This is a genomic window from Stenotrophomonas sp. GD03877, assembly GCF_029840555.1.
Classification (GTDB): domain Bacteria; phylum Pseudomonadota; class Gammaproteobacteria; order Xanthomonadales; family Xanthomonadaceae; genus Stenotrophomonas; species Stenotrophomonas geniculata.
Window position 1 is genome coordinate 1 of record NZ_JAOCCT010000042.1, and the last position, 44,985, is coordinate 44,985.

Below are 44,985 nucleotides of genomic sequence, written 5' to 3' on the forward strand. Positions count from 1 at the left end.
GGCCGCGACCGGCGCGGACGCACTGGCGGTCACGAACAGATCCGGCCCGGAATCCGGGAAGCCGCCACAGGCCCGATCCCCCGGCGCCACCGGATCACACGGCCACTGGCTGCGCGGGACCTTGTCGCGCAGCTCGAAGCGATCACCGGTCCAGACCACGAAGGCCAGGTGCTCGCGGTTCCAGTCACTGTAGGCACGCGGACCACCCTTCTGCGCCGACTCCGGGTACTGCACGAACCAGCGCATGGCCGGGCCGTACTGCAACTTGCTGTGGTCCAGGCTGATCCGACCCTCGCGCGACAGCTGGCGCGCACGGTCGGCTTCCGTGACCGGGGGCATGGCCGGCATGGCATCGGCGGTCACATCCCTCGGCGCCGCGTCCCCGCGGACCTGGTACACACGCTGGGCCACATAGGCCTCGCGGCAATCACCCGCTGGCACGCGGACCGGTTCCGCGCCGTACTCATCACGATTGGCGACCTGATCGCTGCAGGTGAACGGTGCCGACACCAGGTAGAACGTGCTGCCGGCGTCGCGCCCTTCCAGCGAACGCACCCAGATGTCGCCCATCCGCACGATGAAGTCCGGGCGCTGGCCGTAGCCCGGCACCGCCTTGAACCAAACCTTCTGTTGCACCTCACGCTCGCGCCAGCTGCGCGGCAGGTGGATGTCCTGCTGGGGCAGCGCGACCAGCAGCGCGGCCAGATGCGCCGGCATCGTGCCCTGGCACGCGCCGATCAGCAGCTCGCCCTGGGTCGCCAGCCGCCCGGCCAGATCCACCGGGCAGCGGGCGCCAAGCGCGCGCTCGGTGGCCTGCTCGGGCTGCAACGGCACGATGGCCAAGGCGGGTGGCGCGGGAGCTACCGCCGGGACGGCTGGCTCGACGACGGCAGGCGGCGCAGCGACAGGCGCCACCGTTGCGGGTGCAACGGGCACAGGCGTCGGGCCTGCGGCCGGCGCCGGCTGCGCGTCCACCACAGGTGTCGCAGGAGGTGTCACGGCAGCCGGCACTTCGGGAGCCGGTGCCGCGGCAACAGCTTCGGCCGCCGTGGGTGCTGCAACGTGCGCCGTCCCTGCAGGCGCGTCAAAGGCCGCCTCGGCAGCGCGGGGCGTCTCCACGAGGGGTGCTGCGGCCTCCTGAGCCTGTGCCGACGCTGCGGCGAGTCCAAGTGACAGCAGCCAGAGTGACGGCAGGCGGCGCACGGATGCACTGCAGTGGGCGGCGGCGTGCCGGGCATTCGGGGGAACGATTCGCATGTGGTGTCCTTACGAGTGGGTTTCCATGTCGGCGCCACAGGACGCCACGCGTCGTACGTAAAGCGCCCGCGGGCACCCTGCCCGCCGGCATCAGGTGCTACAGGGATCGAGAACGCTGCTCCTGCTCGCGCGCGAGCGTGGCCGCCGGGTCCTGCTGGGCGACGCTGGCAGCCAACTGCTGGCTGCTCTGCGCCAGTGGCTGCTGCGCCGCCTGTTCGCGATCGACCGATGCGCGCAGCATGGCCGGATCGCCCAGCCCACCCTGTACCGCAAACAGCGTGCGACCGTCATTGCCGGCCAGGAGATGATCGATGCGCGACAGGCCGGCTTTATGCGCCCCCAGCGCCAATGCGCCAGCGGTATTGTCGAGCTCTTGTATGCTGCGCAGTCCACTCTGTGCTCCCATCTGCTGCAGGCGTCGGCGTGCATCCTCGAACAACGGGTTGCCGGGCTCACCAGTCTGCGACATGTCTCGGGCAACACTCTGCGCCGGCGCACCGACCTCACCCCGCTCCAGCCGCGCCATCACGTCCGGCGTCAGCTTCTGCTGCCAGACCTCGAAGCGTTGCCGGCGCGCCTCGATGCCATTGAGGGCGCCATTGAGCGCATGCGTTGCTTCGCGCACATCCTCGCGCGCGGCTTCCGGCACACGTGTCTGCCACTGCCACACCGCAATACGGCCTGCGTGCTCGGGCTGCGCGGCCAGTTCCGGCTGATTCACCAGGTCCAGATCCAGCGCCTTGCCGGCACGCTCGTAATTCTCCTTGCCGACCAACGGCAGATAGCCGCGGCCGTGGTACTTCAGCGCATCACCAGGCGCGTCATTGCCCATGCGTCCGCCGTACATCAGCTCAGCCAGGTTTTCCGGGCGGCCATGCAGCGCTTCCTGGCGGGCGCTCTCCAGCGCAGCGTTGCCATTGCGCCACGCAGCTTCCACCGGGATCTGCGAGATTCCCCGGGTGAAGTTGAAACTCTCATTGAGCCGGCTCAAGCCGCGCGACTCGTGCCCTGCCTGGGCCATGAAATTGGCCAGTTCAAGCGGGGAGTCGATGCCGGCTTTGGTCGCCTGCCGCAACAGTTGCGACTCTCTATCGGTCGACACAGTGCAACTCCTGAATCTTCATCAGCGCGGATTCCCTTCCGCCGGTTGGAGCTTGGCTCATGGAAGCGACACCTCGGCGACACTGGACGGGTCGAAGTCCTCGAACCGCACCCTGCCCAGCTCCGCCGCCGAGTAATCCCGGATGTGGGTCGCTTCGGTCTCGATATCCACGACCTTGCGTCTCACCCCGTCCACCCAGCAGGCCTTGTCCGCGGGCGCATACCGGAACCGGTAAGTGCTGCTCCAGCGCTCGCGGCTACCGCCGTTGGTGATCACGCTGAAGGTGCCCTCCTCGACCATTGCATACGCAAAAGGGTCGCCGGCCAGGCCACCTCGGGTAGAACACGGCACCAGCTTGTCGTTGCGCGCGGCCAGCTGCCAGCGCCCGCGTCCGTCACCGCGCAGCAACAGCAGCACCCGGTTTGGTCCGTGCTGGCCGGGCACCAGCCCTTCCGGTGTCGGCTGGTCGATGACCAGCAGCTGATACTCTATGCCATCGCCGTTGAGCTCACCCCTGACCGCTTCCAGCAGGTTCGCACCGGACGGAACGAACGCCAGGGCATTGTCCATGTGTACGCCACTCCCCTTCTGCATCCCCTGCGACTCCTTGAATCCTGACTTGCCAGTACCCGTGCGTCGATCAGGAGCCCGTGCACTGGGCTGCGGACCCCGGCGTCCGCCATGGCGGATCATAGCCCCGGCCCTACGGCGTCTGAGATCGTCGCAATCGTTACCCGCATCGTGGGTCGTCAGAGTCCTCATGGACGGAAAAGCTCCTGCACTCGATGGCACCGATGCGCCGGAATTTTGACGCGCACGCAGCTTACTTCGAAGAGGCAGCACTCGTCGAAGGGCGCTTGGGATGAAAAGCGCACTTGATCACATAAAACCGCGATCTTCGAAAGCGGTTACCTACTTGGTGACCGAGTCGACGATCATGCTCTCAGGTAGCGCCAGCCATCAGGCTGACTTACCCCGATAGATTCACTCAGAACTCGCGAAAAACCGGATTCGAGCACTCCGAGTAGGCAATGATGCAACTGCCTCCTCCAACATCCTTGCAACTGCGAAGTGCGCGAGCCTTAACGGTGTCCATATCCACTGCGGTATTCACCGAGCCCCGACCTTTTCCTGACGATGGCGCGGAAAATGCCACGCATTGGTTGTAGTAGCTAACAGTGGTCCTACAATCCCTCGAACCCTCGGCCGCGCACTTTCTAATTGCTTCCGATTCGGCAAGCTCCTTGCTGCGCTTGTTTGCCGAGGTTCCAACCAAATTCGATGTCGGAGATTCTGCGACCGCTCCCCAGGTCGTAAGCCACTCTCCGGTCGGCATCGGTGGCGCGTCTACGGGAGCGGCGGCTGAGCCGCTAGATGCGCCGGGTATCGGCGCACACCCTTGCACTCCCTGTCCCCCGATCGGATAGAACCCGGGAGGACAACTCCCACCTTCAGCCAAGACGGCAAACGGAACGAGAGCCAGTGCAGCACAAGCCAGAAATCCGCAACTAATTCGCATTGAAAACTCCGCAATTACTGTCAGACATTCGTCGTTGAAGCATTACCACGTTGTCCAGTCTACACAGGCGCATCAACGGCACTGCCAAACCTGGGCATCGAGCTCTGAGCGGGCGCTTCGAATGCGTGATTTTTACTTGGAGCACTGGGCTTGTAGGATGAGCCTCCCGTAGATCCGGGCGGTTGGCCCTGTGGTCCTGGTTGCGCGGCCGGCGAGCCACCAATCTGCGAATATGCCATGTAGCTACCCAAGTTGCCCTGGAAGAACATAGCCGCTATTGGGGCGCAGTCAGAATCAGGGGCGTCAGGATCAATCCCATGCGGCCCTGCTGCATCGCCTGACTGGACATGCCGTCGCTGGATGCGCCCATCAGCGGGAACTTGTTCACCAGCGCCGTCACCCAGAACGACGCAGACAAGCGGATCACCATGTCCAGCGCAATCAAGACCATGGCCGCCAGCACCGCCATCGAGAACATGGTTCCGATGCCATAGAACAACCATCGTTGGAACAACTGCTTGGTCTGGTCGAACAGAAGGCAAAGAATGAACAACGGCCCGAATCCGATGAACAGCGCCATTGCTACTTCGTAGAGCAGAAGCATTGAACCCGCAGTCACCGCTGGACCACCAGTGCCGAGGCCAATGAACCACATGGCCCGGGTCTTGTCTTCCTGCAATCCAGGGTCATTCGGAATCTTGATGCCATCAATGCTGGACAGCGCCACCTGCATCCAAGCCAGACTCTTGTCGATCTGCTCTTCCGGTGCCTGGTCTTTTCCGGTAACGACATGGGTGATGAGACATCAGAAAAAACACGCCTCGGCACTCAATCCCGGGCCGATGCTAGATCCAGCATCTGATCTGCTGTCATTCAGCTCCCGCCACCACGCACTCGAGCTACGGACGCATGCTGTTCGCCTCTACACCAGCCGCCCGAGTCAGCGCGCAACCATGGGGCACCTAACCATTTCGATCTGGCTGACATTCAATCTAGCCGGACGACCACAGACTCGCTATAGGACTTCTAGAATTTCTCGAAGATCGGCTCAGAGCAAGCAGAATAGACGGGAGCGCAATCGCGCCCTCCTTTCGAAGCACAGAGCCGGGAAGCAAACTCCTCAGCACTCTCAATCGTCGCGCCGGTACCAAACTGCGTGGTTCCATCTGTGCCCGAGCTGGCGACAACAGCGGCCACGCATTGATTCTTGTAAGTAATGGTGATCTTACATCCCACTCCACCGGATTCAGCACATCTCCTCTGCGCCTCTTCAACAGCCTCCGCCTTTCGGACACGCCCAGTTGAGGAGCCAGAGGCGCCCGAGGGCGCCAACGATATTGCGCCCCACGTCTTGATCCATTTACCCGTCGCTCTAGGCCCACTGGTAGTCGTGCCCGCGCCTCCAGGAATCGGGGCGCAACCACCGACGCCCTGCCCTCCGATCGGATACTTCCCAGGAGGACACCGCCCCTCAGCCTGAGCCTCAAGAGCCGATGTGGCGAACATGAACACCAACGGCGCTAGCAAATGGATCACTCTCATCAGGCAACTCTCCTTACACAGACAACACGCATCTCCGCGAACTAAATAGGTGCCTTGGCAAATCGGCCTGTACCCGACTGCGTATCGGCAACATGTGGAGATCCAGTCGATCGACTCATCTGCCCTACTCCGCTTGCTCCATGCCCGGAGCTCCCCTTCTCTGGCGTCGCCGGCGAGTAATAGCTACCCGGCGGCTGCCCACTCGGCCCCGGTGCCTGAGCCACCGGGCTGCCACCTATCTGCGAATATGCCATGAAGCTACCCAAGGTCCCCTGGAAGAACATCGCCGCCATTGGGGGCGCAGTCAGATCAGCGTCGTAAGAATCAGGCCCATGCCACCCTGCTGTGCCGCGCAGCGTCACCCGCAGTCCTAGTCTCCAGAGTGTCCTCATCGACGAGAAAGGCACCCGCGTTTAAGGGCGCGATACGTCAGCATTTTTGACGCGCACGCAGCCCAATTCTTCGGGCACGGGACCGAACTCCCGAGTTTAGCTTCGAGAGTTCACCTCATGATGGCCCCAGCCACTCAGATCCATCTACCAAAGTGCGATAGGCGTTGGACGTCGGATGTTTCAACGCAGCTTCATAGAGCAATCAGAACTCTTGGAAGATCGGCTCACTGCAATCCGTGTACTTGATCGTGCACTGCCCACCGCCGTGAGCAGCACAGTACTTCAGAACCTCAGTGGAAGCGGCCTCTTTCGTTGGGCCGCCGGCCATTGAAATCAATCCATTAGAACCCGGATCTGGATCCGCGTAAGCGACGCACTGATTCTTATACGTTATCCCTACAGAGCAATCTTTCGCACCATATGTCGCACAGCGGGACTGAGCCTCAGCGACGGCCTCCGCCTTTGATCTCTTTCCAACCGAAGCTCCCACATCACCGGTCACAACAGAACGGGATATGGCTCCCCAGGTCTTGATCCACTTCCCTATCGCACGCGGCCCGGAACTCCCCTCACCCTGAGAGGCTGGAATCGGGGCACAGCCTCCCGCACCCTGCCCGCCAATCGGATACTGACCTGGCGGGCAGCGCCCCTCCCCATATGCAACTAGTGGGGCAAGCAACAGGAGAATCAGCAATAGAAAATTATTCATTCTCATAAGAAACCACTCGACAGCAGATCAAGAATTTGCGCCAACTTGCGGGCGACGCATCAAGTTAACGATTCACCCCGCGAAGGCCTGTGTCGTGAATCGTTGGCGCTGAGTTCTGCGGCAAAGTCATGCGAGCTGTCCCGGAAGCCGCATCCTGACCCGCCGTCGGAGCCTCAGTACTGCTAGAAGGCTTCGGAGGAGCGTAATAGCTACCCGGCGGCTGCCCGCTCGGACCAGGCGCCTGAGCGACCGGGCTGCCACCTATCTGCGAATATGCCATGAAGCTACCCAAGGTTCCCTGGAAGAACATCGCCGCCATTGGGGGCGCAGTCAGAATCAGGGTCGTCAGGATCAATCCCATGCCGCCCTGCTGCATCGCCTGACTGGTCATGCCGTCGCTGGACGCGCCCATCAGCGGGAACTTGTTCACAAGCGCTGTCACCCAGAACGAGGCGGACACGCGAATTACCATGTCCAGTGCGATCGACACCATGGCCGCCAGCACCGCCATCGAGAACATGGTTCCAATGCCGTAGAACAACCATCGCTGGAACAACTGCTTGGTCTGGTCGAAGAGGAGACAAAGAATGAACAAGGGCCCGAACCCAATGAACAACGCCATCGCAACTTCGTAAAGCAACAGCATTGAACCCGCAGTCACGGCTGGGCCACCCGTACCGAGACCGATGAACCACATGGCTCGTGTCTTCTCTTCCTGCAGCCCCGGATCCCCGAGGACCTTGATGCCATCAATGCTGGACAGCGCCACCTGCATCCAAGCCAGGCTCTTGTCGATCTGCTGCTCCGGCTTCTGATCCTTGCCGGTAACGACGTGGGTGATGAGTCCCTTTACATCCTCGGTCAGGAACTCATGAAGATCACGTCCAAACATGCCCATGCTCGTTGCCACAGCAACAATCAGAGCAGCGCGAGCCATGTTCGTCACAAGGATCATCATCGAGTCACGACTGCGCCCAGTGACGATGCGATAGCCTTGGATCAACACCCACAAGGTCATGAGGGTCAGGGCAATACCGCCAACCCACGCCATCATGTTGTCCATCAGGTCGAAACCAAACTTGCCGATCTTGTCCCGCAGGTAGTCCAGGATCAGTTTGAAGAACACGAAATCGCCGACCGACTGGACACGCACCGCGTGCTCCATCAAATCCTGGAAACCGCCCGAAAAATCAAAGTTGGCAATCGACCTGATCGTCATACCCACATTCCCTTGGTAATACCGCTATCGCATGAAGCACCACGCGGATTCGTGGTCCCCAGGTGCCCCATTCCACGCATCAGTCGATGGACAACGCCGTCTTCAGCGCTACCGTCTTGACCAGATCGCTAGCCAGGTTCTTCATCGGATCCCCCTTCAACGCTGCCTGCGCCACGACCTTCTGGTTTGCTTCCATCACCGAGATGTACGCGTCATATGCCTTGATACGCGCCTCAAAATTCTGAACCGACGCATTCATTTCATTGGCGGTCCGCAACGAGTCGTTTGCTACCGCCTCCATATCACCAAGGCGACTGCTACCAAACCGGATCTGGGCGATCGAATCCAGGCTCTTCATGATCGATGGGCCGGTCTTCTGCATGAAATCAACCGCATCGTTGTACTTGCGATTCTGCATCATGCGAATATTCACGCAGATCTGTGTCTGCTGATCCTTCCAGTCACCGTCAGGCTTGAACACGATCGACGTCATCAGGTCCTTGAGCTGGGCCCCGGTTCCGCAGGTCTCGGCGATCAGGTATTTCGGAGGCACGGGCGTCAACGGCGTAGCTGCGGGCAGGCCGAAATCATTGACGATGCCCTGGACCCTCACGAGCATCTCGTTGTATTCCTTGATCGTCTGATTCCAGTCACGCAGCCACTGGGTATTCTCCTTCACGAACTGTGCCTTTTCCTGCACTTTGGACTGAAGAGTGTTGAACTGGTTCCAGATGTGCTGCCAAAGCGCAGGACCCGTTTCCTGCACCGGGCCGATGGCACCCGCATTGGTCGCTGAAAGGGCCAAGGCAACGCCGAGCACCTTGGCCATCGGCTTGAGTACCTTGCGGGCGCTGGCCCGACGCTTGACGTTGTTCATGGGGAAACTCCTGTTGTTCTGATTGACGTCCACTTGCCTGTCTCCTGCTCGCACGGCCATCACGCCGCGTCGGAACGGGGTTCCTTCCCCGATCCCTTCCGGTTCCTGTAGAAATCTTCCAGCCACTGCTCCGGGCTGAGCTCGTCGACAGTGACGCGATTGCGTACCGCTGCCGTCTGCAACACCCGATGCATGACATCAATGTTGTCGGTCGAGGCCGAGATCACCGACAGGATGTCGTCCATGCCACGAAGGTTGAGCTGGCAGACGCTGGACGCATGGCCCTGCTTGACCAGGAAGCAGCGCGAGCGCTCGTCCAGGGCGGTCACCACCCTGAACTCGGCCTCGGTCAATTTCAGGCCATCCATGTAGTCGCTCTTGCTGGCATTCGGGTTCGGCAGCAGGATGAGCGTTGCGGTCTGCTCGATCAGGGCGGCGGAGATATCGCTCTTCAGCGCATCTTCCGGGCTCTGCGTCGCGAAGATGCCGAGACCATTCTGCTTACGGATGGTCTTCTGCTTGTTCTTCGCGAATTCCTTCAGGCCACCCTCGCCGTCGAGGATCTTCCAGAACTCGTCCATGACGTAGATCAGCGGACGACCGTCGATCAGCGATTCCAGGCGGTGCAGCAGGTAATTGATCACCGGCACGCGCACTTCAGGATTGTCGATGATGTCGGTGTAGTCGAAGCCGATGATGTTGGCCTTGCTCAGGTCAACGGTATCCACGGGATTGTCGAACACCCAGCCCAACGAATTGCCCGATGTCCAACGGCGCATGCGCGCGTAGAGGCCATCGTCGCCCATGTTGGGCAGGCTCTTCTGGAAGTTGGTCATGCTGCGCAGGTGCATCGGCGTATCGAGCATGCTTTCCACCGCGCGGTAGATATCCTCTTCTTCGCGGGCGCTGTATTCACGCTTGCCGGCCAGCACCTTGATCAGGTCGGCAAGGAACTGCACATTGGCTTCGTTGTTCTCGCACTGGAACGGGTTGAAGCCGGTCGGCGCGCCGTTCTCCAGGGCCAGGTAGTTGCCACCGCAGGCACGCACGAAGATCTCCGCGCCGCGGTCCTTGTCGAAGAAGAAGATGGTTGGCGACGGCTCGTACTTCTGCACCTGGCTGAGCAGGAAGTTGATCAGCGCGGTCTTACCGGTACCGGACTTGCCGATCACCATGGTGTTGGCGATCGCCTTCTCACCCAGCGAGTTCTCCGACGGGTGGGTCGCGTGGAAATTGAAGTAGTACGGCTGGCCGTTGGTGGTCTGCAGCGTGGTGACGCAGTCGCCCCACGGATTGTTGTGCTGCTTGCCGGTGGCGAAGTTGTGCAGTGGCGACAGGCCCAGGAAATTCAACGAGCTGACATTGGCCAGTCGGGTGCGGTAGCGCCAGTTACCCGGCAGCTGCGAGTAGAAGGACGAGGTAACCGCCAGGTCTTCCTTGGTCGACACGAAACCGGCATTGGAGAGCTCGGCGCGGGTCGAGGCGACGTTCTGCGAGAGCTTGGCCTGGGTGTCGCCGTAGACCGCCATGATGAAGTGGTATTCACCCAGCACGAAGTTACCCGACGACAGCTGATCCATGGCCTGATCGAGCTCGACGATCTGGCTGACCGCCTTGTCGCCGGACGAGATCATCATGCCCTTGGTGCGATCGAGCACCTTCAGTGCATCCTGGCGCCCCATCGGGCTGAACGAATGGGTGATGACGTACTCGTAATCCAGGTACTTCAGGCCGTTGAGGATGCCGGGGTAGGTTCCCTCGGCATACTCCTTGATATTCAGGATGGCGCCGAAATGATTGGCACCATTCGGGGTGTTGATTGCGAAGTCACCGGTCTTGGCCGAGAACATGTGGCGGCTGACAGGCAGGTAATCCTTGATCGGTGCCGACAGCACCGGCACCGGCTCGTCGATGCGATTGATCAGGTAGCCGAACAGCTCCAGCGTTTCAGAGAACACCACCCCGTTCTTGGCTTCGTACATGCCCAGGCGATACGGCGCGTAATCGCGGATCACGGCCTCGACGTTGCCGGCCAGCTCCATCAGCTTCTCGATCGCCTGCTCCTGCTCGGCGCGCAGCTTGTCCACGTTCGCCGATTTTTCGACGAAGCGCTTACCCGTCACCACCGGGCGGTAGATCATGGTCAGGTACAGCTCGTTCTGCATGATGCGCTGCGAGGACAGCATGCCCATGTACTGATCTGACACATCCTGGTTGAAGCGCTGCTTGTAGTTGCTCTTGCCCTTCAGCGTGCGGCGGCGACGGATGTCATGCACCCAGAAGGCGACGTTGACAAAATCAGGCGCGCGCAGCGTCTGCAGCAGGCGGTTGAACGTGTTGTGGCGATGCTCGAGCTCCCACTCCTCACGGCCGACGAACGGCAGCCCTTCCAGATGCCAGGTCAGCAGGTAGTCGCCGCCCGTGGTCTTGACCACGTTCGGGGCAACATGCGACGACAACGGAATGAACTCACTGATGGAGGTGTCAGGGCTGAACATACGACTGCTTCCAAAGAGGTACTGCCAAGGAGTTTCAAGAGACCTGGCGGGCGCGGACGCCCGCCAGGCCGGATCCGGACCTCAATCCATTCGGGCCGGCTTGTCGCGGTAATGGTTGGGGTTGAACACCCACATGCCATCGTGTTCCTGCACGTTGCGCACCTTCAGCTTGAACATCAGGCGCAGGCCCAGTAGCCGGAAGATCATTTCGTCACGCTTGGCCATGTGCCGCATGATGAAGACCGCCACCGGAATGGTGAGCAGGAACCAGAAGTTCGTGTACATGCTGAGCAGCAACAACCCACCTGCCACCATGAAAAATGGCAGGTAGGGGACGCCCAGGAACATCGCTGGACGCGTGCAGCCGCGGAACACGACGTTCTTATGCACTGTAGTACTGGATCACGTGGTTGATCAGGTAGGAGGTGCTGGTGCCACCACCGCACTTGCCGTCGCTGCCATCACCCAGCAGCATGCGCGCGATCTGGCCGGCGGCGCCGATCAGCACGCCACCGATCAGGATCGGGGCGACGTCAGCGATGCGCTTGTGCGCGAAGGCGATCTGATAACCGGCGAAGATCACCGCGATGGTGACCACGGCAATCGAGGCGATGTTCAGCAGGCCGTTGATGTTGTTGAAGAAGCCGCAGACCTTCTTGTCGGTGCCGCCGAAGTCGGTAGCACCGTTGGCGAAGACCTGCGGGGCGAACAGTGCGCCAACGAAGAGCGTGGCCATCAGCAGGGTTTTCAGCGTGCGCTGGGCCTGGACGAGGTCGAGATTGGATCGCTTCATGGATTGATTTCCTTGTTGATGGACTAACACAACTGAATCGGCCAGCCGGGGGACTGGCCGTACCACGACTTCGTCAGAACACGAAGGCCGCATCCCCTGCGGGAATCTGCTGCACCGGAGCGGCCTGCGCCGGTGCGTTGTATGAATTGCCATTGCCGGCCACCGGCAGATTCCGCTCGCTCCAGGGTCGCAACATCACCGGCCCCTCATTGCTTGCGCCGGCAGCACCCGGCAACTGCTGCGGCATGGCCATCGCCTGTGCGCCGCCCTGCTGAGGCAGCTGCTGCGGCATGCCAGGGGCCTGTTGCTGCGGATAGGCGGCGCCTTGGATCTGCTGTGCCTGCGGTTGCATCATCCGGTCCACCGAACCCAGCACCACCTTCGACAGCGCCTGGTCGGCGATGTTCAGCAGGCTGCCCCGCGCCATCGCACCGGTAGATGGGTACACGACATAGGCACGCGCCGGGTCTTCGGAGGGCACGTACACCGGACCACTCGACTGCGCAACGATGCGCGCCTGCGCCGGAGACGCCAGCTGCGGATGATGCTCGACCTTGACGCTGCGGCGTTCGCCACGGCTGACCACGTCGATCGGCACAGCCCCATTGCTGGCAAGCTGCTGCCCGCGGCGCATCGAGTCATAGACCTTCTGCACGTAGCCGTGACGGAAACCGGTCTCGAAATTGCCCGAGTAGTAGCAGCTGAACGACTTGCCCCAGTCACCACCGGAGCGCTTGTAGCACTCGGCCAGGATACGCGAGCCCGCCTGCAGGTTCGGGCACTGCTGGAAGGCCTTCTCGTAGGAATCCAGGCCGTACTTGCCGAGGTTGTAGCGGTTGACCTGGGCCAGCCCGATGGAAAAGTTGTAGCCCTTCTCTTCCAGCATGCGCACCGTCGCCAGCGCTTCGTCCAATGCCTTGGGCTGGCGCACAAGCGCTCCGCCGACCACGCCGATGGCGTAGGGATTGCGCGACGATTCCACGTTGATGACATGTTGCATCACGTCCATCGATACGGCCATCTCCGGGCACGCCATCATTTCCAGTCCTGGCAGCATCCTTCAGCCCTCCTGCCCCTGGGCACGCCCAGGATTGAAGTCGATGCCGGTGATGTAGCGCGAACCGGCATGCGCCTTGATATGCACAACGATGTCGATGGTCATCATCAACAGTCGCTTGATCACGTTGAATTCCAGGCCCGAACCTTCGGTGGAGGCCTTCACCATGAGGGCCAACTGGTCCCAGGTCTGCTCCGGACTGCCCGCATGGCAGCTGGTGATCGAACCCGGGTGGCCCGATGCGCAGTTGCGGATGAAGTAGAACGCCTCGTCACCGCGCAGCTCGGCAAGGATGATGCGTTCGGGCTTCATGCGCAGGCAGGCTTCCATGCAGCTCTTTGCGCTGACGTTGCTGGTGCTCTGCCCACCCTTGGAGTACAGCAGGTGCACCACATTGGGTTGGGTCAGAAACAGCTCGCGTGCGTCCTCGATCGTGACCAGGCGTTCGTTGTCGGGGATATGATTGACCAGCGCTTTCATGAATGTGGTCTTGCCGCTACCCGTCGCACCGGATACCACGATGTTCTTGCGGTACATCACCGCGCGCCGGAAGAACTCGGCGTACTCGCGCTGCTGGCGCAGTTCCAGCAACTCTCGATCCTGCTCGCTGATGCTGCCATCGCTTTCCAGGATCTGATTGAAGAAGCCGTCTTCGTGATACTGGCTGAGCGACTTGGTGTGCTTGGACGGCAAACGGATGGTGATCGACACCTTCCCAGCGTCACACGCCGGCGGAATCACGAACTGCGCACGCTGGCCGGTGGGGAACGTGAGCGACACGACCGGATCGGCATCGGTGATGCGCTGGCCGGTGTTGCTCTCGTTCACCACAGCCGTGCAGAACTGCCGGGCCCGCTCGAAGGTCAGGCCCGGCACATCCACCCGCTGCCACCCCGCCCGGGTTTCCAGGTACAGCTCACCGGGACGGTTGATGCAGATTTCCGTCACTTCCGGGGAAGTCATGTACTCGGCGATGCCCAGCACTTCGTACTGATAGCGCAGGAAATCGCTGGAGACGAGGGCGAGGGGTGACACTTCAGCGTCCATGATCGTTCGTTGGGTTACCGGCGGGGGTGCAGCACGCTCGTGAAGTCGACGTCCTTGGCGACGTACACATTCACGATGGTGCCTTGGTTGATGGTCACGGTCGGCGGGCGACGCTGGCTGAGCGACTCGTTGGCCAAGCGCTCCATGGTGCGCGCCGTGGCGCTCTCATAAGGCGACTGGATGGTCATGCCGTTGTTGGCCACCGTGGTGGTTTCCGGGCCATGTTCGGCGGCGGCGTACTTGAACGCGTCGGCCAACAGGCTGATCATCAGCGCCGAGGCGATACGGCTACCCCAGTGAGCGCTGTACTGGCCCGGATGGCCTGCGCCACCCAACTGATCAACGCCCGGGCTGGACATCGCCACGTCGATGCCATTCGGAGTGGTGATGCGGTCCCAGATCACTTCCACCCGCTTGCCGGTGGGACCACCGCCGTAGGCACCATAGATCTTGGAGCCCTTCGGCAGCAGCAGATTACGGCCGTTGATCGAGTACACCGGCTCTGTCACCAGGCACGAGGTGTAGCCCGCGATGTCGGTGATGATGCGGGTTTCCAGCACACAGCGCAGATAGGTGCCACGCACCAGCAGCGCATCGGGGCTGCGGATGTAGCTGGCATTGGACACGTCATCCACGTCGGGGCCACGGCGCACGCGCGCGGGCGCTGCATTCTGCTGGCCGCCCATCATCTGGGCCTGCAGGCGCAGCGTGCGGGTCAACTCGTCTTCCTGCCCTCCCTGCCCTTCGCTGCCAGTGCCGTCGCCGGCGCCAACGAAACCATTCCCCGATGCCCCCATCCGGCGCTCAGCGAGCGTCGGACCGCGCGGTGCTTCACGCTCGCTCATGTTGAACGCAGGTTCCGCACGGGTCGGCTCCGAAGGCGGCGGCAACATCGGAATCGGGTCAACCGGCTGCATCGCCTGGGCCGGACCCGGATCGGTCTGGACAGAATCCGGCAGCGTTGGCGTGCTCGCGCGCGCGACATCCGGCACCTTCGGCGTATCGTCCTTGTCCTGGCCCTTGCGGAACAACAGGAAGCCCATCGCCACCAGCAGCACCACGATACCGCCCAGGAACAGCAGCGCCTTGCGGTTCAGCCGCTGCTCTTCGGCCGAGCGCAGCTGCGGCGCGGCCGCATCCAGATCCGGCGCAGGCTCGGCCTGGGTGGTGCCGAAGTACGGGTTCGACTGCGCGTCCGGGGCACCTTGTGCACCATAGGGGCTCTGGCTCTCGTCGCGTCCGTTGTTCGGGTCGTTTCCGGGAGTGTTCTGCTGGCTCATTTCTTCACGTTCCTTCGCAGGCCGACGACGAAGTCGCCGTGGCGGATGACCAGGTACGGGTAGGTCCCGTGCACGATCAGCGTATTGCCTTCAACCGTGGTGTTGACCACGAAGTCTTCACCGTATTCCGTTTCACGACCGAACACGGCCGGGAAGATGCCGGTCTTGTACTCCGGCGAGTTCGGTAGCTTCAGGTAGGTGAAGCGGCTGTCGTCGTAGGCGTTGACCGGGATCAGCCAGCCCATCTTCTTCGCCCTGCTGGTCGAATAGGAGTAGTTGAAGTTGTACTGGCGATCCTTGGCCAGCTCAGAGCTCAACAGCGGCTTGGCCTCTTCCTCGACCGCTTCCTGGGCGACGCCGAACACGGTGTCGTTCGGATAGACGAAGGCGATCTTGTACTGCACGCCTGCCCGGCGGGCCTGTTCCAGCTGGCGCCAGTCGGTGGCCACCACTTTCAGTTCGAAGATGTAGGAATGGGTCTCGGTGCGCACCATCATGTTGGTGTCGACGTCGACGTTCTTCGGCTTGAGATAGAACACGTTCTCGCGGCGCGTCAGCTCCCAGCCACTGCTGAAGCCGGTGCTGTAGTCGAGGATCTTCTCGTTCGGGCTCAACTCGATCTGGGTGGTCAGGCCCAGGCCGGTGCGAACCGGATAGATGCGGTCCTTCTCGTACTCGTAGTGGTCCACCGCCTGCGCCATCGCCGCTGCTGAAAACAACAGCGACAACATCGACAGCAGCGCCAGCGCGCTTCCCCTGATATTTCGACTACTCATCGGTTGCTTGCTCCATCAGCAGTTCCGGTGGAATTGTTCTGCGCCGGCCTCATGGCCGGCTGTCCGGGCATGGCTTGCCCCGGCGTTACTTGCCCCTGCACCGGCTGACCCGGCATGGGTTGACCCGGTACGGGCTGGCCCGGCATCGGCTGGCCCGGCACCTGGCCGTTGACCGGAGCCGCAACCGGTTGGCCGGTGGCAGGATCGATCATCGTGGCCGCAGCCGGATTGTTCGGATCGTAGACGCCCTGTGCCTGCTGCGCGGCCTGTGCGGCCTGCTGCGCCTGCGCCTGCATGGCGCCGTCATCCGGCACTGGGACGCCACGGGAATAGTCGTTGTCGACGCGATACTCGGTGACCTGGAAGGCCAGCGGATTGAGGATACGATCCTGCTCGGACAGCGCGAGGTTCTGGTTGTAGCCGAAGCGCATCGTCACCAGCTGATTGTCCAGGTAGGTGGCAACGCCAGTGCGCTTGTCCAGCAGGCTGCGCTGGATGCGCACCGACGCACCGCGGAAGCTGCCGTTCGGTTCGGCGCCCAGCGGCGTGATGCTGAGGATCTTGACCCGGATGGCACGCTCGCGGCCATACATCACGAACGGGTTCTGCGGATTGTTGCCGGCATAGCGGACGCGCATGGACTGCGCCACCGGATCGGTGGACATCACGAACACCAGCTCCCAGTCGCGCAGGCCCATTACCGCCGAGTCGTACGATTCACGTGCCAGCACGTACTGGGCCACGTTGCTGCGATTGATCGCTTCGTTGCTGGTGATCGTCTCGCCCTGGAAGGTGCCACTCAGGCGCGCGACGGTCGCGGTACCCGTGTAGGCATCGGCCATCACCAGGAACGGCACCTTCTCCTTCAGCGGCAGCATGTAGTAGTAGCCGCCCGCCAGTGCGAGCGACATCAGCAACGAGCCTGTGGCGACCCACCACGCGCGCCGCTCGCTGCGACGCGCCATATCGGCCACGGTGATCTCGTAGCTGACCGCCTTGGCGACCGACTGCTCGACCTTGGGACTGTTGCCGGGATCCTTCTTGCGGAACATGGATTCTTCCGTACTGCTGAAACATCAATGGGCATGGAGCCCCTGCGACAGGCGCGGGGAGCAGCACGTTCGATGGTTTCGAGGTGGACTCAGGTGCCGCTGTTGGAATCAGCGCCCTGCGCCGACGCGGTGGGCGTCGAGCCAGCGCTCTGCACAACGATCTGGTTGCCAACAATGGAGACGGAGATGCCTTGCGCCGAATACGCCGAAGTCAGATCGATCACGGCCTGCTGCGCGTTGGTGGTATCGATCTTCGAGACCGCGCCATACAGCGTGAAGTCCGAATTGAGGCGGTAATCCAGCGTCCGGCCTGAATCCTTGGCCCAGCGCTCGAGCATGGCTTTGAGCGTGCCATCCATCGGCGAAGCCTGGTAGACGTAGCTGGAGTACAGCGGGATCTCGGTCGTCGCCACAGCAAAGCGGTTGACCGGCTTCCAGCGCCCACCGAAATCGGGGGCGGACTTGGTGGCACACCCTGCCACCATCAGCGCCGCGACTGCGGCGATGGAGATTTTCGCGATAAACGCCTGATTCATACGGGCTTCACTTTGACGTACGAAAAAGCAGTCCCGAACGTTGGTTCCCTGGTCGTCCGGCGCTGCATGGCGCACGCCGGAATCGGGGAGACGCGCTGGCATGCAGCACACCTGCCCCGGCTCCCCTGCAGCCCGAAAGCTGCCAACCAGGTCGCGGGGCCGCCAGACGTTGCCGACGACACACCCGCACACCCTCACCAACGTCGAAACCATCCTTGTTTCCATGGCACAAACTCCTGGCCACCCTGCATTACAACTTTTGCCATCCAGCACACACTTCTGGATGACGAACACAGAGTTACACAACCACGCGTCAATTCCATGTCAGACAAGTCTGAAAATCTATGAACAGATGCCGAATTTTTGACTAAGTTCACGGTTTCACGTTAGTGAATATGAATCCACGTCACAAATTTAGCGACGTGAATTAGACGTTAAGCATCGGAACGTCGACCTTCGGCAGCAGCCTCGACGTGAAATAGCGATCCTTGTAATAGCGGATCTTGTCGCACTTCACCGGATGCGGTATGCCCTCGTAGAGGAATACTTCCTTGTCCGGCCCCATCGCCTTCAGCTCCTGAGGCAGCATCAGTGCGCGCCGCTCCTCGGTGAAGTTGTGGGTCTTCTCGCGGGCATGGGTGACGTTCTTCTTGCGGATGGTGGTGTAGCCCAGCATGTCCGAGTAGTCGTTGGCGTCCTGCTGCTCGCGCGGCGCGTACAGGATCTGCAGCGCGTGGTTGGTGATGATCGTGCGTGACACTTCCCGTCCGTAGGTGGCATCAAGCTGGGACATGCTCTGGATGATCGGCAGCAGGCGGATGTTGTAACCGGCCATGTAGGACACCGCCGAGGCGATGATCTCGACCTTGCCGATCGAGGTGAATTCGTCCATCAGCAACAGGCACTGGTACTTCAGGTCCGGGTTGGACTTGGGCAGTTCCTTGGTGTTGAGGTTGATCAGCTGGCTGAAGAACAGGTTGATGATCAGCCGGCTCTCGGCCAGCTTGTTCGGCTGGATGCCGATGTAGATGGTCATCTTCTTCCTGCGCACGTCGGTAAGCAGGAAGTCGTTGCTGCTGGTGGCCTTGTCCAGCACCGGGTTGATCCAGGGATTGAGCGGCTCCTTGAAGGTGCCCAGGATCGAGGCGAAGGTCTCATCGGCCTGGGACAGCATGTTGGCGAATGCCGAACGTGCGTTGCCACTGAGGAACGACCGCTCCGACAAGGCCTTGAGGTACTTTTTCAGATCGGTGCCGTCGCCCGATGACAACCGGTAGACAGCGCCCAGCGTCGGCGTGCCGGAGCTGCCCGGAAAACCGCTGCTGCGCTCGTCATCCCAGTTCTCGAACAGATACAGGGTGAAGGCCATGAACGCATTGCGCGCCTGGCTGACCCAGAATTTCTGGTCCTCGGCCCCATCCGGATACAGCATCGCGGCAATGCTCATCAGGTCCGAAACCCGGAACGCCGGATCATCGGACACATAGCTGAGCGGGTTCCAGCGGTGCGTGCGCCGATCTTCGGCGAAGGGATTGAACAGGTAGATCTCCTGGCCCTGGCTGGCGCGCCAGCCACTGGTCAGGTCGAAGTTCTCCTGCTTGATGTCCAGCACCACCAGCGATTCGCCGTACTCCAGCAGGTTCGGAATGACCACGCCCACGCCCTTGCCTGAACGGGTGGGTGCCGCAAGGATCACGAACTGCTGGCCGTCCAGCCGCACCAGCTTGCCGCCATGGCTGCCGACCACGATGCTCTGGCCGGTCTTCTTGAACATGCCGTGCTTGGACAGGTCGGCGCCGGTGGCGAAACGCGCGTCGCCATGCAGCGAGCGCTTGTCCTTCTTCAGCAGCAGCACCAGGCCGGTCACCAGCAGGGCCAGCAGCGGCAGACCGAAGCCCACGTAGCCAGCCCATTTGATCTTGCCCACGAAGGGCGCGACCTGTGGCTGGTCCAGCGCATTGAAGTACTGGTAATAGGTGTTCCAGGTGAACAGCTTGGTATCCAGACCCAGGAAAAACAACGTCAGGTAGCCGGAAAACACGAAACCAAGCAGCAGGGTCGCCAGCGTGATGATGGCGATGAGCAGATACTTCTTACTGGGCAACACCCGAATCCTCCATGATGCGCACAAGGGCGCGACGGCCTAGCGGCGGCGCCAGCGCGACGCCTTCTTCCGCAGGTGGTTTTCGTTCTCCAGCCCGGGCTCTTCGCCCTCTTCACGCACCCGTTGCAACAGCAGTTGGCGCGCTTCGGCCAGTGATACCAGGTCGGTCAGACGATCCCCATCGTCGGCGACGACCGCATGGCCGACCACATCGCCCGGAGCGTACACCGGCGCGTAGGACACCGCTACCAGCTGATAGCGGCCACGCGTCTCCAGCACATGCCTGAACTCCTGCATCGACATCCTCCTTGTTCCAGCACTCCACAGCCCCTGCACGCCCATCATGCCGACCGCCGTGTCGTCATCACATGCAGGAGGCCGGCAACAGGGGGCCGCACGCGCTGCAGCACCGAGCCCATGCCCGGCGTGCCGCAATCCCATCGATCAAACACTGATTTACCCCCGGCGTGGCTGCTGCTGTTGCGGTGCAGCAGTACAATGCCCGGCTCCCCGCCCCCATCGCGCCCCCGCATGAGCCCCAACTCTTCCCTGGCTGCGCGGCTGACGCCCCGTCAGCGCACCTTGATCATTCTTGCCCTGTCCCTGGGCGGCTTCGCCATCGGCACCAGTGAATTTGCCAGCATGGGCCTGATGCTGGAGATCAGCCGCGGCCTGTCGATCTCCGAAACCCAGGTCGGCCACCTGATCAGCGCCTACGCCATCGGCGTGGTGGTCGGTGCGCCGATCCTCGCCTTCGTCGGCGCCAGCTTCCCGCGCCGCAAGCTGCTGCTGGCGCTGATGGGCTTCTATGCTGTCGGCAACCTGGCCAGCGCACTGGCACCGAACTACGGCACGATGCTGATCGCGCGTTTCGTCGCGGGCCTGCCGCATGGCGCCTACTTCGGCGTGGCGATGCTGGTGGCGGCGGCGATCAGCCCGGCCGGCCAGCGCGGCCAGGCGATGTCGCGGGTGCTGCTGGGCCTGTCGATTGCGATCCTGGTCGGCAATCCGCTGACCACCTGGCTGGGCCAGCAGCTGAGCTGGCGCACCGCCTTTGCCCTGGTCAGCCTGCTGGCCATCGCCACCGTGACGATGATCGCGCGCTTCCTGCTGCCGGACCCGGACGAAGTACGCACTTCGCCGATGCGCGAACTGCGTGCCTTCAACACCACCCAGGTGTGGCTGGCGCTGGCAATCGGCGCCGTTGGCTTCGCCGGCATGTTCTGCGTGTTCACCTACCTGGCGCCGACCCTGGTGCAGGTCACCGGCGTGGCCGAATCGTGGATGCCGCTGGCGGTGGGCGTATTCGGCATCGGCGCGATCATCGGCAACATCGCCGGTGGCTGGCTGGTGGACAAGTTCCACTTCAAGGCCGCCGCGGTGGTGCTGCTGTGGTCGATCGTGATGCTGCTGCTCTATCCGCTGGCCGCGCAATCGGTGTGGACCATCGGCCCGATGATCATCACCGTCGGCACCATGGGCGCGCTGGCGGCGGTGCTGCAGACACGCCTGATGGACGTGGCCGGCGAAGCACAGACACTGGCCGCCGCCTCCAACCACGCCGCTTTCAATACCGCCAATGCGCTCGGCCCGTGGCTGGGCGGCATGGCGATCAGCGCCGGCTTCAGCCCGGCCAGCACCGGCTATGTCGGTGCGGCCACCGCGATCGGCGGCCTGCTGCTGTGGTGCGTGGCGGTGATGCTGGACAGGAAGCGCAAAGCAGCCGGCGCGGGCAGCCGCTGACCTTCGCGCCGGATCGTCAGCTGCTGCCCGCGCGGCGGCGGCGATCCGGCCGCAGCAACGCTGTATCGCCGGCCGCCAACGTCGGTCGCGCCAACTCACCGCGCTGTACGCGGTCCAGCACCCGCCGCGAGTTGGCCGCGCAGTCGATGCCCTCCGGCCGTGCCTGGATGTCCTCGATCAGGGCCAGCAGATGGGCCCGGCTCTGTGCCAGCCGCAACTGCAGCGCCTCGATGTCGGCCACCTTCTGCTGCAGCATCGTGATCAATGCGTCGTGCTGCCACTGGCCCATGTCTGGCGGCAGCAGGGTGCGTATCTCCTCCAGGCTGAAGCCGGCGCGCTGTGCACCGGTAATCAGCTCCAGCAACAGCACCGCCTGCTCCGGGTAGTCGCGGTAGCCGTTAGCCTGCCGCTGGACCACCAGCAACCCGGCCTCTTCGTAGAAGCGGATGCGCGACGCCACCAGGCCCGTGCGCCGGGCCAGCTCACCGATCTTCATCTGCCTGAATCCTCGACATCGGAACCTGTTGACCTTCAATCAAACTTGAAGGTTAGCGTAGCGCCATTCCCCTGTCCTGGAGCTGTCCGATGCCGCTGTTCTCGCCCTTGGCACTACCCTCCGGTGCCGTCATCCGCAACCGCATCGCCAAGGCGGCTATGGAGGAAAACATGGCAGACGCCGACCACGCCCCCTCCGAGGCGCTGCTGCAGTTGTACCAGCGCTGGGCCGACGGTGGCGCCGGACTGATCATCACCGGCAACGTGATGGTTGATGGGCGCGCCATGACCGGGCCGGGCGGCGTGGTACTGGAAGACGACCGTCACCTCGACCGCTTCACCGCCTGGGCGGACACTGCCCGCTCGCGGGGCGCGCAGATGTGGATGCAGATCAATCACCCGGGGCGGCAGATGCCTGCCGCACTCGGCCAACCCGCGCTCGCGCCGTCAGCCGTTGCTTTGCAGATGGGCGCGCTGTCCAAGCAGTTCGCACCGCCGAAGGCGATGACCGAGGACGACATCGACGCGGTGATCGCGCGCTTCATCCGCAGTGCCGAGCTGGCCGAGCGCGCCGGTTTCAGCGGGGTGGAGATCCATGCCGCGCACGGCTACCTGCTCAGCCAGTTCCTGTCGCCGCTGTCGAACCGTCGCGAGGATCGCTGGGGCGGCAGCCTGGACAACCGTGCGCGCCTGCTGCTGGAGATCGTGCAGGGTGTGCGCGCGGCCGTGGCGCCCACCTTCGTGGTGGCGGTGAAGCTCAACTCCGCCGACTTCCAGCGCGGCGGTTTCTCGCCCGAGGACGCGCGCGCCGTGGTGGAGATGCTGGCGCCCCTCGGCGTGGATCTGGTCGAACTGTCCGGCGGCAGCTATGAAGCACCGGCCATGACCGGCGCCGCACGCGACGAACGCAACGTGGCCCGCGAAGCGTACTTCCTCGAATTCGCACGCGAGATCGCCACGGTGGCGACGATGCCACTGATGGTCACCGGCGGCATCCGCCGCCGCGAAGTGGCAGAACAGGTGCTGGCCAGCGGCGTGGCCATGGTCGGCATCGCCACCGCGCTGGCGATCGAGCCGGATCTGCCGCAGCACTGGCAACAAGGCCGCGACCCGGTGCCGACACTGCGCAAGATCAACTGGCGCAGCAAGCCGCTGGCGGCCAGCGCGCACATGGCCGCAGTGAAGTATCAGCTGGGTCGGTTGAGCCGGCGCCGCCCCACCGCGCCCGGTATCTCACCGGCATGGGCACTGCTGCTGGCACAGGCGGCCGCAAAGTGTCGGACCCGCCGCTACCGGCGCTGGATCGGCGCCCGCGTCATCGCACATTGAGCCGCGCGGTCTTCTCATCACCGCAGCGATGCTCCACCATCTGCAGGGCCGGCGGCAGTTCCGCCGCCGGTCGCAGCATGGAGATGGAAGCCACGTGGCAGCAGGATCGACCAAGAACCGCGAGAAGCTGCTCGACGACCTGCTCTCGCTGGGCCGCAACTGGGCACTTGCCATCGCCATCGCCGGTGCCGGCGCGGCCGTCCACTACAACGAATCGGTCTACGAGGCCGGGCTCTGGCGTGGCCTGCTGCCCACGCTCTGCTTCCTGGTCGCGATCATCTGGATCGTGCTCAGCATCATCCGCTTCGACCTGACCCTCCAGCAGCACTTCGAGCGCAAGCGCACGCGCTGGCTCAGCCGCCTGCTCTACGTCGTGCTGCTCGGTACCGGCATCACCGCCGTGTTCTTCGTGACCGAACTGGCGTCCAACAACCACATCGCAAGAATGTGCGACGCCGTGGCCAACGAACCGGCCAGCCGGATCCACAGGTCCGCCGAGTGCCAGCGCCTGTATCAGCATCGGGCGGCCTACCGGCAACGGCTGGAATCGGCCGAAGGCGAGTTCGACTGAAGCCTGCGCCGGCTGCGCATCGCGTGCGCGAAAAACACATGGCGTGGATATGCGGTCGGGCACAGTGGCTGCGCCTCCCTTGCAGCGAACGAACGCCGCCGACATGCACCACCCACCCGCCCCTGCCCGTCACGATGCCATCGCCCTTCAGGCCGGTGTACTCGGCAGTGTGTTGGGCGTGACGCTGTTCAAGGCGATCGCACTGTCCGCACTGGCGAGTGGATCCTTGATGGTGATCGGGCTGTGGCTGCTGGCCTGCGCGCTGCTGGCTGCCTGGGCACTGGCCGCCTGCCTGGCCTGCCTTGCGCTGAGCCGGCGCGTATTCGTGCTGATGCTGGCGCTGAGCATGATGCTGATGATCTGCGTCGCCTGACATCAGCAGGCGCCGGACTATCGCGCATCTGTTACAGAATAACAAGTGTGATTGGATGGATTGCGCGCGCCCGGGGTCACAGATTTGAATTCCATGGCCAGCCCGGCACCACCCGAGACCTCCCCATGAACCCGCAGCCCCTGCTTCGCGCCTCCCTCACCGCCGTTGCCCTGGCCTCGCTCAGCGCCTGTGCCACCTATGACGACAGCAACATGCATCAGGCCTGCCAGGAGTCGCCACACCTGAAAGACCTGCCGCGCGAAGTGGCTGCCCGCGAGAGCCGCTGCAACAAGGGCATGGAAGTGTGGTCGAGCGAGCGCAAGGGCAGCGACAGGCCGATCGACCTGAGCGGCAAGAAGAAGGATCTGTAACCGTACCCGGCGCAGCCCACATCGGCTGCGCCTTCGGCATGGGGATCATGCTGTCGACAGCGGCCCGAACCAGCGCTGCAATGCTGGGCCTAGCCCCGCCTCGTCTCCACCCGCGTCGCAGGCCCAGGCGACGATGCCATCCGGACGCACCAGCGCGGCACCCAGCCTGAGCACGTCGTCCATCCGGGGCGTGGCGCAGCGTAGACGGGGTGGCCATTCACCGTCGCCATAGCCCCCTTGCTGTCGTGCATCGAACACCAGCAATGCGCCCTGCCCCGTCCTCAGTGCTTCGCCCAAGCGCCGGCCATCGGTCAGCGCGAAATCAGGCGCGCTGCGGCCAACCAACGGATGCCCCGCGCCCAGGTCGAGCTGCTGCGACACGCCCCATACCCGCTCGGCCAGATAGGTGGCGCCATCACGGGTACCGGCCAGATCGGCCATCACCGCCGCCAACGCGCGCGAACCGGCTCCAGGACGCATCAATGCAACCTGCGCGCGCGACCAGTCCAGTACTTTGGCGCCCATCGGATGCCGTTCCGCGTGATAGCTGTCCAGCAGCGCCACGCCGGCATCACCGCGTACTACCCTGGCCAGTTTCCAACCCAGGTTCATCGCATCGCCAATGCCCAGATTCAGGCCCTGTCCGCCCAGTGGCGAATGCACATGCGCAGCGTCGCCTGCCAGCAGCACGCGGCCGTTGCGATAGGCGCTGGCCTGGCGCGCGCCATCGGTCCAGGTGCTGTGCAGATGCAGCGCGGTGATGGTCACGTTGCGGGCAGACACACGCCGCAGCAGGGCCTGCGCAGCGTCCAGATCGAGCTGCGTGCGATGACCGGCACCTCCGTCGAAATCGGCCAGCGCCAGCACGCCCGGCGGATTGAAATTGCACATGCCCTGCGCGGTGTACTGCCGGCCAGGTGTCAGCACCGACGGATCTTCCAGTTCAACCAGCAGCGAATGGCCGGTGAATTCCGGATCGGTGCCGACGAAGCTGAAACCACACTGCTTTCGCACGGTGCTGCGGCCACCGTCGCAGCCGACCAGCCAACGACCGCGCACGGCTCCGCCAGCAGTCTCAATGACCAGCTCCGTCTCGCCGGCCTGTACCGCCTCTACCGCTCGCCCGCGTTCGATACAGACACCCAGCGCAATCGCACGTTCGGCCAATACCTTTTCCAGGGCCTGCAGCTCCACCGCCATCTGCGTGCCCACTGGCGTCGGCAGGCGCCAGCTCCAGCGCGTACGGTCGACGTCGTCCAACGCAAACGGAATGCCAGCGAAGTGGCCGCCCAACGCCCGCGGCTGTGCCAGCCAATGGGCGGTGCCGGGCGGCGGCGCGCCCTTGTCGGGCTTGAGCACCTGTGTCGCGGCGACCGCGTCCAACAGGCCGCGCCGATCCAGTGCCTCCAGCGTGGGGGCGTTCAGGCCGCGCAGCCCGAATGGCAGGCGCTTCAACGGCGAATCAGCGGAACCGGCCTGTTCCAGCACCAGCACTGAACACCCGGCCTGGGCCAGTTCGCAGGACAGGAACAAGCCAACCGGGCCAGCACCGGCAATGACGATGTCGTACAGCATGGAGATTCCTTGTGAGCGCCGGGTCGGCGCTCTGGCGGACCGAATGTTACACTCGGTGTACGTTTTCACACGTGAACCGCCCATGACCCCGCCTCCTGGCCGTCGCGAGCAGCGCAAAGCCGAGACCCGACAAGCGATTTCGGACGTCGCCACCGAGCTGATCATCCGGCGGGGCTTCGAGGCCGTCTCCATGTCCGAGATCGCCGAAGCCGCGGGCGTCTCACGCAAGACAGTCTTCAACTACTTCGCCAGCAAGGAAGACCTGGTGTTCGATCGCGATGAGGAGGCGCGCACGCTGCTGCGCGAGGGCATGATGGCGCGCAGCGGAATGACTCCGCTGGCGGCCTTCCAGTCACTCGTGCGCGAGTTGCTGGAGGCTGGCCATCCACTGCTGCGCATCAATGCCGGCGCTGCCGCCTTCTGGGGCACCGTGGCGGAGAGCCCGGTACTGGTCGCGCACGCGCGACGGCTGCAGGCGCAGTTGACTGACGATCTGGCGCGATTGATGGCCGCCGCTGCCGGCCGGCCCGAACATGATGCCGAAGCGCGATTGGGCGCGGCCATGCTGCTGGCGTCAATGGTGGCGGCCTATGAGAAAGGATTGGCAAGCCAACTGCAGGGCAAGGACCCGCGCGAGGCCATGCTGCAGCTGATCGTGCGCGGCGCCACCGGGGTACTGGTGGCCTTGGCGGGCACCCCATATACGGACCCCCGCGCGCGTCCATAGCGCATTCGGGGGATAGGTTTCTAAGTGTTGCAAATGCTAATCTTTCTCATTTGCAGAAACATAAGCTCTCCCCAATGCCCCTTCCTACGCCCCTGCAACGTGCCCTGTACCTGGCACTGGCCCTGCCCTTGGCGCCCCTTGCCCATGCCACCGAGCCCCCTACTGCCGCGCCCAAGGACCTGGACAAGATCGAGGTTCGCGGGCGTGCACAGACGCTGTACCGGGTGGACGATGCCGCGGTCGGCACCCGCACGGATACACCGCTGGAGCTGGTCCCACAGTCGATCCAGGTCATCCCGCGTGAACTGATCGACGACCAGGCGGCGCGTCAGGTAACCGATCTCTATCGCAGCATCAGCGGCATCAGCTATTTCAGCTATGCCGGGGTGACCCTGCGCGGCTTCCGCCAGGAGAACGTGCTGTATGACGGTCTGCGCGGCGATCCGTATGCAGGATTCTCGGTGCCGCAGCTGTTCAACATCGATCGCGTGGAAGTGCTGAAGGGACCGGCAGGCGCGCTGTATGGCGGGGGTGATGCAGGCGGTGTCATCAACTACGTGACCCGCAAGCCCAAAGCCGCTGCCGAGCGCCGCATCGAGGTCCAGCTGGGCGACAAGGACTTCCGTGCCGGATCGATCGAGGGTACCGGGCCGTTGAATGCCGCCGGCAGCGTGCGCTATCGCGCCGGGCTCTATGCCGACAATGAAAAGGGCGTGCGCTGGAACACCGACAGCGAGAGCGTGATCGGCGATGCCTCGCTGGCCTTCGACGTCGGCCAGACCGGCGAACTGGTGCTGCAGTTCACCGACATCACCCAGAACCTTGGTGGCAACCGTCTGCGCGGCGTGCCGGTCAACGATGCAGGCACGTTCCTGGCCGACCGCCGCTGGAACCACAACGAGGCCAGCGACTTTCTCGACATGCGCGCCAAGGTGGCACTGGCGCAGTATCGCTTCGCGCCGCTCGACACGCTGGACCTGGACTTCGCCGCCCGCTGGTTCAGCAACAACGAACACCAGATGTACCACGAGCCGATGGGCCTGATCGATCGTGACCGCGATGGCGTGGCCGAGTGGATGACCCGCCAGCTGCGCAACCAGATCCGCGACAACGAAGCATTCACTGCCAACGGCAGTGCAGTCTGGCGGGTGACCACCGGCGCGGTGGAGCACAAGGTGCTGTTCGGCGCCGATGTGTACCAGCTGGATGCGGATTTCACCGCACAGACCGCGAACAGCGCTGACCTTGCGCGTGGTGCCGGGCCGGTGCGCGGCATCGACCTGTTCAATCCCGTGTACGGCGCCAGTACCTGGCACGACTACAACCTGGCGGCCCTGCCCTGGCGCAGCACGTCCACCCGCAGCAAGCGCTATGGCGGCTACCTGCAGGACGAACTGGCACTGGGCACACGCTGGCATGTGCTGGCCGGACTGCGCTGGGATGGCTTCAAGGATGAGGACCGCATGGGTGGCAGCAGCGTGGATGGCAACGATCTCAGCTGGCGGCTGGGCAGCACGTTCACCGTGCGCGAGGGCCTGAATGTCTACGCCAACGTCGCCAGTGGTTTCGTGCCGCAGAGTGCCGCCAACCAGAACCCGGCCGCTGGCGGACCGTTCGATGCCGAACGCAGCAAACAGTGGGAAGTGGGCATGAAGTTCCTGCTGGCCGATCGTGTGACCTTGAACATGGCGGCCTACCGGATCGACCGCAGCAACATCGTGCAGGCCACCGGCGAGGTGATTGGTGGCGTGAACCAGTTGGCCCCGCTGGGCCTGGTACGCAGTACCGGCATGGAGCTGGACCTTCTGGCCGACCTCAGCGAGCGCTGGGTGCTGAACCTGACCTACGCCTACAACGATGCGCGGGTGAAGGACGCCGGCCCGAATGGCATCACCAACGCCTCCGGCGACCGATTCGCCAATGCGCCGCGCAACAAGCTGGGATTGTGGACGCGTTATGACCTGCCGGCGATCAACTCCGCCATCGGCTTTGGCGCCGATCACGTCGGCGAACGCGTCAGCCTGGATGGGCAGACAGTCAAGGCCTACACCGTGTTCGACGTGAGCTGGAAGACCACGTGGAGGCAGTGGCAGTTCCAGGCCAACGTCAAGAACCTGTTCGACAAGGTGTACGCGGCCAGTGGCTTCATCGAACGCAACGGGCATTTCCCCGGCGAGCCACGACGGGTGTATGTGCAGGCGGCCTACAGCTTCTGAGGCAGGGCTGCGAACCATGATGGCAGGGGGAGGTGGCTACCCACCTCCCCTCCCGGCATCAGTGCGAGCAGGCCACAAGCATCGAGCGGGTGGCCATCTGGGTGGAGGTGAAGCCGTTCTTGTTGCCCACCGCGATGGCGTTGCCGTCGTCGCCATCCTTGCTGAAGACCACATAGCCGCCTGGGCACATCTGCCCGGCCTTTTCGTAGCAGCCACTCCAGGAGCTGGAGCCGCTGCAGTCGATGGAGACGCCACGCCGGCCATCGGGGGTGACGGTCATCCTGGCGGTGGTGCAGCCACTCAGCGCGGCCACGAACAACAACGGAACGAACAACTTCATCGGTACTCCAGGGGGTTGAGGATCAACGGAAGGGCGCCAAGGCTGGAGTGCCCGGATTGCGCGAACCTTGCGCCGACGTCCGCTTTCCTGCGTCCATTACAGCCTTGCGGGACATCGGGAAGGCACGCCATGTTCACGCAATGTTCCTGTAATACGGTGCCGGCGCGTGCCGAACCGACCCGCCACGCCCCCTTCCTGCGCAAGCCCTGCCGATGCACATCCTGCTGATTGAAGACGAAGCCGAACTGGCCGCTACCCTGAAGTCCGCCCTGCAGCGCGAGCGCTACGTGGTGGATCTGGCCAACACGCTGGCGCTGGCCCGCGAAGCGGCCCTTTGCGGATCGCACGACCTGGTATTGCTGGACCGCACCCTGCCCGACGGCGACGGCCTGGGATTGATTCCGCTATTGCGTGAGCGCAACCCCGGGGTGCCGATCATCGTGCTGAGCGCGCTGGGGCAGCTGCCGGACCGCATCGCCGGCCTGGATGAGGGCGCGGACGACTATCTGGCCAAGCCCTTCGCACTCGAAGAGCTGTTCGCCCGCATCCGCGCTGCCGGGCGCCGGCCGAGCGGCATGCAGGTGGAACTGGTGAGCATCGGCCGGTTGGTGTTCGATCCGGCATCGGGCGAGGCCAGCGTGGGCGGGCAACGGCTGGAGCTGCCGCGCCGTGAGATACGTGTATTGGCCACGTTGGCCCGGCGGCTGGGCCGCACCGTACTGCGCGAGTCGATTGAGATGGCAGTGTATGGATTCGATGACGGCATCCATTCCAACACGCTCGATTCGCATGTCTCGCGCCTTCGCCGCAAGCTGGCCGATGCCGATGCAGGAGTAGAGATACACGCCATCCGCGGCGTCGGCTATCTGATGCGGGAAGCCAAGTAATGGCGCGTCGTCCATCGCTGAAGCGCCCGTTGATCGTCAAAACGCTGATCTATCAGCTGCTGGCGTTGCTGGTGGCGTTCTTCGCGCTGCTGATGGTGCTGATACGTGCCGACAGCGGTGGCTACTACACCATCCAGACCTTCGCGCCGGTGGCTGCCGACGCGGTGCACCGCGACCGCAATGGCGAACTGTACGTGCAGAACACGCCGGAACTGGCCGAACTGCTGAAGATCGTTCCCGGTGCATGGTTCATCGCCGAGGATGAGCACGGCCACCACGTAACGTTCGGGCCTGTGCCGCCGGCCTATGCCTCGCTGGTAGGCGCACTGGATGGCATCCCCTTTGGCGACCTGCGCGGGCGGGATCGCAGCGATGGCCTGGCCGTCGTGGTCCGCCAGCACAGCGGGCCGGCCGGCAAGCTGACCATCATGGCCCATGGCGAAACCGATACGCTGACCTGGCAGATGGCGCTGGCGGCACACATCATCACCCTGCCGATCTTCCTGCTGCTGGGCCTGGCCACCATCGTCCTGACACCGATCATCGTGAGACGGGCCCTGGCCGGGGTGGAGCGCATCGCCCAGGAAGCCCGCAACATCTCCGCCAGCCGCCGCGGTGTCCGCCTGACAGAAACCGCTGTGCCGGTGGAGATCGCTCCGTTGGTGACTGCGGTGAATGAAGCACTGGAGCGGCTGGACGAGGGGCACGAACGGCAACGCCGCTTCATCGCCGCCGCCGCGCATGAGCTGCGCACGCCCATTGCGATTCTGAGGGTGAAGGTCGATGCGGCCGACGACGCCACCTCGCGCAGCCTGGCCGTGGAAGTGGCGCGGTTGGCGACGCTGGCAGAGCAGCTGCTGGATCTGCACCGCATGGACGAAGACGGGCCGAAGGAAACCATCAACCTGGCGCGGGTGGCCAAACGGGTGGCCGCCGATCTGGCGCCGCTGTTGATCCAGTCGGACAAGACCGTAGCCGTCGCGGTGGAATCGCATTTCCCGGTGCTCGGCGAGACCGGCGCAGTGGAGCGGGTAATTTCCAACCTGATACTGAATGCTGCCGAACATGGTGGACGCCAGATCATCGTGCGCGTTCAGGGCAGCTGCCTGGAGGTCGAGGACGACGGCGCCGGCATACCGGTCGAACAGCGCGAACGCGTTTTCGAACCCTTCCATCGGTTGCGGCCGCGGCAGACGGGCGCGGGCCTGGGGCTGAACCTGGTGCGCCAGGTGATCGACCGCCACGGCGGCCACGTCACGATTCTGGATGCGCCGGGCGGTGGTGCATTGATCCGTGTCGAGTTTCCATTGCATCCGGGTGTGACCAGCACGCCACCGCTGGAGCACTGAACACATCGCATGCACCTGTGTAACTGGCACCTGTCCATGCGTGGCCGGCAGCGAGGACAGGCAAGGTTGCGGCAATGTTCGCTGGACAGCATCGGGGTGTGGCACCTGCCGTGCCACCGCGTTCCGATCTGACAGGAAGCCTGCATGTGACCCAGGGAGCTCCTCCACCGTCCTCTTCCACGCGCACTGTGCCACCACGGAATTCGCCGGCGCTTACCGCTGCCGCATGGAATCGCCGCCCGCGCACTGGCCGCGCGCCCGGCCTGCAACACTGGCCGCGCTGGCTGCGGACAGTTCCCGATATCGAGCGCGCTGGCGTGTTGATGCGGCTGTTCGGCGCGTTGTTTCTGCTGCTGCCCGGCCTTGCGCTGGTGGCTTCAACGTATCGGCACGCGAGCACCGCGGCAGCGGCGGCCGTGTTCCTGTTCGTTGCCGTGCATGCCGCGCTGCACGGGCTGGCGGCATGGCGGGCGGCAACCCCGCACCCAACGCCACCGCTGCTGCGCGCCCTGGACGGCCATGCCGCTGGGATAATGATTGCCAGTGCGCTGCTGATCACCATCGGTGCAGGAATGACGAAGCTGCATGCTTCAACCTTCCTCTGGTTGTTGGCCGGTGCTGCGATTCAACTCTGCACTGCGCGCATCGCAGGTCACCGGCTGCGAAATGCACTGCTGGTTCTCGGTAGCGCCCTGCAGTTCATCGCCGTCGCACTGCTCGCTCTTCACGCCGCGCGCTGACACAACGATCGCTCCGCAAGGTTCGCGCAACCCAGCGCATGAAGACTCGACGGTCAACCACGTCTGCCACGACAGACGTGTGTTTCTACTGCCGCGAGGACCCCCGATGACCTGTCTGTTCTGGATGTTGCGCCGATGAGCGCCGTACCGCGCAAGCGCCGCCGTGCGCTCATCATTGCTGCCGGCCTGCTGTGCAGCGCGCTGATTCTGTTCGCGTGGTTGCGGCCCGCAGCACCTGCGCACCTGCAGGTTGCACCGGTCGCTCGCGGCAACATCGAACAGGTGGTGGAGGCCACTGGCACGCTGAAGCCCTCGCGACTGGTAAGCGTGGGTGCACAGGTCTCCGGCCGCATCGATACTCTGCATGTAAAGCTGGGCGACAAGGTGAAAGCCGGCGATCTCATTGCCGATATCGATTCGCGCACTCAGCGCAATGCATTGCTGAGCGCGCAGGCCGCGCAGCGCACCGCGCGCGCCAACCGCGATGCACTGGCCACCGACTTGCGCCAGTTCGAGCTGACACTGCATCGGCAGCAGCAACTGGCGGCCTCGCAACTGGTGGCCCGCGCCGACTTCGATGCAGCCAAGGCCAAGGTCGATGCCACCCGGGAACAAATCGCTGCGCTGGACGGTGAAGTGACGCGCCGACAGACCGACGTCGATGTCGCACAGACCAATCTGGAATTCACCCGCATCACCGCCCCCACCGACGGCACCGTACTGGCCGTGGTCGCGCGCCAGGGGCAGACCGTGAATGCGGTGCAGAGCGCCCCCACCATCGTGATGCTGGGCAACCAGGACGTGATGACGGTGTACGCCGAGATCTCCGAGGCCGACGTCGTACACACCTCGGTTGGCCAGGAAGCATTCTTCACCATTCTTGGTGATGCCGGCCGCCGCTACAGCAGCACGTTGCGGGATATCGCGCCAGCGCCGGAATCGATCACCAACGAAGACAGCTCCAGCCTTGCTGCACCGGCAGTGTCGGGTGGAAGCCGCACGGCCATGTACTACAACGGCCAGTTCGACGTGGACAACGCCGATGGCCGCCTGCGCAGCTACATGACCGCGCAGGTTCGCATCGTGCTGGGCCGCGCCAACAACGTACTGACCATTCCCTCGGCCGCATTGGGTGCGCGCGCCGCCGATGGCAGCTACAGCGTGCAGGTACGTGGTGCCGACGGCCGCGCCAGCACGCGGCGCGTCACTACCGGGCTGGATGATCAGATCCAGGTGGAAGTACGCACCGGGCTGAAGGAAGGCGAACAGGTCGTGCTGGCGCAGGCCGATGCCGAAGCCACCAACGCACCCGCGCAATCCAGATGAGCACGACCACGACCGAGCCGCTGCTGCGCGTTCGCGGCGTACGCCGCGAGTTTGCCGCAGGCGAGCAGACATTGGTGGTACTCGACGGCATCGACCTGGATATCCACGCAGGTGAACTGGTGGCCATCGTAGGCCAGTCCGGTTCGGGCAAGTCCACGCTGATGAACATCCTGGGCTGCCTGGATCGCCCTTCCGCCGGTCTCTATCAGATCTCCGGGCGCGAGACCGCGCAGATGTCGCCTGATGAACTGGCCGAACTACGCCGCGAGCACTTCGGCTTCATCTTCCAGCGCTACCACCTGCTGACCGATCTGACTGCACTGAGCAATGTGGAAGTGCCTGCGATCTACGCCGGCATGCCTGCCGATGCACGCCATGCGCGTGCGGCCACGCTGTTGTCGCGGCTTGGCCTGGGCGAGCGCATGCAGCATCTTCCTGGTGAGCTGTCGGGTGGCCAGCAGCAACGCGTTTCGATTGCGCGTGCCCTGATGAATGGTGGCGCGGTGATCTTCGCCGACGAACCTACAGGTGCGTTGGACACGCATTCCGGCAAGGAGGTTATGAAGATCCTCGGCGAGCTGCATGCCGAGGGCCATACCGTGGTGCTGGTTACGCATGATTTGGCCGTGGCCGAGCATGCGCAGCGCATCATCGAAATCCGCGATGGGCGGATTGTGGGTGATCGTGCCACCGGTACTGGTCTGTCAGCAGGCGTGGCGACGCCAGCCGTGCCCCAGCCTGCGGGCAACAGCGGCTGGCAGGTCTGGCGGGACCGTTTCACTGAAGCCTTCCGCATGGCACTGCGCGCGATGAACGCCCACCGCATGCGCACCTTCCTGACCATGCTCGGAATCATCATCGGCATTGCTTCGGTCGTGGCGGTGGTAGCACTGGGCACCGGTGCACGGCAGGCCATCCTGTCCAACATCTCCTCGTTGGGTACCAACACGATCGAGATCTATCCCGGTTCCGGCTTTGGCGACCTGCACTCGGCGCGGGTGGAAACACTCACCCCCGGCGACAGCGTGCCCCTGGCCCGGCAACCCTTCGTGGACAGCGCCCCCCCGGGTGTTGCCACCAGCGGCACCGCCCTGCGCGGCAACCGCTCTGCCAGTGTGCAGGTGCAGGGCGTCAGCGAGCAGTACTTCCGCGTGCATGGCCTGAAGCTCGGCGAGGGCGCCTTCTTCGGTCCACCCGGCGTGGCCGGCTATCAGCAGGTGGTGGTAATCGACGCCAATACCCGCGCACGCTTCTTCGCCGCGGCCGACAATCCGATCGGGCAGACCCTGCTGCTGGGCAACGTGCCGGTACGCGTGGTGGGTGTGGTGAAGAAGGACGCCGGCGCGGCCGGCGATGCCTCGTTGCTGCGGGTGTGGCTACCCTACACCACCACCATGGCGCGCATGCTGGGGCAGAGTCACGTGTCCAGCATCACCGTACGCGTCTCGGATGCGATCAGCATGGAAGCGGCTGAGCAGGCCATCGCGCGACTGCTGACTCGCCGCCACGGCAGCACCGATTTCTACATGAGCAACAACGCGCAGATCCGTAGATCCATTGAACAGACCACCGGCATCCTGACCATGATGATCAGCTCCATCGCTGCCATCGCACTGGTGGTGGGCGGAATCGGGGTCATGAACATCATGCTGGTCTCGGTGACCGAGCGAACCCGCGAGATCGGCGTGCGCATGGCGGTGGGCGCGCGCCGCAGTGACATCCTGCAGCAGTTCCTGATCGAATCGGTGCTGGTCTGCCTGCTCGGCGGTGTACTCGGCATCGGCGTGGCCCTTGCGTTGGGCGCGGTTCTGGAGCTGGCCGATGCTGGCTTCAGCCTGGTGTTCTCCGTCAATTCGATTTTGGCCGCCTTCGCCTGTTCCAGCCTGATCGGCGTTGGCTTCGGATTCCTGCCGGCACGACGTGCCGCACGGCTCGATCCGGTGGAGGCGCTGGTCCAATAGCCAGTGCATCCCCCTCCAGTGACAGCAGGTTCGCGCAATGTCCGCGGTGTGTACTGCAGCTACCAAGAAATTCCGCACAGGAGCTGGACGATGTTTCCTAGAACAGAAAGAACCGCGCTACTGCTGGCAGCTGCTGCGCAGCTACTGGTGCTGATGCCCTACTCCAGCGACGCCCATGCACAGCGTGGCGACCGCTACAGCCCGCACTGGAGCCAGGACTACCGCGATCGGGAACGCGATGCGTGGGAGCGGCGCGAACGTGAGCGGGATCGTGAGCGGGAACGCGAGCGCCGTCACGACGCCAAGACCGCCGGCGTGGTGGTGGGCGTGGTAGGTGCAGCGGTGGTGGCCGGCGTAATTGCCGCTGCTGCCAAGCGCGAACGCGAAGTCCGCGAGCGCGCCGACTACTGCATGAACCGCTACGGCAACTACGACCGCCGCAACGATACCTATCGCGGCGCCGACGGCTACACCTACCCCTGCCGCTGATTGACCCTCAACAAGGACAAACACCCCATGACCAGAACTGCTCTGTTGATTGCCCTGTGCGCTGCCCCATTACTGGCCGAGGCCGCACCGGCCGATCCGAAACAGGCCTACATCGATTCCACGTTCACCGCGATGGATACCAACAAGGATGGACGCGTCGACAAGTCCGAGTACGCAGAATTTCAGCAGGGCCGTTTCAACAAGCAGGCCGATTCAATCGACGCCGCATTTACCGCGATGGACAAGAACAAAGACGGAAGGATCAGCAAGGAGGAAGCCATCGTGGTGCCGGAGATCGCGAAGTACTTTGCGGGCCTGGACACCGATGGTGATGGCTATCTGTCACTGAAGGAAATGCAACAAGCCATGGTGGCCGCTCAGACTGCAGACGCACCAACAAAGTAAATCCAGGGCGGGGCGCTGAAGATGGATGCCCATCCGGACGCGGTGCGGGTTGAACACACCCTCTTCCCACGTTAGCCTCCGAGATGCCCAAGGAGGGCTATCAACGGAGTGAAGCATGAAGATTGGATTCAAGCTGTCTGTTGCTATTGCGGCTGCTGCACTGACCCTGGGAATCGGCAGTGCCTCCGCGCAGTCCCGCTGTACCCCGTGCTACACCGCCTACGAGGCTTGTCTGGCGGCGGGCAATGGCGAGAAGGTGTGCTACCCGGCATTTGCCCGCTGCCTACGGAACAGCGGCTGCACCATCCCGTAAGTCACGCACTGCCGTGATGTGTGCCGGCCCCCATTTTTGGGGGCTGGCACTGGTGCTTCTCGAAAGGTGACCCTCGCTCCTCACGGTATCAGTCTGCATTCCAGCTGGCCGGCCAAGCCGAGCATGCACGCAGAACACCCATCCGCCATATCGGTAGCACAATGCGACCGGCACATTTGCGCAACAGCGTGCGGACCCGGTACTGAGCTCCCTGACACTCTTTGCCGTTCTTTGCAGCGCCACCCCTGCGAGGCAACAGCACCAGGCGGAAGGCCGTTCCAATTCAGGTATCCTTGCGCGCAGTCAGCCACGCCTTCATGCGGCCACTGCAGTGCAGCATCGACGTTGCCGACGAACACACGATTCACCATGGATGTTTCAACGTAGTCACAGGGGAAAATGGATGAAGAAGTTCCTGTTCGCGGCGATCCTCGCCGTGTCGCTGGTAGGTTGCACCACCAATCCGCCGCTCAATTTCTCGGTCCCGAACGTCGGGGTCAGCAGCAAGAAGATTGACGGCGAGTTGAAGTCGTTGACGGTCACGCTGGCACGTCCGGATGAAGCCAAGGGCAAGATCCCCGCGCAGGCCCAGCACGAAGTGCCGCAGATGTGGCAGAACGCGTTGACCGAAGCGCTGAACAAGATGGCGGTGTTCCGCGACGACGCGCCGGTGAAGTTGAGCCTGTCGGTGAAGATCCTGGCGATCGACATTCCCAGCTTCGGTGCATCGATGACCACCAAGACGATCGCCCGCTACGAGCTGATCGATCGTGCAACCGGCAGCATCGTCTATACCCAGGATGTCAGCGCGTCCGGCGAAGTTCCGTTCAACTACGCCTTCGCAGGCGTGATCCGTGCCCGCGAGTCGATCAGCCGCTCGGCCCAGAACAACATCGCCCAGTTCCTGCAGGCTCTGGAGACAGTGGATATTTCCAAGCCGATGTTCCCCAACAAGCAGGAAGCGCCGTGAAGCGCCTGCTGCTGGCCGCATCCGCTGCTGCGATGCTGACCGCGTGCGCACCGAATGTGCGCACGGACAGCTACTCCATTGGTTCGGTGGGACAGGTCAATCGAACCGTCAGCGGCACGGTCATCAGCGTCCGTGCGGTCAGTATCGACGGCTCACAGGGCGGCGGTGCCGTTGCCGGCGCTGCGGCTGGCGGGGTGGCCGGCTCCACCATCGGTGGCAGCGACCAGGCAGCGGCCATCGGTGCCATTGGCGGCCTGGTGGTAGGCGCGATTGCCGGTGCGGCCTCCGAACGCGCACTCTCGCAGGCCAAGGGCCTGGAATACGTAGTGCAGACAGAGAACGGCAATCTGATGACGGTTGTACAGGGACCCGATCCGGTATTCAGCACCGGTATGCGGGTGCTGGTGCTGTATGGGTCACCCTCGCGGATCATTGCCGATCCGCGCCAGGCAAAGGCGGCCCCGTAAACCCAGCGATGCCCCTTTCATGGGGCATCGTTCTGCTGCGCTGGGATTTCAACCCATCCGTACCGCGTGACTCTCGCGAGCCAGCACTTCGATATCCTGCTGGCGCTGCATGACCGCCTACCGCCGCTCCAGGCTGGCGGCTTCCATCTGCTGCAGCGACTGCACAACCGGCGCCTGCGCTTCCACACCCGTGGGCAATCGGGTGTCAACGGAACAGGAACCGCATCGCAGCCCTTCACTGAGCGAGGCAACGCTCCACATACGCTGCCTGCAGTACCGCTGCTATTGCTGTGGCCTCCGGAACGCCCCCCGGATGCACGGGCCATGACGACGACGCCCGGCGCTCCGCTTCAGGTTTCAGCCGTTGCTATCCGTGCGTCCATGGCCGCGATAGGTTTCACCCCACTCGCGCATGGCCAGCAGCACCGGAACCAGCGTGCGCCCGAACTCGGAAAGCTCGTATTCCACCTTCGGCGGCACTTCCGGGTACACGTGGCGGATCACCACCCCGTCGGCTTCCAGTTCCCGCAGCTGGCTGGTCAGCATGGACTGGGTGGCGTTGGGCACACGCCGCGTGAGCTCCATGAAGCGTCGCTTGCCTGTCATTAGGTGGAACAGAATGATCGGCTTCCACACGCCGCCCATCACCGACAGCGTGACTTCCACCGCGCAACCGCTCTTGCCGTCCCAACGCCTGCTACGCATGCATACTCCGGAAAACCATAGTACCTACGGAAAATCATCGTTCTTGTTGCGATAGTGGTGCGAGCCTAGCATGGGCTCATCCACCGAACGTGAGCCCCCACCATGAGTTTCAAGGCACTGCTGACCCGCAAGACCAACGACGGCGTTTCCACGGAGCTGGTCGATTTCGATGAAGCCGACCTGATGGATGGCGACGTGCTGGTGCAGGTCGAGTATTCCACGCTGAACTACAAGGACGCGCTGGCCCTCACCGGCGCGCGCCCGGTGATCCGGACGTTCCCGTTGATCCCTGGCATCGACCTGGCTGGCCTGGTGCTGGACTCCAGCAGCGTCGACTTCAAACCCGGCGACCGCGTTGTGCTCAATGGCTGGGATCTCAGCATGGGCCACCACGGCGGCCTCGCCCAGCGCGCCCGTGTTCGCGGCGAATGGCTCAACAGGATTCCCGGCAACCTGAGCACCCGCGACGCCATGGCCATCGGCACCGCGGGCTACACCGCGATGCTGTGCGTGCTGGCATTGGAAGATGCCGGCGTGACGCCCGGGAAGGGCGATGTACTGGTCACCGGCGCCAACGGCGGCGTCGGCTCGATTGCGGTGGCGATTCTTTCAAAGCTGGGCTATCGCGTGGTGGCTGCCACCGGGCGACCTGAACACGCCGAGTATCTGCACAGCCTGGGCGCCGCCGAGATCATCGATCGCGCGCAGCTTTCCGAACCGCGCGACCGACCGGTGAGCGCCGAACGCTGGGCCGGCGTGGTCGATGTGGCCGGCGGCCCTACCCTGGTCAACGCCATCGCCGAGACCAAGTACCGCGGTGCAGTGGCCGCGTGCGGGCTGGCGCAGAGTGATGAGCTGCATGGCTCGGTGCTGCCCTTCATTCTCCGCAACGTGACGCTTGCCGGTGTGGATTCGGTGAATGCGCCGCAGGCCGTCCGACAGCGCGCGTGGGACCGACTTGCCACCGACCTGGATCCGCAGAAGCTCGAAAGTACCGTGCAGTTGATCGGGCTTGCCGAGGTGCTGGACGTCTACGACCAGATCATTCCGGGCAAGGTGCGCGGGCGGATTGTGGTGGATGTGAATGCGTGAGCAGATCGTCTGGATCAACTGCATCTGATGCAGTTTCCATGCTGCAGCGAATGGTGAACACGCAGTGAAACAACGCGGGCGGCGATGGCCTCAAGCCAACGCCACTCGCATACGCTCGGGTTCCCATCGCTGCCTGGACACCCGACATGCCAATGACCGCGTTCGCACTTGCCGCTGCGCTTTCGGGCCTGCCCGACATCACCTGGGAGCGCGAGCGCGCCGAGGACGCGCATCAGCTCATGCTCTGCCAGATCCATCGCGATGAATTGCAGCAGGCCGAGGGAAAGGACGATGCCTACCAGCGCGCAAAAGCGGTCTGCGACCTGCTGGCGCGGGACTACAGGAACAGGTGGGATTTCGACGCACAGGATGCGCTGGCGGCTTCGGCGGTGGATCTGGATGAGCTGATCCGGCGTGGGGACGCGTTGGAGGTCCCCCCTGCAAAGCGGGACCGTGCCTACGAGTGATTCAGCAACTGCTGATTCAGCAACTGCCGCTGGTGCTGCTGGTTTCCGAACGCCTAAGGGATCCGGCCCGGCGCCCGTGCCAAACGCAGGATCCCATCCGGCGGAATGACGGTGCCATCGTCCATCACGATCAGCATGTCGGAAACTCCGCCCTCGTGCCCTTGCTTCGCGGTGGTCACCAGGATCCTCAATGGATCCGTCCGGATATCGTAGCCACCACCGACGTGCTTCAAGGTTCCCACCCGGTCCCAGTCGATTTCCATGGCCAGCTCCTGAATCCAGACGCGTCATGATGCCACGCGCCTGGCTGTTGGATGCGCTGCGATAGACGGCATTCGGACGCGCCCTGGCTGCGCGTGACAGGCCACATGCAACGTCAAGGCCCTTTATCATGCGGGCTTAGGGGCTCTACATGCCCAGTTGACGCTTGCAAGGCAGTACCTGGATGTCTATGGAATGGCGCCCCTCGATCTGGGGCCAACGTGTGACTCGTTCGCCACACTGGTGGCTGCGGCTGGATGGCGAAAGCATCGAGCTGAACGTCGCAGGCCAGCAATACCGGCAACGCGTGGATGACGATCACAGCGTGCAGGTCATTCCCGGGCTTTTCTGGTCGCGGGTCGAGCTGCAGGCAGGAAGTGCCGGGCAGCTGTCGGTGGACGGGCTTTCCAACGCACAGGCGTCCCGGCTTGCGGCAGCGCTGCAGCAGGTCCGCTTTGCGCGCACCACACGGGGGCGCAAGGCCCTGTTTGACACGATCCTGGAGCAGATCCAGGCGTGGTTGAGCGCTGCGGATGCGCTCATCGACCGCGGCAGTGCCGGCCGCCGCTGGATCACCCACGAGCAGCAGCAGACGCTGCTGGCGGAGCGCTCCTCCCTGCCCCTGCAGCCGCCGGAGTTGGAGCAACTGTTCCTTGATGAGAACGTGCATGGCGACCTGCACGCGCACAACCACCGCGCAGCGCTGGACGCCCTGCACGACTGGCAGCTGGATTGGCCGGCCGTCTGGGCCGAGGCCAACGCGACCATGGCAACGCGTGAGCGGGTGCTGGCCAAGGACTTCCTCGACCGGGTCGAGAGCAAGCCCCTGACCGAGGAACAGGCCCGCGCCGTCATCTGCTTCGACAACCGGGTGCAGGTCGTGGCCGCGGCCGGCTCTGGCAAGACCTCTACGATGGTCGCCAAGGCCGCCTATGCCATCGATCGCGGCTTCGTGGAGCCCGAACGGATCGTGATGCTCGCCTTCAACAAGGACGCCGCCAAGGAGCTGGAAGAGCGCGCGCAGCGATGCTTCGACCGGCTCGGCATGGGCGATACCGTGGTTGAGGCCCGGACTTTCCACGCCCTGGGCCTGTCCATCATCGCCAAAGCGACAGGGCGCAAGCCCGATATCCCGGAATGGGCGGTCGACGCGACGCTGGGCTTCAACAAGCTGGCCGAACTGGTGGACGACCTGAAGGACCGCTCGACCCACTTCCGCACCCAGTGGGACATGTTCCGCCTGGTGTTCGGGCGCGATCTTCCGCCGTTCGGTGCCGACATGATGGCCGATGGCTACGATCGCGATGGCACGCCCTACATGCGTACCCTGCAGGGCGAACGGGTGAAGAGCCTGGAAGAGTGCGTCATCGCCGACTGGCTGTTCTACAACGGCGTGGCATACGACTACGAACGGCGCTACGAGTTCGATACCGCGACTGACACCCATCGCCAGTATCGCCCGGACTTCTACTACCCGGACGCCCAGCTGTATCACGAGCACTTTGCGCTGGATGCCGATGGCCAGCCGCCGAAGCACTTCGTCAACTACAGCGAAGGAATGCATTGGAAGCGCCAGCAGCATGTGGCGCGCGGCACCGCCCTGATCGAGACGACATCGTTTGACCTGCGCAGTGGACATGCCCTGCAGGATCTTGCGGAGCGGCTTGGCGCGTCTGGTGTCGAACTCGACCCGAACCCGGACCGCGAGCTGCCCGATCAGGGCGCCAAGCCGATGCCGGACGCGGACCTGATCGGCTTGATGCGCACGTTCATTGCGCACGCCAAGAGCAACTGCCTGACGCTGGACGATATGGCCGCGCGCTTGCGGCAGATGCCCGAGGATCAGTTCAAGGAACGACATCGTCGCTTCCTGGAGATCGCAGGGCCGGTTTTCCAGGCCTGGGACAACGCACTGGCTGACGAGCGCAGCATCGACTTCGAGGACATGCTCAACATGGCGGCCGGGCTGCTGGAACAGGGCCACTATGAATCACCCTACGAACTGGTGATGGCCGACGAATTCCAGGACGCATCGCGCGCCCGTGCGCGCCTCTGCCGTGCCCTGGTCAGCCAACCGGGCCGCCATCTGTTTGCGGTGGGCGATGACTGGCAATCAATCAATCGCTTCGCCGGTGCCGACGTTTCGGTGATGACCGGATTCCGCGAATGGATGGGACATGGCCAGGTGCTGAAACTGGAGCAAACGTTCCGCTGCCCGCAAGCACTGTGTGATGTTTCCAGCCGCTTCATCAGCCGCAATCCCGCGCAGATCGTCAAGGAAGTTCACTCGGCCGCGCCGGCAGTGGGCCCGGTGCTGCAGGCGTTCCAGATGAACCGGCGTGAGGAGGTGCAGGATGGCGTTCGCCAATACCTTGCGAAGCTGCACCAACAACTGTTGTCAGGTGCGGTGCCGCAGGGCCGCACCGGGCGCGTGACTGTATTCATTCTGGGGCGGTATCGCGCGGATCGCGGTGCAGTGCCTTCAGATTGGAAGACGGCCTTCGGCAGCACGATGGACGTCGAGTTCCTGACCACACATCGATCGAAGGGGCGCGAGGCGGACTACGTGATCCTGCCGGGCACGGTGAATCGAGGCTTCCCGAGCCTGCGTTCGGATGACCCGGTGCTTTCGCTGGCGATGCCGGATGGCGATACCTATCCACTGAGTGAAGAACGGCGCCTGTTCTATGTCGCGCTGACGCGTGCGCGACGGTCGGTTGCGATGTTCACCCTGCAGGGCAAGCACTCGCCATTCCTGGATGAGCTGGTGAAGGACGGCGCTGTGGAAGTGACCGCGATTTCAGGCGCGGCCATCCACGAAGAACGCTGCCCGGTGTGCAAGGTGGGCGTGTTCGTGGACCGGAATGGGCCACATGGGGCTTTCCGGTCGTGCTCGAGTTACCCGTTGTGCCATAACAAGCCGAAGGGTGGGCGTCGGGGCTGAACACATGAACTCACGTGCAAGCCAGCAGCTCAGGTGTTCAGGACGCCTCAGCCTTTCAGAAACACAAAACGCCCCTTCCGGGGCGTTTTGCGTTATGGCGGAGAGAGTGGGACTAAACGTCCCCACTCCTAAACCATTGATCTGCCTACAGAACCCAAACCGGACTGTGTCCTGGTGAGTGTCCTTTGAGCTTAAAGACTACGACCGTCCAGCACAAGGCAAATGAACCTTGGCCCGCCCTAGCCTCTACTCTCCTTTACACCTCAGACAGCAGAACAGCAGCGCCCGTCGCCGATAGAAGTGTGTGGAGGCGCTTTGATTGGGAGTTTGGAACGGCGATGGCAAGAAGTCTGCGCGCTCTCGATGCCCCCACGTAGAGCTTTCTCACACTCTCTGAGTTGCTTGGGTCTCCACCTCCGGTCAGACGATCCACGATCCCCTTCGCAGTCTTTGTTGCCAGGACGACACAAACGGCATCGAATTCCATACCCTTGACCGCGTGGATGGTGTGTGCCGGATGCTTAGAGGCTTCACCTACCGAAAATACAGTAGAGAGCTCCTTCCTGTTCTGGAGCTTTTGAGAGATTGACAAAGAACCGGCTGGCAGAAGAGGCTTTAGCACTTCACGCGCCTCGGAGAGCCACTCCTCCACAGTGACGTGGCGATCCCCCCGGAATTCCAGCGCATCAAGGAGCGCGATGGCACCTGGGCGCCACGGATCGACCTCTGCGCCCAGTTCAAGCAGATGCTGGTGGAAGGTTACGCCCTCTAGCGCGCCGGCCAGCTCTAAAGTGATGCGATAGAACCCTTCCAGCGCATCACGCTTGACGCGCATATCCACGGCTCGATGGTAGGTTTCCACACAGACCGCCAGACGATACGACAGCGCCCCGCCTGGCCCGTCCGTTGGCTGTCCACACGCACCCCTTGCCGAACTAAGCGTCGAACCGACGACTGGGCATTCGCCCTGCTCAAGGGATAAAGAGGCGGTGAGGGCCTCAAACTTTCTACCAACAGATGGCGGCGCCGAGTGCCCTTTGAAGGTCAAGAGGTGGACGGGAGTGGGCTCGTCCCTGTGCTCCCCTAGCGCTACGTCCAACTCGCCCCTT

General features: G+C 63.5%; 43 protein-coding genes and 3 pseudogenes. 20 read left to right on the forward strand and 26 right to left on the reverse strand.

All coding sequences use genetic code 11. The features are described from left to right. The 20 genes and pseudogenes from N5D20_RS21935 to N5D20_RS22030 form a co-directional block, all read right to left on the reverse strand. A partial coding sequence (locus N5D20_RS21935) for a hypothetical protein (RefSeq protein WP_279915013.1) occupies nt 1-1,257 on the reverse strand: 1,257 nt, incomplete at its 3' end. A 97-nt stretch (nt 1,258-1,354) separates the two neighbouring features. Continuing rightward, the gene (locus tag N5D20_RS21940; RefSeq protein WP_197578474.1) at nt 1,355-2,359 is read right to left on the reverse strand and encodes an XVIPCD domain-containing protein; all 1,005 of its coding nucleotides are present in this window, start codon (nt 2,357-2,359) and stop codon (nt 1,355-1,357) included. Between the two features lie 57 nt (nt 2,360-2,416). Beyond that, complete coding sequence (locus tag N5D20_RS21945) at nt 2,417-2,953, reverse strand: hypothetical protein (protein WP_197578475.1); 537 nt, start codon at nt 2,951-2,953, stop codon at nt 2,417-2,419. Between the two features lie 984 nt (nt 2,954-3,937). Further along, a pseudogene (locus N5D20_RS21950) lies at nt 3,938-4,680 on the reverse strand (type IV secretion system protein); the annotation flags it as partial. 224 nt (nt 4,681-4,904) lie between these two features. Then, the gene (locus N5D20_RS21955; protein ID WP_197578476.1) at nt 4,905-5,420 is read right to left on the reverse strand and encodes a DUF4189 domain-containing protein; all 516 of its coding nucleotides are present in this window, start codon (nt 5,418-5,420) and stop codon (nt 4,905-4,907) included. A 167-nt stretch (nt 5,421-5,587) separates the two neighbouring features. Continuing rightward, nucleotides 5,588-5,766: pseudogene (locus tag N5D20_RS21960) on the reverse strand (type VI secretion protein); the annotation flags it as partial. Between the two features lie 248 nt (nt 5,767-6,014). After that, entirely contained in the window at nt 6,015-6,527 is a 513-nt protein-coding gene (locus N5D20_RS21965) for a DUF4189 domain-containing protein (RefSeq protein WP_312390786.1), read from the reverse strand. Nucleotides 6,528-6,585: 58 nt separating this feature from the next. Then, nucleotides 6,586-7,740: a type IV secretion system protein gene (locus tag N5D20_RS21970; RefSeq protein ID WP_197578477.1), complete on the reverse strand. Its 1,155-nt coding sequence runs from the start codon at nt 7,738-7,740 to the stop codon at nt 6,586-6,588. A gap of 79 nt (nt 7,741-7,819) precedes the next feature. Continuing rightward, the gene (locus N5D20_RS21975; protein ID WP_054172017.1) at nt 7,820-8,617 is read right to left on the reverse strand and encodes a hypothetical protein; all 798 of its coding nucleotides are present in this window, start codon (nt 8,615-8,617) and stop codon (nt 7,820-7,822) included. Between the two features lie 59 nt (nt 8,618-8,676). Next, nucleotides 8,677-11,115: a VirB4 family type IV secretion/conjugal transfer ATPase gene (locus N5D20_RS21980; RefSeq protein WP_049436631.1), complete on the reverse strand. Its 2,439-nt coding sequence runs from the start codon at nt 11,113-11,115 to the stop codon at nt 8,677-8,679. Nucleotides 11,116-11,196: 81 nt separating this feature from the next. Next, complete coding sequence (locus N5D20_RS21985; protein WP_100049996.1) at nt 11,197-11,505, reverse strand: VirB3 family type IV secretion system protein; 309 nt, start codon at nt 11,503-11,505, stop codon at nt 11,197-11,199. Then, the gene (locus tag N5D20_RS21990) at nt 11,498-11,908 is read right to left on the reverse strand and encodes a TrbC/VirB2 family protein (RefSeq protein ID WP_049436633.1); all 411 of its coding nucleotides are present in this window, start codon (nt 11,906-11,908) and stop codon (nt 11,498-11,500) included. The genes N5D20_RS21985 and N5D20_RS21990 overlap by 8 nt, the downstream gene beginning before the upstream one ends. A gap of 580 nt (nt 11,909-12,488) precedes the next feature. Further along, nucleotides 12,489-12,953 (reverse strand): annotated as a pseudogene (locus N5D20_RS24745) (lytic transglycosylase domain-containing protein); the annotation flags it as partial. Nucleotides 12,954-12,968: 15 nt separating this feature from the next. Then, on the reverse strand, nt 12,969-14,012 hold the full coding sequence (gene virB11 / locus N5D20_RS22000) for a P-type DNA transfer ATPase VirB11 (protein WP_049398229.1): 1,044 nt from the start codon (nt 14,010-14,012) through the stop codon (nt 12,969-12,971). A 14-nt stretch (nt 14,013-14,026) separates the two neighbouring features. After that, nucleotides 14,027-15,292: a TrbI/VirB10 family protein gene (locus N5D20_RS22005; protein ID WP_197578479.1), complete on the reverse strand. Its 1,266-nt coding sequence runs from the start codon at nt 15,290-15,292 to the stop codon at nt 14,027-14,029. Beyond that, nucleotides 15,289-16,068, reverse strand: a complete 780-nt coding sequence (locus N5D20_RS22010) for a TrbG/VirB9 family P-type conjugative transfer protein (RefSeq protein WP_019338166.1) — start codon at nt 16,066-16,068, stop codon at nt 15,289-15,291. Before N5D20_RS22010 ends, N5D20_RS22005 begins: the two co-directional genes overlap by 4 nt. Further along, entirely contained in the window at nt 16,065-17,120 is a 1,056-nt protein-coding gene (locus N5D20_RS22015) for a type IV secretion system protein (RefSeq protein ID WP_197578480.1), read from the reverse strand. Before N5D20_RS22015 ends, N5D20_RS22010 begins: the two co-directional genes overlap by 4 nt. Before the next feature lie 89 nt (nt 17,121-17,209). After that, entirely contained in the window at nt 17,210-17,656 is a 447-nt protein-coding gene (locus N5D20_RS22020) for a hypothetical protein (RefSeq protein ID WP_010484845.1), read from the reverse strand. Nucleotides 17,657-18,083: 427 nt separating this feature from the next. Then, nucleotides 18,084-19,763, reverse strand: a complete 1,680-nt coding sequence (locus tag N5D20_RS22025; protein ID WP_197578481.1) for a type IV secretory system conjugative DNA transfer family protein — start codon at nt 19,761-19,763, stop codon at nt 18,084-18,086. A gap of 36 nt (nt 19,764-19,799) precedes the next feature. Further along, a complete protein-coding gene (locus N5D20_RS22030) occupies nt 19,800-20,057 on the reverse strand; it encodes a hypothetical protein (RefSeq protein WP_029379975.1) in 258 nt (85 codons plus the stop codon). Between the two features lie 234 nt (nt 20,058-20,291). On the opposite strand from N5D20_RS22030, the gene N5D20_RS22035 reads away from it, so the two are divergent. Continuing rightward, nucleotides 20,292-21,503 carry an MFS transporter gene (locus N5D20_RS22035; protein ID WP_197578482.1) on the forward strand — a complete coding sequence of 404 codons (1,212 nt, stop codon included), beginning with the start codon at nt 20,292-20,294 and terminating at the stop codon, nt 21,501-21,503. Between the two features lie 16 nt (nt 21,504-21,519). Here N5D20_RS22035 and N5D20_RS22040 read toward each other — a convergent pair whose 3' ends face one another. Continuing rightward, nucleotides 21,520-21,999 (reverse strand): MerR family transcriptional regulator, encoded by a 480-nt coding sequence (locus tag N5D20_RS22040; RefSeq protein ID WP_197578483.1) that lies wholly within the window; start codon nt 21,997-21,999, stop codon nt 21,520-21,522. A gap of 89 nt (nt 22,000-22,088) precedes the next feature. Between N5D20_RS22040 and N5D20_RS22045 the strand changes: the two genes are divergently transcribed. The 4 genes from N5D20_RS22045 to N5D20_RS22060 all read left to right on the forward strand — a co-directional run bounded on the left by N5D20_RS22045 (nt 22,089) and on the right by N5D20_RS22060 (nt 24,642). After that, nucleotides 22,089-23,327, forward strand: a complete 1,239-nt coding sequence (locus N5D20_RS22045) for an NADH:flavin oxidoreductase/NADH oxidase family protein (RefSeq protein ID WP_197578484.1) — start codon at nt 22,089-22,091, stop codon at nt 23,325-23,327. A 94-nt stretch (nt 23,328-23,421) separates the two neighbouring features. Continuing rightward, entirely contained in the window at nt 23,422-23,898 is a 477-nt protein-coding gene (locus N5D20_RS22050; RefSeq protein WP_197578485.1) for a hypothetical protein, read from the forward strand. 103 nt (nt 23,899-24,001) lie between these two features. Further along, a complete protein-coding gene (locus N5D20_RS22055; protein ID WP_010484830.1) occupies nt 24,002-24,271 on the forward strand; it encodes a hypothetical protein in 270 nt (89 codons plus the stop codon). Between the two features lie 125 nt (nt 24,272-24,396). After that, the gene (locus N5D20_RS22060; protein ID WP_197578486.1) at nt 24,397-24,642 is read left to right on the forward strand and encodes a hypothetical protein; all 246 of its coding nucleotides are present in this window, start codon (nt 24,397-24,399) and stop codon (nt 24,640-24,642) included. Nucleotides 24,643-24,687: 45 nt separating this feature from the next. Here N5D20_RS22060 and N5D20_RS22065 read toward each other — a convergent pair whose 3' ends face one another. After that, nucleotides 24,688-26,217 carry an FAD-dependent monooxygenase gene (locus N5D20_RS22065; RefSeq protein ID WP_197578487.1) on the reverse strand — a complete coding sequence of 510 codons (1,530 nt, stop codon included), beginning with the start codon at nt 26,215-26,217 and terminating at the stop codon, nt 24,688-24,690. Nucleotides 26,218-26,299: 82 nt separating this feature from the next. Here N5D20_RS22065 and N5D20_RS22070 point away from each other — a divergent pair, with 82 nt between their 5' ends. Together N5D20_RS22070 and N5D20_RS22075 are read left to right on the forward strand one after the other, a co-directional pair. Continuing rightward, the gene (locus tag N5D20_RS22070) at nt 26,300-26,944 is read left to right on the forward strand and encodes a TetR/AcrR family transcriptional regulator (RefSeq protein ID WP_197578488.1); all 645 of its coding nucleotides are present in this window, start codon (nt 26,300-26,302) and stop codon (nt 26,942-26,944) included. A 74-nt stretch (nt 26,945-27,018) separates the two neighbouring features. After that, on the forward strand, nt 27,019-29,160 hold the full coding sequence (locus N5D20_RS22075) for a TonB-dependent receptor (protein ID WP_197578489.1): 2,142 nt from the start codon (nt 27,019-27,021) through the stop codon (nt 29,158-29,160). 58 nt (nt 29,161-29,218) lie between these two features. Here the strand turns inward: N5D20_RS22075 and N5D20_RS22080 are convergent, their stop codons facing one another. Then, the gene (locus tag N5D20_RS22080) at nt 29,219-29,500 is read right to left on the reverse strand and encodes a hypothetical protein (RefSeq protein ID WP_010484816.1); all 282 of its coding nucleotides are present in this window, start codon (nt 29,498-29,500) and stop codon (nt 29,219-29,221) included. Between the two features lie 212 nt (nt 29,501-29,712). On the opposite strand from N5D20_RS22080, the gene N5D20_RS22085 reads away from it, so the two are divergent. From N5D20_RS22085 to N5D20_RS22130, 10 genes are all read left to right on the forward strand, one after another. Beyond that, nucleotides 29,713-30,387, forward strand: a complete 675-nt coding sequence (locus N5D20_RS22085) for a response regulator transcription factor (protein WP_049436683.1) — start codon at nt 29,713-29,715, stop codon at nt 30,385-30,387. Further along, entirely contained in the window at nt 30,387-31,736 is a 1,350-nt protein-coding gene (locus N5D20_RS22090) for a HAMP domain-containing sensor histidine kinase (RefSeq protein ID WP_197578490.1), read from the forward strand. Before N5D20_RS22085 ends, N5D20_RS22090 begins: the two co-directional genes overlap by 1 nt. A gap of 323 nt (nt 31,737-32,059) precedes the next feature. After that, a complete protein-coding gene (locus N5D20_RS22095) occupies nt 32,060-32,476 on the forward strand; it encodes a hypothetical protein (RefSeq protein WP_197578491.1) in 417 nt (138 codons plus the stop codon). A gap of 135 nt (nt 32,477-32,611) precedes the next feature. After that, nucleotides 32,612-33,802 carry an efflux RND transporter periplasmic adaptor subunit gene (locus N5D20_RS22100; RefSeq protein WP_197578492.1) on the forward strand — a complete coding sequence of 397 codons (1,191 nt, stop codon included), beginning with the start codon at nt 32,612-32,614 and terminating at the stop codon, nt 33,800-33,802. Continuing rightward, a complete protein-coding gene (locus N5D20_RS22105; protein ID WP_279915010.1) occupies nt 33,799-35,763 on the forward strand; it encodes a MacB family efflux pump subunit in 1,965 nt (654 codons plus the stop codon). Before N5D20_RS22100 ends, N5D20_RS22105 begins: the two co-directional genes overlap by 4 nt. Before the next feature lie 90 nt (nt 35,764-35,853). After that, complete coding sequence (locus tag N5D20_RS22110) at nt 35,854-36,252, forward strand: hypothetical protein (RefSeq protein ID WP_043398639.1); 399 nt, start codon at nt 35,854-35,856, stop codon at nt 36,250-36,252. Between the two features lie 27 nt (nt 36,253-36,279). Further along, nucleotides 36,280-36,657, forward strand: coding sequence for an EF-hand domain-containing protein (locus N5D20_RS22115; RefSeq protein ID WP_049436688.1), 378 nt, complete (start codon nt 36,280-36,282; stop codon nt 36,655-36,657). Nucleotides 36,658-36,772: 115 nt separating this feature from the next. Further along, nucleotides 36,773-36,970 carry a hypothetical protein gene (locus N5D20_RS22120; protein ID WP_032128612.1) on the forward strand — a complete coding sequence of 66 codons (198 nt, stop codon included), beginning with the start codon at nt 36,773-36,775 and terminating at the stop codon, nt 36,968-36,970. Between the two features lie 403 nt (nt 36,971-37,373). After that, entirely contained in the window at nt 37,374-37,940 is a 567-nt protein-coding gene (locus tag N5D20_RS22125; RefSeq protein ID WP_049436690.1) for a UDP-N-acetylglucosamine acyltransferase, read from the forward strand. Then, complete coding sequence (locus tag N5D20_RS22130) at nt 37,937-38,407, forward strand: hypothetical protein (RefSeq protein WP_279915009.1); 471 nt, start codon at nt 37,937-37,939, stop codon at nt 38,405-38,407. The genes N5D20_RS22125 and N5D20_RS22130 overlap by 4 nt, the downstream gene beginning before the upstream one ends. Nucleotides 38,408-38,764: 357 nt before the next feature. On the opposite strand, the gene N5D20_RS22135 is transcribed toward N5D20_RS22130, so the two are convergent. Beyond that, nucleotides 38,765-39,112 carry a helix-turn-helix domain-containing protein gene (locus tag N5D20_RS22135; protein ID WP_197578494.1) on the reverse strand — a complete coding sequence of 116 codons (348 nt, stop codon included), beginning with the start codon at nt 39,110-39,112 and terminating at the stop codon, nt 38,765-38,767. Between the two features lie 102 nt (nt 39,113-39,214). On the opposite strand from N5D20_RS22135, the gene N5D20_RS22140 reads away from it, so the two are divergent. Both N5D20_RS22140 and N5D20_RS22145 read left to right on the forward strand, forming a co-directional pair. Next, nucleotides 39,215-40,204, forward strand: coding sequence for an MDR family oxidoreductase (locus N5D20_RS22140; protein WP_197578495.1), 990 nt, complete (start codon nt 39,215-39,217; stop codon nt 40,202-40,204). A gap of 152 nt (nt 40,205-40,356) precedes the next feature. Further along, on the forward strand, nt 40,357-40,671 hold the full coding sequence (locus tag N5D20_RS22145; RefSeq protein WP_279915008.1) for a hypothetical protein: 315 nt from the start codon (nt 40,357-40,359) through the stop codon (nt 40,669-40,671). Nucleotides 40,672-40,724: 53 nt separating this feature from the next. On the opposite strand, the gene N5D20_RS22150 is transcribed toward N5D20_RS22145, so the two are convergent. After that, nucleotides 40,725-40,934 (reverse strand): hypothetical protein, encoded by a 210-nt coding sequence (locus tag N5D20_RS22150; RefSeq protein WP_049436694.1) that lies wholly within the window; start codon nt 40,932-40,934, stop codon nt 40,725-40,727. A 188-nt stretch (nt 40,935-41,122) separates the two neighbouring features. Here N5D20_RS22150 and N5D20_RS22155 point away from each other — a divergent pair, with 188 nt between their 5' ends. Further along, nucleotides 41,123-43,876 carry a UvrD-helicase domain-containing protein gene (locus N5D20_RS22155; RefSeq protein WP_197578496.1) on the forward strand — a complete coding sequence of 918 codons (2,754 nt, stop codon included), beginning with the start codon at nt 41,123-41,125 and terminating at the stop codon, nt 43,874-43,876. Between the two features lie 256 nt (nt 43,877-44,132). On the opposite strand, the gene N5D20_RS22160 is transcribed toward N5D20_RS22155, so the two are convergent. Then, a partial coding sequence (locus N5D20_RS22160) for a 3'-5' exonuclease (protein ID WP_279915007.1) occupies nt 44,133-44,985 on the reverse strand: 853 nt, incomplete at its 5' end.

Excerpts from the sequence above, each read along its gene's own strand:
- N5D20_RS22065 (WP_197578487.1), bottom strand. The coding sequence starts at position 26,217 with ATGCTGTACGACATCGTCATTGCCGGTGCTGGCCCGGTTGGCTTGTTC.
- N5D20_RS22060 (WP_197578486.1), top strand. The coding sequence starts at position 24,397 with ATGAACCCGCAGCCCCTGCTTCGCGCCTCCCTCACCGCCGTTGCCCTG.
- N5D20_RS22150 (WP_049436694.1), bottom strand. The coding sequence starts at position 40,934 with ATGGAAATCGACTGGGACCGGGTGGGAACCTTGAAGCACGTCGGTGGT.
- virB11 (WP_049398229.1), bottom strand. The coding sequence starts at position 14,012 with ATGGACGCTGAAGTGTCACCCCTCGCCCTCGTCTCCAGCGATTTCCTG.
- N5D20_RS22145 (WP_279915008.1), top strand. The coding sequence starts at position 40,357 with ATGACCGCGTTCGCACTTGCCGCTGCGCTTTCGGGCCTGCCCGACATC.
- N5D20_RS21965 (WP_312390786.1), bottom strand. The coding sequence starts at position 6,527 with ATGAGAATGAATAATTTTCTATTGCTGATTCTCCTGTTGCTTGCCCCA.
- N5D20_RS21970 (WP_197578477.1), bottom strand. The coding sequence starts at position 7,740 with ATGACGATCAGGTCGATTGCCAACTTTGATTTTTCGGGCGGTTTCCAG.
- N5D20_RS21980 (WP_049436631.1), bottom strand. The coding sequence starts at position 11,115 with ATGTTCAGCCCTGACACCTCCATCAGTGAGTTCATTCCGTTGTCGTCG.
- N5D20_RS22140 (WP_197578495.1), top strand. The coding sequence starts at position 39,215 with ATGAGTTTCAAGGCACTGCTGACCCGCAAGACCAACGACGGCGTTTCC.
- N5D20_RS22110 (WP_043398639.1), top strand. The coding sequence starts at position 35,854 with ATGTTTCCTAGAACAGAAAGAACCGCGCTACTGCTGGCAGCTGCTGCG.
- N5D20_RS22030 (WP_029379975.1), bottom strand. The coding sequence starts at position 20,057 with ATGCAGGAGTTCAGGCATGTGCTGGAGACGCGTGGCCGCTATCAGCTG.
- N5D20_RS22015 (WP_197578480.1), bottom strand. The coding sequence starts at position 17,120 with ATGTTCCGCAAGAAGGATCCCGGCAACAGTCCCAAGGTCGAGCAGTCG.
- N5D20_RS22115 (WP_049436688.1), top strand. The coding sequence starts at position 36,280 with ATGACCAGAACTGCTCTGTTGATTGCCCTGTGCGCTGCCCCATTACTG.
- N5D20_RS22135 (WP_197578494.1), bottom strand. The coding sequence starts at position 39,112 with ATGCGTAGCAGGCGTTGGGACGGCAAGAGCGGTTGCGCGGTGGAAGTC.
- N5D20_RS22105 (WP_279915010.1), top strand. The coding sequence starts at position 33,799 with ATGAGCACGACCACGACCGAGCCGCTGCTGCGCGTTCGCGGCGTACGC.
- N5D20_RS22005 (WP_197578479.1), bottom strand. The coding sequence starts at position 15,292 with ATGAGCCAGCAGAACACTCCCGGAAACGACCCGAACAACGGACGCGAC.
- N5D20_RS22090 (WP_197578490.1), top strand. The coding sequence starts at position 30,387 with ATGGCGCGTCGTCCATCGCTGAAGCGCCCGTTGATCGTCAAAACGCTG.
- N5D20_RS21945 (WP_197578475.1), bottom strand. The coding sequence starts at position 2,953 with ATGCAGAAGGGGAGTGGCGTACACATGGACAATGCCCTGGCGTTCGTT.
- N5D20_RS22045 (WP_197578484.1), top strand. The coding sequence starts at position 22,089 with ATGCCGCTGTTCTCGCCCTTGGCACTACCCTCCGGTGCCGTCATCCGC.
- N5D20_RS22070 (WP_197578488.1), top strand. The coding sequence starts at position 26,300 with ATGACCCCGCCTCCTGGCCGTCGCGAGCAGCGCAAAGCCGAGACCCGA.
- N5D20_RS21975 (WP_054172017.1), bottom strand. The coding sequence starts at position 8,617 with ATGAACAACGTCAAGCGTCGGGCCAGCGCCCGCAAGGTACTCAAGCCG.
- N5D20_RS22010 (WP_019338166.1), bottom strand. The coding sequence starts at position 16,068 with ATGAGTAGTCGAAATATCAGGGGAAGCGCGCTGGCGCTGCTGTCGATG.
- N5D20_RS21990 (WP_049436633.1), bottom strand. The coding sequence starts at position 11,908 with ATGAAGCGATCCAATCTCGACCTCGTCCAGGCCCAGCGCACGCTGAAA.
- N5D20_RS22040 (WP_197578483.1), bottom strand. The coding sequence starts at position 21,999 with ATGAAGATCGGTGAGCTGGCCCGGCGCACGGGCCTGGTGGCGTCGCGC.
- N5D20_RS22100 (WP_197578492.1), top strand. The coding sequence starts at position 32,612 with ATGAGCGCCGTACCGCGCAAGCGCCGCCGTGCGCTCATCATTGCTGCC.
- N5D20_RS22095 (WP_197578491.1), top strand. The coding sequence starts at position 32,060 with ATGCGGCTGTTCGGCGCGTTGTTTCTGCTGCTGCCCGGCCTTGCGCTG.
- N5D20_RS22035 (WP_197578482.1), top strand. The coding sequence starts at position 20,292 with ATGAGCCCCAACTCTTCCCTGGCTGCGCGGCTGACGCCCCGTCAGCGC.
- N5D20_RS22085 (WP_049436683.1), top strand. The coding sequence starts at position 29,713 with ATGCACATCCTGCTGATTGAAGACGAAGCCGAACTGGCCGCTACCCTG.
- N5D20_RS22020 (WP_010484845.1), bottom strand. The coding sequence starts at position 17,656 with ATGAATCAGGCGTTTATCGCGAAAATCTCCATCGCCGCAGTCGCGGCG.
- N5D20_RS22080 (WP_010484816.1), bottom strand. The coding sequence starts at position 29,500 with ATGAAGTTGTTCGTTCCGTTGTTGTTCGTGGCCGCGCTGAGTGGCTGC.
- N5D20_RS22075 (WP_197578489.1), top strand. The coding sequence starts at position 27,019 with ATGCCCCTTCCTACGCCCCTGCAACGTGCCCTGTACCTGGCACTGGCC.
- N5D20_RS21955 (WP_197578476.1), bottom strand. The coding sequence starts at position 5,420 with ATGAGAGTGATCCATTTGCTAGCGCCGTTGGTGTTCATGTTCGCCACA.
- N5D20_RS22120 (WP_032128612.1), top strand. The coding sequence starts at position 36,773 with ATGAAGATTGGATTCAAGCTGTCTGTTGCTATTGCGGCTGCTGCACTG.
- N5D20_RS22055 (WP_010484830.1), top strand. The coding sequence starts at position 24,002 with ATGCACCACCCACCCGCCCCTGCCCGTCACGATGCCATCGCCCTTCAG.
- N5D20_RS22155 (WP_197578496.1), top strand. The coding sequence starts at position 41,123 with ATGGAATGGCGCCCCTCGATCTGGGGCCAACGTGTGACTCGTTCGCCA.
- N5D20_RS22125 (WP_049436690.1), top strand. The coding sequence starts at position 37,374 with ATGAAGAAGTTCCTGTTCGCGGCGATCCTCGCCGTGTCGCTGGTAGGT.